This is a genomic window from Mycobacterium gallinarum (assembly GCF_010726765.1).
GTDB lineage: Bacteria > Actinomycetota > Actinomycetes > Mycobacteriales > Mycobacteriaceae > Mycobacterium > Mycobacterium gallinarum.
This window is the reverse complement of sequence record NZ_AP022601.1, coordinates 3195698-3251501: the sequence shown is the minus strand read 5'-3', so window position 1 is coordinate 3251501 and position 55804 is coordinate 3195698. Positions and strand designations below refer to the sequence as shown.

Here is a 55804-nt window from a genome sequence, read left to right as displayed (position 1 = left end):
TCCGCCATGGACATTCGGCCCGGAAGGACAGCGTTACGAGATGGAGGTTCGCGGTAATCCCGATATTTCGATCACGGTGAAGGGATTTCAGTCGGCGGTGGGCGGCGAGGGTCCGGAGTACGGGATCGTCGGCACCGCCGCGCACTGCGTGAACTCGGTGCCCGCGGTGTGCGCCGCCGAACCGGGCATCGCCACCTATCTCGATCTGCCACTCATCAGCGGCAAGGCGGCGCCCCGGCTGAGCTAGTCGCGCGGCAGAATGCCGCCGTCGAGCGTGACGACCTTGTTGGTCAGATAACCGTTGCGCAGCATGGCGATTGCCATGTCGGCCACCTCGTCGGGCCGGCCTATGCGTCCGACGGGGATCGGGATCGGGGGAGTGCCGGTCTCCAGGTCTGCTGGAAACATCTTCGTCTCGCCCACCAGCGCGGGGGCCAGGCTGTTGACCGTCACTCCGTCGGCCGCGACGCGCGGTGCGAGGTGGTGCATCAGGCCGTGCAGTCCTGCCTTGCTCGCGGCGTAGTGGGCCCCGACCACGCCGCCGGTGAGGGCGGCGACCGATGAGATGAACAGGATGCGTCCGTACTTCCGCTCGATCATCGCGGGCAGAACCTGTTGCGCCAACAACCACGGAGCGGTCAGGTTGACCGCAATCGTCGCGTTCCACGACGCCAGATCGATCTTCTGCCACCCCTTGATGTCGGCCGTGCCCGCATTGGGGACGAGCAGGTCGACCGGGCCCAGTTCGTGGACCGCATGCGCGACGAGGGCGGCCGGTGCCTCCGGATCGGATAGATCGGCGGCGAGGACGGTGACCCGCCGCCCCTGGTCTCGCGCATAGGCCGCGACCTCTTCGGCATCGTCGGCGTGCTGCCCGTAGGACAGGCACAGGTCAGCGCCCTCGTCGGCGAGTCGTCGCGCGATCGCCTTGCCGATACCGCCCGACGCGCCGGTCAGCAGCGCGACCCGGCCCCGCAGGTCACCCGTCACGGCTGGACCAGAATGCGGATCGGGTTGCCTTCCTGGCTGTGCAGCCTTTCGATGCCGACCGCGATGTCCTCGAGGGAGACGACGTCGCTGATCGAGCGCGAGATGTCCAGTCGGCCACGGGAAACCAGCGTGGCCAGCGTTTCGATGTCGACGTTCTGGTAGCCGAGGTGGCCGAGGACCTGCTTCTGCGTGAGTGCGAACATGCTGGTGCTTCCAACGCAGGCGGGCTCGGCGCTCATTCCAACCGCGACGAGACGGCCGCCGACCGTCAGGCTGTCGAGCGCCTGCTCGAACGTCGACGCGAGGCCCACCGCGTCGAACGCGACGTCGAGCTTGCGCCCGCCGGTGAGCTCGGCGATCTTCTCCGAGAGTCGTTCGTCGCGGGCGTCGAACGCATGGTCCGCACCGAGTTCGACGGCGCGCTCGAGCACCGCCGGCTTGACGTCGACGGCGATCACCGGCGCGGCACCGACCAGCCGGGCCAGCTGCACGATGTGGGTTCCGACCCCGCCGACACCCCATACGCCGACCGATTCGCCGATGCCGACCTTGCCGGTGCGCACGACGGCGCCGAACGGCGTCGACACCGCATCGGCCAGGATCGCGGCCTGCTCGAGCGGGACGTTGTCGGGCACCCGGGTCAGGCCGGCGGCCTGCGCGACGGTGTACTCGGCCCACGCCCCGTCGTAGGCGAACGCCATCAGCTGGATGGCCAGGCAGTTCGTGACGTTGCCGCGGCGGCAGTTCGCGCATTGGGTGCACGGCCTGCCCGCGGCCACGACCACCCGGTCGCCTTCGGCCCACCCGGTGACGTCCGGGCCCAACTTGGCGATGGTCCCCGACGCCTCGTGGCCCTGGGTGACCACCGGGCGCATGGCCGGGAACGTGCCGTTGATCAGACTCAGGTCGGAATGGCAGATGCCGCAGAACGCGACCTTGACCAACACCTCTCCCGGTCCGGGCTCGGGTATCGGAACATCTTCTACCGCAAACGTTTTGGTGTCAGCGTAGAAGCGTTGCGCCCTCATCGTGTCGGCCATGTCACTCCTAGGGGATGCGGTAGAAAGGGTTGGGCAGTAGATATGTCTGCTGTGCGTGCCCGCCGGCCAGGTCCGACGGCTGATCTCCGACGTTGGCGATGATCGTGTAGCCCTGTGCCTCGATCTGTGCTCGCTGTGGGGCCTTGAAGTCGGCGGCGGAAACATAGAGTGAGCCCGCCGGTTCCATGATCAACCGTTCATAGCCGGTGTAGCCGACCGCCTGCAGATTCTGTTCGGTTGCCGCGCGCCACGACTCCTGCCTGCCGGTGATGAAGAAGACTGCGGCGCCGCGCAGCTTGGCGGTGGTGAACACAGCCATCGTCGGCGGGATCACCGTCGACTGTGCGAGTCGGCCGAACGCCTGCAATCCGCACGGTCCGTGCGGCAGGTCGTCACATGGACCGTTGTAGACGCGGCCAAAGTCATTGGCCTTGATGACTTCCCAGTTGGACAACGAGGTTTCGTCGATATCGAGGACGATTGCGGGCCTCGCGACGCGCGGGGCCTGCTCGTTGATCCACGCCACCGCGGGTGCCGCGGCCTGTTGCAGGTTCGTCAGGTAGGCGCCGCTGTCGTAGTACGCGACGGCGTCACGTTTGAGGTCGCCGACGTTGGCCGGTTGGACGGGCAGCGGGATGATCGGGACCGGCGGTGCGGGTGGTTGGGCTACGGCCGACGGACTGCCTGCAAGGACCAGTGTTGCCAGAGCTGCGACAACGACACCGCGGACCATGGCCAGACCTTAGCCGCCGCACCTTTTGGGCAGCCTGGCAGACTCGGTTCCCGTGACGAAACGGGCACTGGTGCTGGCAGGTGGCGGTCTGGCGGGAATCGCGTGGGAGACGGGCGTCCTGCGCGGCATCGCCGACGAAGCGCCGGAGACGGCCGAGGCCCTGCTCAACAGCGACGTGTTGGTCGGCACGTCAGCGGGGTCGACGGTGGCCGCCCAGCTCATCAGTGGCCTCGGTCTCGACGCGCTGTTCGAGCGGCAACTGGAGACGTCGACGACCGAGCGCAACCCCGACGTCGGCATCGAGGAGATCACCGAACTGTTCCTTGCGGCAGTGACGCAACCCGGCTCCAAAGAGGAGAAGCTGCAGAGGATCGGCAGCGTCGCCCTGTCGACGAAGACCGTGCCGGAGATCGTCCGGCGTCAGGTGATCGAACACCGGTTACCCGAGCACGAATGGCCGGAACAAACACTGCGTATCAGCGCAATCGACACCGCCACAGGTGAATTGGTGACCCTCGATCGCAACTCCGGGGTGAATCTGGTCGACGCTGTGGCCGCCAGCTGTGCGGTGCCTGGCGTCTGGCCGCCCGTCACGATCGGCGGTAGACGATTCATGGACGGCGGGGTCGGCAGCACCGTCAATCTCGAACTCGCCGCCGACTGCGATGTCGTGGTGGCGCTACTGCCACAGGGCCGGACGTCCCCATCACCGTTCGGCACCGGAGCGGTCGAGGAGGTCGACGACTTCTCCGGCGCGGTGTTCGCGGTGTTCGCCGACGACGAGTCGCTGACAGCCTTCGGTCCCAATCCGTTGGATCCGGCCTGTCGCGCACCGTCCGCGGTGGCGGGACGTGAGCAGGGCAGGCGGGTGGCGGCCGAGGTCGCGGCCTTCCTGCACCGCTGAATCAGGCCTCGGCGGAAACGGTTTCGGGTTTCTCCAGCCCATCGAGCACAGCGGCGGTGAGTGCGCGGCCGATGTCGATGACTTCTGCGGCACGGTGGAATTCCAGGCTGCGGCATGCGGTTCGCGGCACCTCGATCAACACGTCGGGGGGATAGGCCGCCAACGTGTGGCGGGCCAGTGCGGCCTGCGCGATGTCGATCGTCCGGTTCATCACCTCAAAGCTGCCGAGCCGTGGCACCGATACCTCTCTTGCGCCCACCTCTTTGGCGGTGTCGACGAGTTTGTTCTCGCTCTCTTCGGATTGGCCGGTGTCGAACAGCGCCGTCGTGCTCCGCCACATCCGGCCCAGCCATTCCGTAGTCGCCCTTGGCCCGTCGCCCTCGGGCTCGTCGCCGCCCGCCTCGCTGCCGGCCAGGCTCACCGCAATCGTCAGGTCGGCGTTGACGGCCGATATCGGCGCCATGGGCAGCGGATCGAGGATGCCGCCGTCGGCCAGCAGCCGGCCGTCGAGCACGTGCGGCACGATCACTCCCGGAATGGCGATCGACGCCCGGATCGCGGCGTCGACGGGCCCGCGTTGCAGCCATACCGATTTTCCCGTCAGCAGATCGGTGCTGACCGCTGTGTACGGGATCGGCAGCTCTTCGATCGTCACTTCACCGAGGATGTCGCGGACCGCGTCGAGAATCTTCTCGGCACGCAGGACCCCCGCGGCGGTGATCTTCGGATCGAGTAGGCGCAGGATCGCCCGCTGGGTGAGCGCCCTGGCCCATTCGGCGAAATCGTCGAGCTTGCCGGCGGCCTGCAGCCCACCCACGAGGGCGCCCATCGACGACCCCGCGATGCCGACGATCTCGAAGCCACGATCTTGCAGCTCGTCGATCACCCCGATGTGGGCGTAACCGCGCGCTCCTCCGCTGCCGAGGGCGAGGGCCACTCGCTTGCCGGCCATGAGGTCATTCTGCGCTTATCCGCACAGGGCGTCCGCGGCGGCCTGGGCAGCCACGATCACCGCGGCCTGCCGCTCCGGTGGGAGCGCAGACCACGGCGTGCCGAACGTTCCCGGTCCGGGAGCGGCGTCGGCACTTTGCACGCTCTTCAGATAGGGCTCGAGTTGCGACTTGGGGTCACCGCCCTGCTTGCCCATCCAGTCGCGCGCCGCCTGGCACGCCTTGAAGTACTCGTCTTCGGTGGAGTCCGCAGGCGCCCCGACGGCGGTCGTGACGCCGCCGGGGGAGACCGCGACATCGCCGGGTGCTGCGGTGGGCGTGTCGGAGGGTTCCGTGGCGGACGTCGTCTCCGGCGTCGAGGTGACCGGTTCACCGTCATCTCCGGACGAGCACCCGGTGGCTATTGCGGTGCCGACGACCACGAGTGCCACCGCGTGGGCGGCCCAACGGAAATGCCTGCGCATACGGCCAATGTATGCAATGGCCGCGTCGCCGCGATCGGCACCCGTCTACTTCGGATCACCGTGAATCTTGCGGGCCGCCGTGCACGTGGCCGCCTGACCAGGTTGTTGACCGTGGCGTTAACGCCACAGGGCTTCAGCGCAGCCGTCAGGATCGGTTTGACATGCCAGACTGCCCCTGTGACGACCGGATACCTGCTGATGTGCGACGGGGACTGTTGCGCCTGACGCGCGTGCCCCGATCCCTTTCCGTTCGTCATTGCTGGAGTCTTCATGGTTTCCACCTTGTCGCTGCCCACTCGGCTGCGCCCACCCGATCTGCTGTACGCCACTGACCGGTACGCCGACGACGTGCTGTCCGGCCGCTACGACGATCTGTTGCCAGCCGGCGGCCTGCCGGCGAACGACCGCTGGTTCACGCGGCTGCACGGCGACGAAGAACTCGACGTCTGGTTGATCAGCTGGGTCCCGGACCGCTCGACCGAGCTGCATGACCACGGCGGCTCGCTCGGAGCGCTGACCGTGGTGTCCGGCGCGCTGAAGGAAAGTCGCTGGGACGGTCGGGTATTCAAGCGCCGGCGGCTGAACGCGGGGGATCAGGCTGCGTTTCCGCTGGGCTGGGTTCACGACGTGGTGTGGACGCCCGATCGCCACACCGCCGCACCGGTTGCGCCCGCCGCTCGGGTGGCGCCGACGCTGAGTGTGCACGCATACTCGCCACCGTTGACCGCGATGTCGTACTACGAGGTCACGCACCGGAATACGCTGCGCCGCAAGCGCACCGAACTCACGGATGAGCCGGAAGGATGACAGCGACGTTGGGTAGCCGCATCGACCGCATTCTCGACGACGCCCGCAGCAGGCTGACCAGGATGAGCGCGCAGGACGTGCCCGCGGCGCTGGCCCGTGGCGCGGTGCTGGTCGACATCCGGCCTCAGGCCCAGCGCGACCGCGAGGGCGACGTTCCGGCGGCGTTGGTCGTCGAACGCAACGTGCTCGAATGGCGTTGCGACCCCACCAGTGACGCCCGTCTTGCGCAGGCCGTGGACGACGACGTCGAATGGGTGGTGCTGTGCTCGGAGGGCTACACGTCCAGCCTGGCCGCTGCAGCCCTGCTCGACCTGGGGTTGCACCGCTCCACCGACGTCATCGGTGGCTACCACGCGCTGAAGGCCGAAGGCGTTCTCGTCTAAGCGTTTTCGTCGTTGGACAGTAGCGGGCGCAGCTTCTCCGTCTTTTGCGGCGTCCAGCCCGGCGGCTCCAGGATCGCCGCCCAGGCGTTGGCGACGTCCTTGACGTAGACGTGGCCGTGACCGTCGGGCACGTCGACGGCCACCGCCATATCCGCGGAAACCTGTAGGAAGGTGACGATCGGTATCCACTGCATGCGCCCCGACACGTCATAGCCGCGCGGTTCTTTGAGCCAATCCGGTTCGGCGAACAACAGATCCGGATTCCACCAGGCGATCGGGTCCGACGCGTGCTGGAGGTACACCACGCGGGGATTGCCCCACTCGGCCCCTTCCGGCCGGTTCAGATTGTCCGAGCGCGCGGCGAAGCGGACGTTCTCGCCCCTGTCGAAGGTGGGCAGCCACTCCGGCGAGCCCGCGTCGCGATCACGGGTGAGTTGAGTCCAGATGGTGTTGTTGAACGTCGGGCCGGAGAACAGCGCACCGTCGGTGCGGGCGATGAGATTGTTCAGCGCCAGGAACGGTGCCTCGCCGCCGAACGAGCCAAGGCTCTCACCGAACACCACCAGCCGTGGCCGCTGAGCCTCCGGCATCTCGCGGATCAGCGCGTCGACCGCCTCGAACAGCGCCTGCCCCGCCTGTCGGGCGTTCTCCTTGTCGACGAGGAACGACAGCCAGCTCGGCAGGAACGAGTACTGCATGGACACGATCGCCGTGTCGCCGTTGTACATGTACTCGAGCGCCGAGGCCTCGGCCTCATTGATCCAGCCGGTACCGGTCGTCGTCGCGACGGCGACCACCGCACGATCGAGCCCGCCCTTGCGCTGCAACTCCTGGGCGGCCAGCGCCGCCGTCGCCTTGATGCCGTCCGCCGAATGCAGTCCGGCATAGGCGCGGATCGGTTCGATGGCGGGCCGGCCGTTGAACTCGGTGAGGTCGTCGACGGTCGGTCCTGCCGAGACGAACACCCGCCCCTGGTGGCCCAACGATTCCCATGACATCGCCGAGCCGGGACCGCCTGAACGCAATGGGGACGTCGGCGCCGCGAACTCGGGATCGGTCTCGTCGTTGGCCGCGGCGAATGTCTTGTTCAAGGCGCTCATACCGAAACGCACCACCACGCCGTTGAGCAGCGCGATACTCAGCGCAAGCAGCAGGACCACCACCACCACAGCCGAAACACGTGGCGGCGCAACGCGTTCCAGCTGGCGGACCAGGAAGCGCACCAACCTGCCGATGAGCTGGCCGATCTCGACGAAGATGAAGAGCACCACGATGGACAGGAAGGCGCACCAGGGGTAGTCCCAGAACTCCAGGCGTGGTACGCCGTTGAGGTCGCGGACCTCGTCCTGCCACCTGTGGAAGTAGAAGATCATCAGGATCTGGCATATGACCCCGACTCCCACGAGTGTCAGCCAGGCCCACCGCGGCGCCGGTGGGCTGGAGTCCCTCGATCCCATATAGCGCACGAGCCAAACCCCGAACACCCCGAGGCCGTATCCGATCGCACCAGCGGCGCCGCTGACGATGCCTTGGAATAGGGGCCCGCGCGGCAGCAGCGAGGGCGTCAAGGAGAACCAGATGAAGACAAGCCCGAGTGCCGTTCCGAAGAACGTGTAACGGCGGACCCACCAATCCGGCTTGGGGGGCGACTCCTCCTGCGGCGGCGCGTCCTCAACAGCCTCAGCGGTGTCTGTCACCCACGCAGATTAACGGTGGCGGAAGTTCGGTGGGCGCTTCTCCGTGAACGCGTTCATGCCCTCGGTCTGGTCGTCGGTGGCGAAGGCGGAGTGGAAGAGCCTGCGTTCGTAGAGCAGTCCCTCGGCCAGCGTCGATTCGAAGGCGCGGTTGACGGCCTCCTTGGCCATCCGCGACGCTGACAGCGACATCCCGGCGATGGCCTTGGCGACCTTGTTGGCCTCGTCGAGCAGCGTGTCCGCGGGCACGACGCGGGACACCAGGCCTGCGCGTTCGGCTTCGTCGGCGTCCATGTTGCGCCCGGTGAGGATCAGGTCCATCGCCTTGGCCTTGCCGATGGCGCGGGTCAAACGCTGCGAGCCGCCCATACCGGGGAGCACGCCGAGCTTGATCTCGGGCTGACCGAATTTCGCGGTGTCGGCGGCGATCAGCAGATCGCACATCATCGCGAGCTCGCAACCGCCGCCCAGTGCGTAGCCGTTGACCGCGGCGATGGTCGGCGTCCGCGTCGCGGCGAACTTGCCCCACGCCGCGAAGAAGTCTGAGGAGAACACGTCGGCGAACGACAGTTCGGCCATCTCTTTGATGTCGGCGCCGGCGGCGAAGGCCTTCTCGCCGCTGCCGGTGACGATGATCGCGCCGATATCCGGATCGTTGTCGAATTCCGCTGCGGCCGAGACGACTTCGTTCATCACCTGGCTGTTGAGCGCGTTGAGCGCCTTCGGGCGGTTCAGCGTGATGGTGCCGACGCGGTCGTCACGCGTGACCAGAATGGTCTCGTAGCTCATGAGAACTCCAGTTCGCGATCGGCCGGCGCGAAGTAGGACTCGACGTCGGCGGGGGTGACGGCCGCCAGCGAGGCGGGCGACCATTTGGGATTGCGGTCCTTGTCGATGACCTGAGCGCGGATGCCCTCTTCGAAATCGTGACTGCGCAGCGCCCCGCATGTGGTCCGGTATTCCTGGCGCAGCACGTCTTCCAGTGTGTCGAGCTTGGCGGCTCGTCGCACGGCTTCCAGCGCAACAGACACCGAGGTGGGGGATTTGGCTTCGATCAGGTCGGCGGCTTCGGTGGCGGGGTCGGTGTCTTCGGCGCGTAGTGCGGCGACGATCTCGAGCGGGGTCGCCTCGGCATAGCACCGGTCGATCCATTCCCGTTGCGCCAGAAACTGACTCGCGGGCGCCTCGGCCGCGTAGGCGGTGAGGGCGCCGTCGACGCCGTCGACGATGACGGCTTCCTTGAACGCGGCTATCGCATCGTGCGGCACGAAGTGGTCGGCGAAGCCCATGGCGATCGCGTCACCTGCGCCGAACGTCGCACCCGTGAGGGCGGCGTGCAGCCCGAGCAGGCCCGGGGCGCGCGACAGGATGAGCGTGCCGCCGACATCGGGGATGAAGCCGATACCGACCTCGGGCATCGCCATCTTGGTGGTATCTGTGACGACGCGGACGCTGCCGTGTACGGCGATGCCGACACCACCGCCCATCACGATGCCGTCCATCAGGGCGACATAAGGCTTGGGGAACCGGCCGATCTGGGCGTTGAGGCGGTACTCGTCGTACCAGAAGCTTCGGGCGACCTTGCCTTTGTCGGGGCCTTCGGCACGGGCGCTGTGATAGAGCGCGACGAGGTCGCCGCCCGCGCACAGGCCACGTTCACCTGCACCGTCGATGACGACGGTCTGGACATTGTCGTCGGCTGCCCAATCGGTCAGCACGGGTGAGATCGCGTTGACCATCGGATGGGTGAGCGAATTGATGGCCTTGGGCCGGTTGAGGGTGATGAGGCCGACGCCCTGCCGCACCTTTACTAGGACATCCTCGTTTTCGTCCACGGAATGCAATCTAGATCGTCAACCCGCCTGGAGCTTCGCCGGGTAGGGTTTCCTGTGAAGACCCTGGGAGGTTCTTTCGGGAACCGTCCGGGATCGTCAGTCGTTGATCGAGTGTTCGTCAACGAGTCGAACCAAGCATCAGAGAGGAACCGACGGTGCGGGAGTCCAGCAACCCGGTATTTCGTTCCTTGCCCAAGGGGCAGGGTGGCTATGCGCAGTTTGGTACCGGAGCCGCAGGCTACGGTGCGCAGGCGGTACAGGCCGATCCATATGTGACGCAGTATCCCGACCAGCGGCAGACGGGTGTCTCCCGGCCGCTGACCATCGACGATGTCGTCACCAAGACGGGCATCACCCTTGCGGTGGTGACGGCTGTCGGCGTCTTGTCGTACTTCCTGGTGGCGCAGAACGTCGCGCTGATGATGCCGTTCGTGCTCGTCGGCGCCCTCGGCGGTCTGGCGATGGTGTTGATTGCGACATTCGGACGCAAGCAGGACAACCCGGCGATCGTGCTGAGTTACGCCGCGCTCGAGGGCCTCTTCCTGGGCGCCGCGTCGTTCTTGTTCGCGAACCTCGTCTCCACCGGTGGCCCCGGAATGATCGCGCAGGCGATCTTCGGAACCGTCGGTGTGTTCGTCGGCATGCTCGTCGTCTACAAGACCGGCGCCATTCGGGTGACGCCGAAGTTCACGCGAATGATGGTCGCGGCCCTGTTCGGCGTGGTGGCCATCGCGCTGCTCAACTTCGTGCTCGCGATCTTCGGTGTCGGCGGCGGCGAGGGCTTTGGCCTGCGCAGCGGTGGTCCACTGGCGATCATCTTCTCGCTGGTCTGCATCGGACTGGCGGCCTTCATGTTCCTGATCGACTTCGACCAGGCCGACCAGCTGATTCGCGCCGGTGCGCCGGAGAAGGCCGCGTGGGGCGTCGCCCTCGGCCTGACCGTCACGCTGGTCTGGCTGTACCTCGAGATCCTGCGGCTGCTGTCGTACTTCAACAGCGACTAGCAGTCACCGCGAAAGGCCCGGCACGAAATGTGCCGGGCTTTTTTCGTGTCTCCACAATCCCTGATTCATCCACATCCGGCGGTGGTGTGTTTCGTTATGCCGCGGAACGCGTCTGATCGCCTGACCACAGTGCGGGCGTGGACAATCCCTTCCTCGGCAGTGAGGCCCTGCGCGACGGCACCGTCAGAAACAAGCACCAACTGCGTACGCGTTTCCGTGCTGTGTATCCCGACGTCTACCTCGCTGGCGATGCACCGCCGACGTTGGCGCAACGGACGAGGGGGGCATGGCTGTGGACGCGACGGCGGGGCGTCGTTGCGGGCGAGGCGGCCGCGGCGATGCATGGGGCGCAGTGGATCGCCGATGACATTCCGATCGAGCTCATCTGGGCGAACGCACGGTCGCCCGATGGGATCACGACCCGAAGAGATCGGTTGGGCCCTGGCGAAAGCCAGCTGATTGCCGGAATCGCGGTGACCACACCGGAGCGCACCGCATTCGACGTCGGGCGACTGATCCGCGGCGACACGGGGATTTCGCGACTGGATGCGCTAGGTAATGCCACCCGCTTCGACCGCAGTACCGTCGAGGAACTCGCCGGTCGGCATCGGGGATCTCCCGGCATACCTCGGCTGCTATCAGCCCTGGACTGGTGCGACGAGGGCGCCGAGTCGCCGCGGGAGACCTGGCTTCGATTGCTACTCGTTCGCGCCGGATTTCCACGACCGCGAACGCAGATCCCAATTCTCGACGACTTCGGCAGTCCCCGCTATTTCCTCGATATGGGTTGGGAAGACGTCATGATCGCCGTCGAGTACGACGGTGATCACCATCGCCAGCGTCCGGCGTTCGGAAAGGACATCGTGCGATCGGAATTCATCACATACCGCGGCTGGACCCATATTCGAGTCGTGGCGGGCGCCCATCCGGCCGACATCGTCAACCGTGTCCGCCGGGCGTGGCCGTCTAGTGTGCGCTCAGATCGCGAAATCGCCTGAAGTCGGCTCGATTTGCGATCTGAGTGCACACTACGGCGTTACGCAGAGTCAACGAAAGCTAGCTGAGGCGTTCGACCACCATCGCCATGCCCTGGCCGCCACCCACGCACATCGACTCGATGCCGAACGTCTTGTCGTGCGTTGCAAGGTTATTCAGCAGCGTGGCGGTGATGCGCGCACCGGTCATGCCGAACGGATGACCCAGCGCGATCGCGCCGCCCGACACATTCAGCTTGTCCTCGTCGATGCCGAGTTCGCGCGCCGACCCGAGCACCTGCACCGCGAACGCCTCGTTGATCTCGACCAGGTCGATGTCGCTGATCGTCTTGCCCGCCTTGGCAAGCGCCTTCTTGATCGCCTCGATCGGGCCGAGGCCCATGATCTCCGGCGACAACCCCGACACACCCGTGGACACGATGCGCGCCAACGGCGTCAGGCCCAATTCCTTGGCCTTGGTGTCGCTCATGATGACGACCGCGGCCGCACCGTCGTTCAGCGGACACGCGTTGCCCGCAGTGATCGTGCCGTTGGGGCGGAACACCGGCTTCAGCTGCGAAACAGCCTCGTACGTGGTGCCCGCGCGCGGGCCGTCGTCCGTCGTGACGGTCGTACCGTCGGGCAGCTTGACGGGCACGATCTCGCGCTCGAAGAAGCCGCTCTTGATCGCATCCTCGGCGCGGTTCTGCGACCGCACGCCCCAGTGATCCTGGTCCTCGCGGCTGATGCCGGTGTACAGCGATACGTTCTCCGCGGTCTGGCCCATCGCGATGTACACATCGGGCACCAGGCCGTCCGCACGCGGGTCGTGCCATTCGTCGGCCCCCTCGGCCTGCTTGGCCGTCCGCGCCTGGGCCTCCTCGAACATCGCGTTCTTCGAGTTAGGCGCGCCGTCGGCCGCACCCACGCCGAACCGCGACACCGTCTCGACACCCGCGGAGATGAACACGTCGCCTTCACCGGCCTTGATGGCGTGGAAAGCCATCCGCGTGGTCTGCAGCGACGACGAGCAGTACCGGTTGACCGTGGTGCCCGGCAGGAAGTCGTAGCCGAGTTCGACGGCCACCGCCCTGGCGATGTTGTAGCCGGCCTCACCGGCGGGCTGCGCGCAGCCCATCATCAGGTCGTCGATGTCCTTCGGGTCCAGCGAGGGAACCTTGTCCAACACCGCCCGAACCATCTGCGCCGCGAGGTCGTCGGGGCGCATCGTGGCGAGCGACCCCTTGACGGCGCGGCCGATCGGCGAGCGTGCAGTGGCGACGATGACGGCTTCAGCCATGAGATTTCTCCTTGTATTCGACGGATATCGAAACTGAAGCAAACCTAACTTGCGGCCACCACGATGGGTGCGGGGACCCCAGTTGAGCGGCGCCACAACCGGCTGATGTTGCCCACCCGCGCCAGCAGCGAGCTACCCTCGGCGTTTCGTGGTTCCAGCGCATCTTCGGGCTGTTCACCATCGATGTACTCGCCCAACGCATTACACAGAGCGGGGAGCAACTGCTGCGCCGCGAGCGCGTAACCGGCGCCCGACGGGTGGAACATGTCCTGGCTGAAGAGCTCTTCGGGCGCCTTGCGGAACTCGGGCGTGAGCAGATCGGAGAACGGCACGGGCACACCGCCCGCGGTGCGCACGGCCGACGCCTGGGCGCGCGCCAGGCGCAACCCGCGACTGCGTGCCACCCACCGCAGCGGCTGGGGGATCGCGGTGATCACACCGAAATCCGGGCAGGTCCCCACCACGACGACGGCGCCGCTGGCCCGTAGCCGCCCGACCGCCCTGCCCAGTCGTCGCGCCGACGGACCGATGCCGTTGGGCCGGGTGATGTCGTTCGCGCCGATCATGATCACCGCGGCATCCGGGGGTGGGCCCGCGACGAACATCGCGTCGATCTGCCCGGATAGCCCCTTCGACGTCGCGCCCATGATGGCTTTCGTGCTCAGCCTGATGCGTTCGCCCGACACTTCGGCGAGCCCGCGCGCAATGAGCACGCCAGGCACCTCCTCGGCGTCATCACAGCCGTAACCGGTGGCGGTGGAGTCGCCGAAGACCATCAAATGCAGGTCGAAGGGGACGCCGCGGTGCCACTTCTCCACGGGTCCGCCACCGGGCGCGTAGACGCCGTCGGCGCGTGGTGGCACGTCCCACGCCTTCGGTATGACGCGGCGAGCCTTGTCTGCCTGGCCGCTCAGCAGATTGCGGGCTCCCACATATGCGGAGCCCGTGGATGCGAGGGTGGCCGCGGCCGCAACGGCGACCGTCGTTGTCCTACGCGGAACACGTATGCCCACGTGACAAGTTTAGAAGGGATTTTCTGGGATATCCGCGTGGCGACCAACGACAGCGGATCACAGTGCGGTATCAAGTCCGGTATCGAAATCGACTCGTTGATTGTTGAAATGAACAGAGCCTGTCAAGCTAAGGTAACGGTAACGCTGAAGCAAACGGCGGCCCGAGGCTCTACAAAGTCGTAGGGAGTGGTGGCGATGACGGCACCCAGTAAGGTGGCCACAGCGTCTCGCGTCGGCGAAACGCCTGCTAGAGTACGTAAACCGCGCAAGTTCCCAGTCAGCGACGGCGCACCCGTAGAGGTCGTCGAGGACGGCCCGAGCCTCGCGGGGCGGCTCACTTCTCTTGCGGCTCTGCTAACAATCCGACCGACACTAGCTATCGGAAGCTACGCTCCGCGCCTGCCCTGGCCTTGGGGTTTGGTCGATTTTGCGTCGCGGGTCATGCGTCCCGCCCCCGGCACGGTGCGCGCGACGATTTCTTTGCCGAAATGCACCGCACAGCTCGTGCGGGCGGGCGGCGTACTGCCTGCGGACGGCAAGCGCGGCGTGATTCTGTACCTGCACGGCGGGGCATTCCTGACGTGCGGAGTGAACTCCCACGGCCGGCTGGTGACCGCGCTGTCGGGTTACGCCGACTGTCCGGTGCTGGTCGTCAACTACCGGATGATCCCCAAGCACTCCGTCGGTCAGGCGCTCGACGACTGTTACGACGCCTATAAGTGGTTGCGACTCAAGGGTTATGAGCCCAATCAGATCGTGCTGGCGGGCGACTCCGCCGGCGGGTACCTGGCCCTGGCGCTCGCCGAGAAACTGCAACGCGAGGGCTTGGAAGGCGAAATCCCCGCAGCGATGGTTACGATGTCGCCGCTGTTCGAGATCGACAACGAAGGCCGGGCCAACCACCCGAATATCCATAGCGATGCGATGTTCCCGCCGCGCGCGTTCTACGCCTTGGTGGACTTGGTCAAGGAGGCGGCGGGTCGGCACATGGTCGACGGAAAGCCAGAAGAGATCTACGAGCCGCTCGACCACATCGAGCCGGGGCTGCCGCGCACGCTGATTCATGTGTCGGGGTCCGAAGTTCTGGTGAGCGACGCGCGTAAGGCGGCCCGACGGCTGGCGGCCGCTGGTGTACCCGTCGAGGTCCGCGTCTGGCCGGGTCAAATGCACGTGTTCCAGCTGGCATCGCCCGCGGTTCCCGAGGCGAAGCGGTCGCTGCGCCAGATCGGCGACTACATCCGCGAAGCCACCTGGTAAACCCTGAGCTGGTACCCCGCTGCCCCGCCTGACACGATGGAGTCATGCGGATCGCACGGCACATCAGTGAGCTCATCGGCAATACCCCTCTGGTACAGCTGAACTCCGTCGTCCCCGACGGCGCGGGCACCGTCGCCGCCAAGATCGAGTACCTGAATCCCGGCGGCAGCTCCAAGGACCGCATCGCGATAAAGATGATCGACGCGGCCGAAGCCAGCGGCGAACTCAAGCCCGGCGGCACCATCGTCGAGCCGACCTCCGGCAATACCGGTGTGGGGCTGGCGCTCGTGGCGCAGCAGCGCGGCTACAAATGCATCTTCGTCTGCCCCGACAAGGTCAGCGAGGACAAGCAGAACGTGTTGCGCGCGTACGGCGCTGATGTCGTGGTCTGCCCGACGGCCGTGGCGCCGGACAATCCGGACAGCTATTACAGCGTCTCGAATCGACTCGTCGAGGAGATCGACGGCGCGTGGAAGCCCGACCAGTATTCCAATCCCATGGGGCCCGCCAGCCACTATGAGACCACTGGCCCCGAGGTATGGGCGGACACCGACGGCAAGGTCACCCATTTTGTCGCGGGCGTCGGCACCGGCGGCACGATCACCGGGGCCGGTCGGTATCTCAAGGAGGTTTCTGGGCGGCGTCCAGAAGGCCCGGTCAGGGTCATCGGCGTCGACCCCGAGGGGTCGGTGTACTCCGGCGGCACCGGCAGGCCGTACTTGGTCGAAGGAGTGGGCGAGGACTTCTGGCCGTCGGCCTACGACCCGACTGTGCCGGACGAGATCATCGCCGTGTCCGACGCGGACTCATTCGAGATGACGCGCAGACTGGCCCGCGAAGAGGCCCTCCTCGTCGGTGGTTCGTGCGGCATGGCCGTGGTCGCCGCCATCAAGGTAGCCGAGAAGGCGGGCCCGGATTCGCTAGTGGTCGTCCTCCTGCCGGATGGCGGAAGAGGTTATCTGTCAAAGGTTTTCAATGACGGATGGATGTCGTCCTACGGCTTTCTCCGTAGCCGGCTCGACGGTTCTGTCGAGGAGACGACCGTCGGGGAGGTGCTGCGCGGCAAGTCGGGTGCGCTGCCCGACCTGGTGCACACCCACCCGTCGGAGACCGTGCGCGACGCGATCGGCATCCTGCGCGAGTACGGCGTCTCCCAGATGCCGGTGGTGGGCGCCGAGCCGCCGGTGATGGCGGGTGAGGTGGCGGGCAGCGTCGCAGAGCGCGAACTGCTGTCCGCGGTGTTCGAGGGCCGCGCCAACCTGGCAGATGCGGTGTCGCAGCACATGAGTCCGCCACTGCCGCTGATCGGTGCGGGAGAGCTCGTCAGCACCGCCGCCAAGACATTGCGCGAGTGCGACGCCGTGATGGTGGTGGAAGAGGGCAAGCCGGTGGGCGTCCTGACCCGCCATGACCTACTGGGCTTTCTGTCCGAGGGAAGCAGTCGTCGAGTCCGGTAGTCGGACTTGCAAAGGCTGGCAAACAATTGGGGTGGCGGGCTCCCGATCCGGCGGTTACCAGCGGATTTCGCTCATTCGCCACATGATCAACTTCCGCGCAGAAACCTCTGCGGCACCCACTTCTCCGGTAGGGTAAGCACGCTCGTTGCCAGCTAAGACAATGACTGGAAGGCCCCATGACCGAACAACCCCCGCCGCCCCCCGGGAACTACCCTCCGCCGCCGCCAGGGAACTACCCGCCGCCGCCACCACCGAGCGGCGGCTACCCCCCTCCCGCTCCCGCGGCACAGCCGAACAACAACCTGATCTGGGGCATTTTGGTGACGGTGTTGTGCTGTCTACCACTCGGAATCGTGTCGATCGTGAAGTCCACTCAGGTCTCCGGTCTGTGGGCACAGGGGCGCGCAGCCGAAGCGCAGCAGGCGGCTGACGACGCAAAGAAGTACGCGGTGTGGGGTGCGATCGCCGGCGTCATCGTGTTCGTGATCGTGATCGTCATCAACGTCGTCGTCGGCATCGGCGCGACAACTAGTTACTCCTAGCGTTCACGGAGCTCTCGCTCCGCGTCGTCGCCCTGGGCCGCGGTTGCCACTTCGACGGTGCCAGTGGGGATTTGGATTGAAACCGGATCGTGAAATCCGGCAGTCATGGAAGTCATGGAAGTCATGGAAAGGAACGGCAAACCATGAGTGATCAACCGCCTCCTCCGCAACCACCGGGTGGCGGCTACCCGCCGCCCCCGCCGGGTGGTAACTACCCACCGCCCCAGCCGGGGGGTAACTACCCACCACCACCGCCGGGTGGTAACTACCCGCCGCCGTCAGGTGGTGGTTACGCACCACCCCCGCCTCCCGGTGGTGGTTACGCACCGCCGCCACCTGGACCGGGCGGTTACGGCCAGCAGTCGGGCTACCCGCAACCGGGTGCGCCCGGCGGTTATCCACCGGCTGCGGGCCCGGGTTTCCCTGGCGCACAAGACCTTAACGTAGGCGAGGGGTTCTCGTGGGCGTGGAACAAGTTCAGCAAAAACGCTGCGGCGCTGATCGTCCCGGCGCTCGTGTACGCCCTCATCGTCGGCATTCTCCTCGGTGCCGTCTACGGGCTGGCGTTCGCTCTTGCGCCGACGCAGACCTATGAGTCCTACGGCACCAGTTACAGCTACGAGGCGAGCTTCGGCTTCGCGAGCTTCCTGGCGCTGATCGTCGGATACCTCATCCTGATGGTGGTCGCCGCGGCGATGCAATCGGCTTACCTGGGTGGCCTATTGGATATCGCGAACGGACAACCGGTGACGATCGGGTCGTTCTTCAAGCCGAGAAACGTCGGCAGCGTGATCGTCGCGACCCTGATCATCGGGATAGCGGCGGGAATCCTGTCCTTCTGCTTCATCGGTGGGATCGCGGTGTCGCTGTTCACGCTCTTTGCGACCGTGATCATCGTCGATCGCAATGCCTCTCCCATTGACGCGATCAAACAGAGCTTCGAGATCACCAAGAACAACTTTGTTCCGGTGATCCTCGCACTACTCGTCATCTACGCCATCACGATCGTCGGGACGTTGGCCTGTTTGATCGGGCTGATCGTTGCCATCCCGGTCGCCGGGCTGTTTCTGGTGTACACCTACCGCAAGCTCACCAACGGCCAGATTGCTCCGCTGACGCCGTGATCGTGAAAGACCCGGTCTGCGCAGATGTGCGCAGACCGGGTCTTCGCGACTCTCTGCGCCATCGCGGTCACATTTGTAAGCTGCGACCAGTCGCGATGGATTGACAGTGAGGGCGAACGTGACCAGTCAGCCGCCACCGCCACCCGCGGGTGATTTCGCGCAGGGTGTTCCCTCGATTGCGCCCGTCGTCAGTGGAAGTAACTACACGCCGTGGTTCACCCGAGTGCTCGCCTACGTGATCGACAGCATCCCGGTGTACCTGCTCACCGCCATCGGTGGCGTCGTCCTCTACACCTTCCAGCCGACCGAAACTCTGTGTGTGACCGAGGCGTTCTGCGCCACCGGAAGAAACGGACCCTCGACGACGGCGTGGATCATCTTCTCGCTCTGTGTACTGGTCGCCGTGGCGTTTACGCTGTGGAATTTCGTTGTGCGGCAGGGTAATACCGGCTCCAGTATCGGTAAACAGATAATGGATTTCAAGGTCGTCGGCGAGCAGACGCAGCAGCCGATCGGAGTCGGCAAGTCGCTTCTGCGCCAGCTCGCCCACGGTGTCGACGCCGTCATCTGCTACATCGGATTCCTGTTCCCACTGTGGGATGCCAAACGGCAGACAATCGCCGACAAGCTCCTCAAAACCGTCTGCGTACCGCTGTAGATCGGCGCACGTGACGGCTTCATCACCCGCTCCGCATCCGTACCACGCGCCGCCGGCCTCGGTGCTGCCGAAGCAGGCGTACACGCGTTGGAGTACCCGGGTGGTCGCGAACCTCATCGACTGGACCCCCATTTGGGTGATCTTCCTGATTCCACTCGTCGGTCTGGTGGTCGCGGGGGATGTGGAGTGTCTCGACAGCATCTATGGCAGCGGCCAGAGTTATTGCTCCCCGGCAGTGTCTGACTTCTGGACGTCGATCCAGTTCATCGCGGTGCTGCCGGGCGTGGTTTATTTCATCTGGAACTTCTGCTATCGGCAGGGCGCAACGGGCCAGAGCATCGGCAAGTCGGTGATGAAGTTCCGCGTCGTCAGCGCGCAGACCTGGCAGCCCATCGGCTTCTGGATGTCGCTCGTCCGCCAGATCGCCCACTACGTGGACCAAATCGTCTGCTGCGTCGGATATTTGTGGCCGTTGTGGGACAAGAAGCGGCAGACGTTGGCCGACAAGATCGTGGGTACCGTCTGCCTCCCGCTGGGTGCTGGGCCGCCGCCACCCCCGCAGTGGATCGAGCCGCAGGACCCGTCGCTACCCTGATCGGTGATGACTGAACAGCACAGGTCGAGGGGGCTTGCCACCAAGGCCATCCACGCAGGCTTTCGGCCCGACCCGGCGACCGGCGCCGTCAACGCCCCGATCTACGCGAGTTCCACCTTCGCCCAGGACGGTGTCGGCGGCCTTCGCGGCGGATACGAGTACGCCCGTACCGGCAACCCGACCCGTACCGCACTGGAAGCATCGCTGGCCGCCGTCGAGGAGGCCCAGTACGGTCGGGCGTTCGCGTCGGGGATGGCGGCCACCGATTGCGCGCTGCGCGCGGTCTTGCGGCCCGGCGACCACGTCGTCATGCCTGACGACGCCTACGGCGGCACCTTCCGATTGATCGACAAGGTGTTCACGCAGTGGGGTATCGACTACACCGCGGTGTCACTGTCCGACCTCGACGCCGTCCGCGCCGCGGTCACACCGCAGACCAAGTTGATCTGGGTGGAGACGCCGACCAATCCATTGCTGTCGATCGCCGATATCGCGGGTATCGCCGGTATCGCGTCGTCGTCGAAGGTGAAAGTGTTGGTGGACAACACGTTTGCGTCGCCTGCGCTGCAGCAGCCCCTGACACTCGGGGCGGACATCGTCCTACATTCGACGACGAAGTACATCGGTGGCCACTCGGACGTGGTCGGTGGCGCCTTGCTGACCAGCGATGAAGAACTCGACACCGCGTTCGCGTTCCTCCAGAACGGTGCGGGCGCGGTGGCGGGCCCGTTCGACGCCTATCTCACGATGCGCGGACTCAAGACCCTGGTGCTGCGCATGCGCCAGCACAGCGAAAACGCGGCGCTGGTCGCCGAATTCCTTGCGGATCACCCGGCGATCGCGACGGTGCTGTATCCGGGATTGCCGAGTCACCCGGGCCACGAGGTCGCCGCGAAGCAGATGAGCGGCTTCGGCGGCATGGTGTCGGTGCGTATGCGGGGCGGTGCGGACGCCGCCCGCAAGCTATGCGCGAGTACGGAGATCTTCATCCTCGCCGAGTCGCTGGGCGGAGTGGAATCGCTGATCGAGCACCCCGGCGCGATGACGCACGCCTCGACAGCGGGATCCCAACTGGAGGTGCCCGACGATCTCGTGCGTCTGTCGGTCGGCATCGAGGACTCGGTGGACCTGATCGCCGATCTGGCGCAGGCGTTAGGTTAGGACGGGCCGCAACGCCGACGCGGTGACCACGAGATTCACTTCGCGTATCGACGTCGGAGATTCGTCGATCCAACTGCCGCTTGCGATTTCACCAGCCCGGGCGTGCACCCACCGCCATCCGCGATCGTTGAGCGACAGTAGAGCGCCCAGCCCGTCGACAGCGTGAAGCAGGGTGATGATCGCCGCTGTCACCGGTGCCGGCGGCCGTCGGTCGAACAGCGCGGCCAACAGCGCCGAACGTGCCTGATCCACCCGCTGCCGGTTCGTCAGCGGCCACGCGTAGGGATGGGTCAATCGGTTGGACTGCAACCGAATACGCCGAATCTGGCCGGCCTGCTCCAGATGGTGGGTGAGATCGTCCGCGGTGCGCTTGGACAGCTTCTTCACGGCAGCCGCCGGTCTCAGCGGCCGTCGCTGAAGCAACTGAAACGCCGACTCGGCAACCGGATCCATCGCACCCGGCACGGACAGCGCGATCAACCGACCGGGTTCGACTGCGTCTTCGGCCATCGCAGGCCGGATTCTGCAGGCCTGGGCGAGGTCGAGCAGTACCGCCGCCGCCAGCACCCGCTCACGTCGGTGACGCTCGAGTGCCGGCTGCGCCGACGCGTTGTCGAGCAGAAGCAGAAGGAGATCCTCGGCGATCTGCGCCATGGTGCGGACTGTAGCGCGGGGCGCCGAGGCGGCTGCCTCAGGAGTGATAGGGCTCAGCGCTGAGGAGCGTCACCTTGACGGTGTTGCCGTTGGGGATCGTGTAGGTCTTGACGTCGCCGACCTTCGCGTCGATGAGCGCCTCGCCTAGCGGCGACTTCGGCGAATAGACCTCGAGCTTCCCGTCGCTGACACCCTCCTGGCGGGTGGCGATCAGGAACGTCTCGGTATCGCTCTTGTCGTCGCCGTACTGCACCTTGACCACCGAACCGGGCAGCGCCACGCCGGACTGCTTGGGAGCCTCGCCGACCTTGGCGTTGTTCAGCAGCTCCTGCAGCTGGCGAATGCGGGCCTCTTCCTGGCCCTGCTGCTCGCGGGCGGCGTGGTAGCCACCGTTCTCGCGCAGGTCGCCCTCTTCGCGCCGATCGTTGATCTCCGCAGCGATGACCGGTCGGTTGGCGATCAGCTGATCGAGTTCGGCCTTCAGCCGATCGTGTGCTTCCTCAGTCAGCCACGTGACCTGCGTGTCGGTCATGGTGTCGCGCTCCTGTCGTTCGTTGCTCTCGCGCTCTTCGCGTAAGTAGGTTTCTTGTCGCGCCGCCGGGAGCTCTTCGTGTATTGCCACCGTCGTCGACGCCTAATCAGCGCACTAAATGCAGCAATACACGGTCCCAACGGGGAACCGTGTATCGATCCATCCTAGCACCGCGGGGACAGCGGATTTTCACGTATTCGCAGTTCGGCGTTTGTTGCGTTGTCCTGCGCGGGTGTTTAAGGGGTCACCAGGTAGGACGGCACGTCGGTCCCGCAGCCGTACACGTCGCCGACGACCGGCGGCTTGTTGGACTTGACGGCGACCGTCACCTGCACGGTCTGCTGGGTGGCCGGCGGGACGAGGACCTCGCGGCGACCGGTTTCGCTGCCGTCGATCGAACGGGCCCGGATGATGCACACCACCGGCTGGGACGGATCCTCCCGCGTCACGCTGATCGTGACGTCGACGGTTTCGTCGTCGACCAGGCGGTAACCGCCCAGTTCACCTTTGACCGCATTGCTGAACCGCCCCGACGCGATGATCGCGACCGTCACCCCGACCACCAGGACCAGCGCGGTCAGCCCACCGGCGATCAACCGCCGCTGGCGCCGGGTCAGACGCTGGCGCCCATAACGCGCGGAGGGACGCTCGATCATCTAGTTTTCATGCCCGTCGGTCGGATGGATCTACAGAACTGGAACTATAGGGCTACTCGTAGTGGTTGAAATCTCTCGGGAATGCCGAATGGCGACATCTTCGGGACATAGATGAGGCAGAACAGGTTGAGTGAACTGCGGTTGATGGCGGTACACGCGCACCCGGACGACGAGTCCAGCAAGGGTGCGGCCACCACGGCACGGTACGCGGACGAGGGCGTGCGCGTCATGGTGGTGACGCTGACCGGGGGCGAGCGCGGCGACATCCTCAACCCGGCCATGGACCTGCCCGAGGTGCACGGCCGGATGACCGAGATCCGGCGCGACGAGATGGCCAAGGCCGCCGAGATCCTGGGCGTCGAGCACCACTGGCTGGGTTTCGTCGACTCGGGCTTGCCGGAGGGTGACCCGCCGCCACCGTTGCCCGACGGTTGCTTCGCCCTGGTGCCCCTCGAGGAGCCCACCGAGTCGCTGGTGCGCGTCATTCGCAAGTTCCGGCCCCATGTGATGACGACGTATGACGAGAACGGCGGCTATCCGCACCCCGATCACATCCGGTGCCACGAGGTGTCGATCGCCGCGTACGAGGCGGCCGGCGATCATATGCTGTTCCCCGATGCGGGGGAGCCCTGGAACGTGCTGAAGCTGTACTACAACCACGGCTTCCTGCGGAAGCGCATGCAGCTGATTCAGGACGAGTTCGCCAAGCACGGCGAGGTGGGCCCGTTCGAGAAATGGCTCAAGCACTGGGAAGCCGACCACGACATCTTCGAGAAGCGGGTGACCACCAGGGTCGAGTGTGCGAAGTACTTCGCCCAGCGCGACGACGCGCTTCGTGCGCACGCCACCCAGATCGACCCCAATGGCGACTTCTTCCGCGCGCCGATCGAATGGCAGCAACGGCTTTGGCCGACAGAGGAATTCGAGTTGGCACGGTCACGCGTCCCGGTGTCGCTGCCCGAGACGGACTTGTTCGCAGGGATCGAGATCGACGAATGAACGACATCGCACTGACCATCGTCACCCTGCTGGCACAGGATCCACCCCGCCAGACCGGTCCGGACTTCGGTAAGGCCAGCCCGTTCGGCCTCCTGGTCCTCGTGCTGTTGTTGATCGGCACGTTCCTGTTGGTGTGGTCCATGAACCGTCATCTGCGCAAGCTGCCAAAGTCCTTCGACGAGCCCGACGAACAGGCCGGCGGGGGGCCCGACGAGCCTGCCGACGACGGCGAGAGCAAGCGTGAGTCCGGCTGAGTTCGCCGGCCGAAACACCTTGGGCGGGGCCACCAGTCCCTACCTGCGCCAGCACGCCGACAACCCGGTGCACTGGCTCCAGTGGTCACCGCAGGCGCTGGCGGAGGCGGCGGCACGGGACGTGCCGATCCTGCTGTCGGTCGGGTACGCGGCCTGCCACTGGTGTCATGTGATGGCCCATGAGTCGTTCGAGGACGAGAAGGTCGCGGCCGCGATGAACGAGGGGTTCGTCTGCATCAAGGTCGATCGAGAGGAACGACCCGACATCGACGCGGTGTACATGAACGCCACTGTCGCGCTGACCGGTCAGGGCGGCTGGCCCATGACGTGCTTCCTGACGCCGGATGGCCGCCCGTTCTTCTGCGGTACGTATTACCCCAGGGCCAACTTCCTGCAGCTGCTCGCCGCCGTCTCCGATACGTGGCGAACCCGCCGTGCGGAGGTCGAGGAGACCTCCGACCACATCAGCGGCGAGCTGCGGTCGATGGTGTCCGATCTACCCCGGGGCGGACCGCCGATTCAGCCGTCGCTGTGTGACCACGCCGTCGCCGACGTGCTTCAGCACGAGGACCCCGTCAACGGCGGTTTCATCACCAATCAGTCTGGGGCGCCCAAGTTTCCGCCGTCGGCGATGCTGGAAGCGCTGCTGCGCAGCCACGAGCGCACCGGTGACCTGATGCCCCTCGAAGCGGTCGAGCGGAGCTGTACGGCGATGGCGCGCGGCGGCATTTACGACCAGCTCGCCGGAGGGTTCGCGCGCTACAGCGTCGACGCCGCGTGGGTGGTGCCGCACTTCGAGAAGATGCTCTACGACAACGCTCTGCTCCTGCGCGCGTACGCACACTGGGCTCGCCGCACCGCAGACCCGCTGGCGCGCAGAGTGGCCGGCGAAACGGCGCGGTTCCTCATCGACGGCCTCGGTGCCGAGGGCATGTTCACCTCGTCGCTGGATGCCGACTCCGACGGACACGAAGGCTTGACGTACGTGTGGACGCCGGCACAACTGACCGAGGTGTTGGGGCCGGATGACGGCCGTTGGGCCGCAGAGGTTTTCGGTGTCACCGAAGCCGGCACCTTCGAACACGGCAGTTCGGTCCTGCAATTGCCAAGTGACCCCGACGATGCCGATCGGTTCGATCGAGTACGCATGGCGCTGCTGGCCACCAGGTCGACGCGCCCCCAGCCCGGCCGCGACGACAAGGTCGTCACCGGGTGGAACGGACTGGCGATCACCGCGCTCGCCGAGGCGTCGGTGGCGCTTGACGAACCTGAATTCCTAACGGCCGCAACGCGATGCGCGAGCGCGATCGTCGGCCTGCACATCGTGGACGGTCGACTGCGCCGGGCCAGCCTCGGCGGTCGTGTCGGCGACAGTGCCGCCATCCTGGAGGACCACGCCGCGCTGGCGACCGGCCTGCTAACGCTGTATCAGCTGACCGCCGAGACGACGTGGCTGAATTCGGCGATGCTGCTGATCGACATCGCCCTGCAGCATTTCGCCGATACGGAGACCGCCGGGCGCTGGTACGACACGGCGGATGACGCTGAGACCCTGATGGTTCGGCCCGCCGATCCGCTGGATGGCGCGACGCCGTCCGGTGCGTCCCTGATCGCCGAGGCGTTGCAGTTGGCGGCTCATCTGGCTCCCGCGCACCGCGCTGACAGGTATGCATCGGCGGCCGAGTCGACGCTGACGGGTGCGGCGCCGATCCTGGCGCGTCTGCCACGCTCTGGCGGCCACTGGCTGGCTGTCGCCGAAGCCGCTGTGCGCGGGCCCATTCAGATCGCCGTCGCCTGCGATCCCGTCGGCTCGGAGCTGCTGGCCGCCGCGCGCACGCTGGCCCCCGGGGGCGCGATCGTCGTCGGCGGTGAAGTGAACTCGTCGGAATTGCTGTCCGACCGCGACCGGGTGGCCGGGGCCGACGCCGCGTATGTATGCCGTGGCAGGACCTGTGACCTGCCGGTCACCTCTGCCGGGGATCTCGCCGTCGCGCTCGGTGTGTCCGTGTAGCCTTCGGCGCATGCCATCGCCTGAGGACAACGCCGCGACCGTCAACCGCTACCTCGAATACGCCGCGGCGGGAAAGGTCGATGACATCGTCGGGCTCTACGCTGACGATGCCACCGTCGAGGATCCCGTCGGCAGCGAGGTGCACATCGGGAGCCAGGCGATCCGGGGCTTCTATTCGGCCATTCCCCAGGGCGACAACGGGACCGAGGTTCTCACCCTGCGCGCCCTCGGCAACGAGGTGGCGTTCCACTGGGTGCTGACCATCAGCATGGGCGACGCCAAGATGAGCATCGACATCATCAGCGTCATGACGTTCAACTCCGATGGCAAGATCGCGTCGATGAAGGCCTACTGGACCCCGGAGAACATGACCCAGGGCTGAGCGATTTCGGTGTTCTGAGTCGCGCTGAGCGCGACCAGCTACACCGAAATCGCCGCTAAAAGACGGCGAACCACATCGCGATGTAATGGCAGATCGCGGCGACCGCCGTGCACGCATGGAAGAACTCGTGGTGGCCGAACGTCGTCGGCCACGGGTTCGGCCACTTGAGGCCGTAGAGCACGCCGCCGATGCTGTAGAGCGCGCCACCGACGATCAGCAGCACCAGCGCGGCGACGCCCGCGCCGTGCATGATCGGCCCGACGAACCACGCCGCGACCCAGCCCAACAACAGGTACAGCGGCACCCCGACCCAGCGCGGTGCCGACGGCCAGAACATCTTGAGCAGTACCCCGGCGAGGGCCCCGGCCCAGACGATCGCCAACAGGACCATGCCGTCGGACTCCGGCAGTGCCAGCACCGCGAACGGCGTGTAGCTGCCGGCGATGAAGATGAAGATCATCGAGTGATCGAGACGCTTCATCCATTTCCGGGCCGTCGCCGACTTCCAGTCGACCCGGTGGTACGCACCGCTCACAGCGAACATCGCGACGATCGTCAGTGTGTAGACAAGGGTGGAGAGGCCTGCGCGCGTGGACACCACTGACCACGACACCGACACCAACGCCGCGCCGGCGATGAACGCGACGACCGCGGCGTAGACGTGGATCCAACCGCGCAACCGCGGTTTGTGGAAGAAGTTGGCGACACCATCGACGACCGCTTCGGGCAAATCCTCCGCGTAGACGCGCACCGGTGGCTGCTGAGCCTCGTCGGCATCTACCTGCACCATGTTCACCTCCGCTTATGCCTTGGGGGATTCGACTGCCACAGTAGTCTGATTCGGTGGCCATCATTCCTTCGCGACTCAAGGAACCGATGTACCGCCTGTACGAGTTGCGGTTGCGCCAAGGCCTGGCTTCCTCGAAATCCGAGCTCCCACGCCACATCGCGGTGCTGTGTGACGGGAACCGCCGGTGGGCTCGTGACGCTGGTCACGACGACGTCAGTTACGGGTACCGGATGGGCGCCCACAAAATCGCCGAGATGCTGCGCTGGTGCCAGGAAGCGGGCGTCGAGATGGCCACGGTGTACCTGCTGTCCACCGAGAACCTGCAGCGCGAACCCGCTGAATTGGCGACGCTGATCGGAATCATCACCGACGTCGTCGAAGAGATCTGTGCGCCCGCCAACCGGTGGAGCGTGCGCACAGTCGGGGACCTGGAACTGATCGGCGAGGAGCCGGCCAAGCGGTTGCGCGACGCCGTGGAGTCGACGCGATCGCAAGCCGGCGCCGGGTCCTTCCACGTCAACGTCGCCGTCGGCTACGGGGGCCGCCAGGAGATCGTCGACGCGGTGCGGCAGCTGCTCGCCAAGGAGCTTGCGAACGGGCGTACCGGCGAACAGCTGATCGAGGCCGTGACCGCGGAAAACATCTCGGAGAACCTGTACACGTCGGGGCAGCCGGATCCCGATCTGGTGATCCGCACCTCGGGGGAGCAGCGACTGTCAGGTTTTCTGCTGTGGCAGAGCGCCTACTCGGAGATGTGGTTCACCGAGGCCTACTGGCCCGAGTTCCGGCGGGTGGACTTCCTGCGGGCGCTCCGCGACTACACCGCGCGTCATCGCCGCTACGGCATCTAGAACCATCTGGTCTTCGCGCAAGCGCTCATGCCTGCGACACTGGGACCTATGGCTGCGCTGTCGGCGCTCGTCTTCTCACTCAGCTGGTGGCTGGGGCTGTATCTGCTGGCCCGTGATCCGCGTAAGCCCGTCCTGGTATTGGCCGCTGTCGGCCTGACGAGCTTCGCGACGGTCGTCGCGCTGGACGCCGTTCGTACCCAAAGTGGCTCGACCGTGCTGAGCAGCGTCGAGGTCTACCTCGTCACCGTGCCGGGCATCGCCTGGTTCGCCGTACTTCTCGAACTGTCGCGGCCCCGCGACACGTGGCGAAGCAGGGCGACCGAACTCGTGGCGGTGACCGCGGTCGCGGTGGGCGCCTTCATGGGTGCGGCGATGGCGGGCAATGTCGACGGCCCGGTGCGTCTCGGTCACTGGGTGATGTTCGGCGTCATCTCGCTGTCCTCGCTCGGCGCGATGCTGCGCGCGGTGTTCGGATCGTGGCAACCGAGGCCGGTGGTGCCCTACATCATCGTCGCAACGTTGTTCTTCGCACTCGGCAACGCGATCATCGTCATCCCGCTCGGCCTGGTCCCGAGCTGGTTGGCGTTGGCGTCTACGGGATTCGACGTCGTGCTGCTCGGTGTGGCCGTCGCGATGTGGGACGCCTTCGATGAGGGGCAGGCTCTGCGCGCCGACATGTTGCGGTCCTTCGTCGCAACGGGCGTCGTCGTGGTGCTGTTCGGAGGGCAGGCGCTGATCGGCCTGTCGGTCACCGGCTCGCAGACCGCGTTGACGGTGATGCTGTTCACCAGCCTGGCCATCGCGATCTCGATCAACGTGCTGGCCGATCCGCTGGCCGGCGTGCTGGACCGGCTGGCGTTTTTCCGCTCACCCGGGTTGCGTGCCGACCGTGCCGCCCTGCGCAGCACCGGTGCGGCGCTGCCGTTGCGAAAGGCCGGCCCGCTCGACCACATCGACGACGACACCTTCGTCCGTCTCACCCGCCGAGCCCTCGGCCATTACGGCGACCTGTCCAAGCTGGTCGCCAGCCCGCTCACCGCACTGCCGGTTATCGACGAGCGGCTCGCCGCGCGCGGCGCCCCCGACCAGCCGCTGGAGCGGGCCAACGAGCTGAAGGCTCTGCTCGCCGATCGCATCGCCCGCCTCAAGCCGCGCGACGGCGGCGAGTTCGGCACGACCGAAGAATGGCGCTACTACAACTCGCTGTACTTCCCCTACGTCGTCGGTGTGCGGGCCTACGCGCAGAACGCGACCGCCGCAGGGCTCGATCCCGTCGCGCGTCAGGCCTGGCAGTGGTTCGTCACCGAGGTGCCCCAACGGTCGCTGCACAACTGGCAGAACTCGGCTGCCCGCGTGATCGCCGCCGATCTGCGCGGAAACCTGGTGGCCGCACAAGACCTCTGACCTGCGGCTGGCAGTAGCTGGCAGCGGCTGGCGTCGATCTGGCAGTGACATCTGCGCAGCATCGAAGCCATGACCGCCATCACCACCCGCCCAGTCCGGGAAGCTCGATCCGATCTCGCCGCCGGGGAGGCTCCGGAAGGCTCGCTCTTACGGTTCGCCCTCCGCGCCGACGCGACCCTGTGCGCCGGCCTCGGTCTGCTGATCGCCATGGCCGCCGATCCGCTGTCGCGGCTGTCGGGCCTGTCGCCCACTTCTGAGTGGATCGCCGGTGCGGCGCTCGTCGGTTACGGCGCAACGCTGTACCTGCTCGCCGGTCTGCCCGACGTCCGTCGCGTCGGTACCGGTGTGCTGGCCGGGAACATCGCCTTCGCGATCCTGGTGACCGTCGTGCTCGTGGGGGACTGGCTGCCGCTGAGCGAGTTCGGTGTCGTCGCGACCATCGCCTTCACCGTCGTCACGTTGGGCTTCGCCTACGTGCAGTACCTCGGGGTGCGCCGATTGGCGTGACCCCCACATGACTGGTCCGGAGCCGCCGCCGTAAGAGGTTGCGTCGTCGGCTCCGGAACGGTCCACCACCCCCCCGAGAAAGGAAATCGCATGACCGCCACCACCACTCCCAAACTGCGGGCCTCCAACGACTCGTTTCTGCGCTTCGCGCTACGACTCGACGCGACCTGTAGTGTCGTCATGGGTATCGTCGGCATCGCCCTTGCCGGCTGGATCGCCGAGATGTCGGGCACGACAACCGCCTTCGAGTATGGGGTTGGCGCCTTCTTCATCGCTTTCGCGACCGGAGTCTTCGCTTTCGCCGCCCGGCCTTCGGTGAAACTGACCGGCATCGTGATCGCCGCCGGAAACGTGCTCTACACCGTCCTGACCGTGGTGTTCGTCCTCGTCGACGTGTTCCCGCTGACGACCTTCGGCGTGGTGGCGACGCTGGCCACCGGCGTCTACACCCTCGTCATGGCCGAGCTGCAGTACCAGGGTGTGCGCCGCATCAAGAAGTAGTGGCTCGAGTGGCCACATGGCACGGTTTCTCGCGAAATACGTGGCATGAGTGGCCATTCGGCGTTCAGAGTTTTCGTAGGCGCAGCCGGTTGATCGCGTGATCGGCATCCTTGCGCAGCACCAGCGTGGCCCGCGGTCGGGTCGGCAGAATGTTCTCGATCAGGTTGGGCCGGTTGATCGAATGCCAGATGTCGCGAGCGGCGAACTCGGCCTGATCGTCGGTCAGGGTCGAGTAGTGGTGGAAGTGTGACGCCGGGTCGGCGAACGCGCCGGCCCGCATCGACAGGAACCGCGAGATATACCACTGCTCGATGTCCTCGATGCGGGCGTCGACGTAGACCGAGAAGTCGAACAGGTCCGAAACCATCAGGGCCGGGCCGGTTTGCAGGACATTGAGGCCCTCGAGGATGAGGATGTCCGGATGCCGGATCATCTGCTTCTCGCCGGGCACGATGTCGTAGAGCAGGTGCGAATACACCGGCGCGCAGGTCGCGTCGGAGCCCGACTTCACCGTCGTGACGAACCGCATCAGCGCCCTGCGGTCGTAGCTCTCCGGAAAGCCCTTGCGATGCATCAGGTTTCGGCGGGCCAACTCGTCGTTCGGATACAGGAAGCCGTCGGTGGTGACCAGGTCGACGCGGGGGTGGTGCTCCCAGCGCGCCAACAGCGCCTGCAGCACACGCGCGGTGGTGGACTTACCGACGGCGACGCTGCCCGCCACGCCGATGATGAACGGCACCGGGCGGTCCGGATTCTGCTGCGGCTCGCCGAGGAACTGCGCAGTCGTCGCAAACAGCGCCTGGCGGGCAGCGACCTGGAGGTGAATCAGCCGGGCCAGCGGTAGATAGACCTCTTCGACCTCGAGCAGGTCGAGCTTCTCGCCGAGACCACGGAGTCGCTGCAGCTCGTCCTCGGTCAACTTCAGCGGGGTCGACATACGCAACGCACGCCACTCAGTCCGGTCGAACTCCACGTAGGGGCTCGGCTCGCTCAGCCGCGGCATACGCCCAGTCTTGCAGTTAGCGTTGAGCACATGAACTCGGGCTTGTCGAATAGCACCTTGATCCGTGAATATCTGATGCTCGGACTGCGCTTCGACCGGGTCGAGGATGGCTACGTCGACTCCTTCACCGGCGATCCCGAACTGCGCCGCATCGTCGCCAACGAACCGCCTCCGGAGCCCGCCGATCTCACCCACCAGGCCGAACGGCTGCTGGCCGAACTGGATGCGGGCACCGACCTGGAGCAGAGCCGCGCCGAGTTCATCGCCGCCCACCTGCGGGCCCTGGCCTGCGCCGGCCGCAAGTTCTCGGGCCAGAACGTCGGTTTCGTCGACGAGGTCGACGCATATTTCGACGTGCGTATCGCCAAGGGCGACCCGGAGCAGTACCGGCAGGCGCACGCCAAGCTCGATGAGGCACTGGGCGGCACCGGGCCCCTCGCCGAGCGGATGACCGCCTACCGGGCCGGTGAGGAGGTGCCGCCCGACCGCCTGGAGGAGTGCATCCATGCGTTCTCCAGCGCACTTCGCGACAGGGTGCGCGCCGAATATCCGCTGCCGGACGCCGAGACCATCACCTACGAGGTGGTCACCGACAAGCCCTGGTCGGGCTTCAACTACTACCTCGGCAACTACACCTCGACGGTGGCTGTGAACGCCGACCTCAAGCAGCAGATGTCCAATCTGCCGCGACTGGTGGCACACGAGTCCTATCCCGGCCACCACACCGAGCATTGCCGCAAGGAGGCCGGACTGGTCGAGGGCTTGGGTCAGGCCGAGCAGACGATCTTCCTCGTCAACACCCCGCAATGCCTGATGGCCGAGGGGCTGGCCGACCTGGCGCTGTACGCCACGATCGGCCCGAACTGGGGGTCCTGGGCCGCCGAGATCTACGCCGATCTGGGCCTGAGTTTCGACGGCGATCGTGCGCAGGCCGTTTCCGAGGCGGCGGCGACGCTGGCCGACGTGCGCCAGGATGCCGCGCTGATGCTGCACGACGAACATCGTGACGTCGACGACGTCGTCGAATTCCTCAGGCGCTGGCTGCTGGTCAACGACGAGCGAGCCCGCCAGATGCTGCGATTTCTGTCGTCGCCGCTGTGGCGGGCCTACACCAGCACCTACGTCGAGGGCTATCGACTGCTGCGGGCATGGCTGGAGGCGCGACCTGCGAACGTTTCGCTGACCCAGCGGTTCGGCCGGCTACTCGACGAGCCACTGATCCCGTCGACGCTGCGGACCGCCTGAAATCTCGCCCGACTAGGCTGAGCTGCATGACTGCAGAGTCCAACGGTCTGGGCGCCGAATACGCCGACACCGCCAGCGAGGCCTACCGCGCCGCCCTGCGGGTGATCGAGTCCGTCGAGCCCCGAATCGCCGATGCCACCCGCAAAGAGCTTGCTGATCAACGGGATTCGCTCAAGCTGATCGCCAGCGAGAACTACGCCTCGCCCGCGGTGCTGCTGACGATGGGCACCTGGTTCTCCGACAAGTACGCCGAAGGCACCATCGGTCACCGGTTCTACGCCGCCTGCCAGAACGTCGACACCGTGGAGGCGCTGGCCGCCGAGCACGCACGCGAACTGTTCGGCGCGCCGTATGCCTACGTCCAACCGCACTCGGGTATCGACGCGAACCTGGTCGCGTACTGGGCGATCCTGGCCACCCGGGTCGAGGCCCCGGGTCTGGCCGAACTCGGCGCCAAGCACGTCAACGACCTCTCCGAAGCCGACTGGGAGACCCTGCGCAGCAAGCTCGGCAACCAGCGGCTGCTGGGCATGTCGCTGGACACCGGCGGCCACCTGACCCACGGCTTCCGGCCCAACATCTCCGGCAAGATGTTCCACCAGCGCCAGTACGGCACCAACCCGGAGACGGGTTTCATCGACTACGACGCCGTCGCCGCGCTGGCCCGCGAGTTCAAGCCGCTGGTACTGGTCGCCGGCTACTCCGCCTATCCGCGGCGGGTCAACTTCGCCAAGATGCGTGAGATCGCCGACGAGGTCGGTGCGACGCTGATGGTCGACATGGCGCACTTCGCCGGCCTGGTTGCGGGCAAGGTGTTCACCGGCGACGAGGATCCGATCCCGCACGCCCACATCACCACCACGACCACGCACAAGTCGCTGCGCGGACCGCGCGGCGGACTGATCCTGGCCACCGAGGAGTACGCACCCGCAGTCGACAAGGGCTGCCCGATGGTGCTCGGCGGACCGCTGTCGCATGTGATGGCCGCCAAAGCCGTCGCGCTGGCCGAGGCCCGGCAGCCGGCATTCCAGACGTACGCGCAGTCCATCGCCGACAACGCACAGGCGCTGGCCGATGGATTCACCAAACGCGACGCGGCGCTGGTCACCGGCGGCACCGACAACCACCTCGTGCTGCTCGATGTGACGTCCTTCGGGCTGACCGGACGGCAGGCGGAGTCGGCGCTGCTGGATTCCGGGATCGTGACCAATCGCAATGCGATTCCGGCTGACCCGAATGGCGCCTGGTACACCAGCGGCGTCCGGCTGGGCACACCCGCGCTGACCACCCGGGGATTCGGCGCCGACGACTTCGATCGTGTCGCCGAGCTGATCGTCGAGGTGCTGTCCAACACGGAGGCGGCGGGCACGTCGAAAGCCAAGTACAAGCTGGCCGACGGCACCGCGGACCGCGTGCACGCCGCGGCCGGCGAACTGCTGGCGGCCAACCCGCTGTATCCGGGGCTCACGCTGTAAGACACGCCCTGCGCGATTTTTGGAAACCTGTGAATTCGGGTTACAGTTACTTTCATGGCACAGAGACCTGTCGCTAATGCGCTGATCCTCGAACTCGAGCCGGTCGTGCAGCGGGAGCTGCGTCGTCATATCGACTCGGAAGACCTGTGGTACGCCCACGACTACGTCCCGTTCGAGCAGGGCGAGAACTTCGCCTTCCTCGGCGGAAAAGACTGGGATCCGTCCCAGGTGACGCTGCCCAAGGTGGTCACCGATGCGCTGGAGATCCTGCTGATCAACAAGGACAATCTCGCCGGCTATCACCGCGAGCTCGTCTTCAGCTTCATACTCGAAGACAAATTCGGCCGCTGGCTGGGCCGGTGGACCGCCGAGGAGCACCTGCACGCGATCGCGCTGCGCAACTACCTGGTAGTCACCCGTGAGATCGATCCGGCCGCCAACGAGGATGTCCGCGTCGAGCACGTGATGAAGGGCTATCGCGCCGACACCTACAGCCAGATCGAGCGCCTGGCGTTCATGGCCTTCTTCGAACGCGAGCACGCCGTCTTCTGCCGCAACCTCGAAGCGCAGATCGCCGAGCCCACGCTGAAGGCACTCGTCGGCCGCATCGCCAAAGACGAAGAACGGCACGAGGAGTTCTTCGCCAACCTCGTCGAGCATCTGCTGACGACCAATCGCGACGAGACCATCGACGCCATCGCCAAGCGCGCCGCCGAGCTCGACGTCGTGGGTGGTGACATCGACGCCTACGCCGACAAGGTGCAGCACATGGCCGAGGCCGGCATCTTCGGGCCCGAGCAGCTGCGCCAGGTCATCGCCGATCGCATCACCGCGTGGGGTGTGGCCGACGAGCCCGCGCTCCAGCAGTTCACACAGCGCTAACTCGTAGCCACGGCGCGCCTGCGCGGCGCACATGGCGCCACGGGAGTAGCGTCGTTTTCGATGGCTAGCGACATGCTCTGCTATCCGGGCGGTACCGATCGTTTGATCACGAGAGGACCGGCCCCGGTCCTAGTACCGCAGCGTCCGCCGAACGGTTCGCGTGGGGCCGCGCGGGCTCGAGGAGCGCTACGTGACTGATTCGCCCTTGCGGACCTATGTTCTCGACACCTCCGTCCTGCTTTCCGATCCGTGGGCTTGCACCCGGTTCGCCGAGCATGACGTCGTGGTCCCGCTCGTGGTCATCAGCGAACTGGAAGCCAAGCGACATCATCATGAGCTTGGCTGGTTCGCGCGGCAGGCACTGCGGATGTTCGACGATCTGCGACTCGAACACGGCCGGCTGGATCAGCCGATACCCGTTGGGACGCAAGGTGGAACGCTGCATGTCGAGCTCAACCACAGCGATCCGACGGTGTTACCTGCGGGATTCCGCAACGACAGCAACGATGCGCGCATCCTGACCGTCGCTGCCAACCTCGCCGCTGAGGGCAAACTGGTCACACTCGTCAGCAAGGACATCCCCCTGCGGGTGAAGGCGGGCGCGGTCGGCTTGACCGCCGACGAGTACCACGCGCAGGACGTGGTCACGTCAGGCTGGACCGGGATGGACGAGGTCGACGTCACACCCGACGAGATCGACATGCTCTTCGCCGATGGTGAGATCGACCTCGAATCGGCACGGAACATGCCGTGCCACACCGGAATCCGGCTCCTTGGTGGCAGCTCGTCCGCGCTGGGACGGGTGAACGCCGAAAAGCGAGTGCAGTTGGTTCGTGGCGACCGCGAAGTGTTCGGCCTACGGGGAAGGTCGGCCGAGCAACGCGTGGCACTGGATCTCCTGCTCGACGAATCGGTGGGCATCGTGTCCCTGGGCGGCAAGGCGGGTACGGGTAAGTCCGCGCTCGCGTTGTGCGCAGGCCTCGAGGCAGTGCTCGAGCGCCGGACCCAACGAAAGGTCGTGGTGTTCCGGCCGTTGTATGCGGTCGGCGGACAGGATCTCGGTTACCTACCCGGTAGCGAGAGCGAGAAGATGGGCCCCTGGGCGCAGGCGGTCTTCGACACGCTCGAGGGGCTGGCGAGCCCCGCGGTGCTGGAGGAGGTGCTGTCGCGCGGCATGCTCGAAGTGCTTCCGCTGACACACATTCGCGGTCGGTCCCTGCACGACTCGTTCGTCATCGTCGACGAGGCGCAGTCGTTGGAACGCAACGTGCTGCTGACGGTGCTGTCGCGGTTGGGTGCGGGATCTCGGGTGGTGCTCACCCATGACGTCGCCCAGCGGGACAATCTGCGCGTGGGCCGTCACGACGGTGTGGCCGCAGTGATCGAAAAGCTAAAGGGTCACCCGCTATTCGCCCACATCACCCTGCTTCGCAGCGAGCGTTCGCCGATCGCGGCTCTCGTCACCGAGATGCTCGAGGAGATCAGCCCGGGCGCCCTGCCCTGATCGACTAGGCGCGGCGGCGGCCCCGGAGCCGCCCGGGCGGCGACATCGAACCCCGGAGCCGCCCGGGCGGCGACATCGAACCTCGGACCAGGAACCAGCCCGCGGCCGCGGCAGCGCTCAACGCCACGACTCGGTCAGCGCGGTCCGCCCTCGGCAGATCGAGCAGCGACACCAACCCCAGCACCGCGAAACCTGTCCGCAGTGCCGGTGCACTGGTCGCCGTCGTCACCAGGGCAGTGCTCTCGGAGCCCAAGGGAGTCTGGATCGAGGCAGCTTCGTCGACGCTCACCTAGTCCTCCTGGAGAAGCCTGTTCTGTCCGGGCCACTTGACGCTAATTCGTAGGACGGCGCTGGGGAATAGGGTGTTTCCCTATCGTCGAGCCGCTCTAGACCCGACCGATGTGGCGGCCCAGCTCCGCACGCGACCGGATGCCGAGCTTGCGGTAGATCCGGGCCAGGTTCGCCTCGACGGTCTTGGGACTGATGAACAGCGCATTGGCGACGTCACGGTTCTTCATGCCTGAGGCGGCGAGCTCGGCGACGCGCTGCTCAGACGGGGTCAATTGGCTGGACCCCTGCGGGCCGACGTTGGCCCGCGCCAGCTCGGCGCGCGTGCGGTTGGCCCAGAGCGGCACGTTGTGCCGCTCGAAGACCTCGAGCGCCAGCTGCAGGCTTCTCGACGCCGTCTCCTTCTTGCGCATTCGACGTTCGAGCTGGCCGAGCAGCAGCAGGGTCCGCGCCCGGTCGAACGGCATGTCCACCCGCTGGTGTTCGGTCATCGCCCGCTGCGCCGCGACGTGAGCGCCGTCGAGGTCACCCCTCGCCGCGAGCGTCATGGCGCGACCACGCGCGCCGACGGCCGACATCCAGGCGCGGTCGAAGGTGCGGCCGTTGCGTTCCAGCGCCTCGACGAGCGGCGCGGCTTCGGCGAGCCTGCCCAACTGCACCAGGGACTCGATGGCATCGGGCAGGAATGCTGCGCCGGGCAGTTCGGTCGGCGTGGACTCGGGATCGAAACCGGACAGCAGCGGAGCGATCGCGGCGAGCGCTTCCGGGTAGTTGCCCAGCGATACCTCGAGGAAAGCGAGCGTGGCAAGCAGCCGTTCCCCGAGCCGGAAAGTTCCTGTCTGCCTGCCGATCTCGAGTCCTGCCGCGATAGTGCGACGCGCTTCGGTCTCCTGTCCGGCGAACACGGCCAAGGTTGCGCGCATGCTGTGAGCCAGGAACAGGGGCGTGCCGCCGCTGAGCTGACGGGCGCGTTCCATGGCATCTTCGGCCACCAGGTTGGCGTTGATGAAGTCGCCCGCCCATACCGAGCTCATCACGACGTGCTGGGCGATGAAGACGTATTCGCCCTCCTCGCCCTTCTCCATGCAGCGCAGCCGGATGGCTTCGAGTTTCTGCCGCGCCGCCGCGAGTTCACCGGTCCACTCCAGCAGCAGTGCGTGCTGCATTCTCGGCCGGAACACCAGCGGTGTGAAGGTGTGCTCGTCCTCGAGTTCGAGCGCGCGTTGCAGGCTTGCGCTGTCGAAACCTTCGCCGGCCACGAAGTCCAACATGACCCGCATGCCCAACGCCAGGCTGAGCAGGTGCGGCTGGCCGAATCGCTCGGCATCTTCGACAGCCTGCCGTGCGACGCCCTCACCCTCGCGAATCTGGTTGGCGTGCATGAGCGAATAGGCCAGCGTGATCAACACCTGCACGCGCAGCGGACTGTCGTCATCCGCATCGTCGAGTGCCTGCTGCAACACGGTCGTTGCCTCGAAAAAGCCCTCGGTGTAGAGACGTACAACGGCCAAGCGGCACAACGCCTCTGCTCGCAGGTCTCCCGGCGGGAGGCGGTCCACGGTTTCCTCGAGCATTCTCGTCGCCCGCTCATGGTCGCCGGCATCGAAGTGGTTCAGCGCCGAGCGGAGCCGGCGTTCGGGTGCGTCACCGCCAAGGCCGATGGCCAGGTCCATGAACTCGGCAGCGGCCTCGGGTGCCCCACGCGCCCGCGCCAACTCGGCGGCCGCGTCGAGCGCGCGCAGCGTCACATCGTCGCCTCTGGTAGCGGCCAGCGCGAGATGCCTTGCGCGCAGCTCGGTCTCGTCGACGAGCTCGGCGAGCCTACGGTGCATCGCTCGTCGGGTTGCGGGGCGCGCCTCGGTGTAGACGCCCCTTGCCAGCAGCGGGTGCGTGAAATGGATCCGGTTGCCGTCGATGACGATGATGCCTTTGCTCTCGGCGATCTCGAGTAGGTCGACCAGCTGGTCACCGTCGCCGATAGTCGCCATCGCCACCATCTCGACCGTGGGCGTGGCCATGCACGACGCCGCGAGCAGCGCTTCGTGGACATCGGGGTCGAGGCTGCCGAGGCGGCTGCGGACTACATCGTTGAGCGTTCGTGGTAGCGATGCCACTGTGTTGCTGAGCGTCCCGTCGTCCAACGCCCTGGCCAATTCGATGGCATAGAAAGGATTTCCGCCGGAAACCTGATGAATACGCCCCATTACGGGCCGTGAGAAGGGCCGCTGCAGGCGCGACGAAACCGCGGAGTGCAGTTCTTGAACATTCAACGGGCTCAGGCGAATACGGGTCAGAGCTTCGGGGCGGGGCAACTGCAGCCATGCCGCGCTCGCGCCGTCGTGGACCTCGGTGCGCACACTGCCGAGTATTCCGACCGGCCCGGTCAGGCGGCGGGCGACGAATGCGATCACATGCACACTGGACGGGTCGAGCCACTGCAGATCGTCGATGGCCAACAGCACCGGGCCGGTATCGGCGTGGCGCTCGATGACGGCGAGAAACGCGGCCGCGACGGCGCGCTGGTCGGTCACCTCACCCGTGCCTGCCCGCAACAGCACCTGTTCCACCGCGAGCAGCTGGGGGGCGGGCAGGTCCGCCCACGTCTGCGGGTCGACGTCGTCGAGCATGTCCGCGAGGGCGGTGTACGCAAGAACGGATTCAGCGGCCGCGGCGCGTGTGGATAGCACCTGGAACCCGCGGGCCGTCGCCTCCTCGATGGCGGCCAACCACAGCGTGGTCTTGCCGATTCCCGGCTCGCCTTCGATCAGCAGCGCGGATGGCCCGACGGCCGTCGAGGTCAAGAACGTCTTGACCGAACGATCCTCCATCGGGCGGCCTCGTAGACCAGCCTCCGGCATCCACAATTCCCGGCACATAGACAACTGACACAACCCCTGCACCGCGCGACACCCGGATTGGATCGGGGTCACGCGATGGCAGTGTGCCTGTACCCGCTACGCGGCGGATGTATGCAATCGCTCAGCGCGATGCGATGCTTCTCCCGCGAGCGCTCAGCGCTCGCCGTCCTTGACCTTCGCCATCGCCAGCACGTCCAGACGCTTGTCGAGTTCCTCGAGGGACAGCTTGTCGCCGATCAGCCCGCGGTCGATCACGGTCTGACGGATGGTCTTCTTCTCCTTGAGCGCCTGCTTGGCGACCGCGGCGGCCTCCTCGTAGCCGATCGCGGAGTTCAGCGGCGTCACGATCGACGGCGAGGACTCGGCCAGCTCGCGGAGGCGATCTTCGTTGGCGACCAGGCCGTCGATGCAGCGCTGAGCGAACAACTTGGACGAATTGGTGAGGATCTTGAACGATTCGAGCAGGTTGCGCGCCATCATCGGGATATAGACGTTGAGTTCGAAAGCACCTGATGCGCCTCCAAAAGCGATCGCGGCATCATTCCCGACGACCTGCGCGGCGACCTGGGTGATTGCCTCCGGAATCACCGGATTGACCTTGCCCGGCATGATCGAACTGCCCGGTTGCAGGTCGGGGAGCTGGATCTCGCCCAGGCCGGTCAGCGGGCCCGAGCCCATCCACCGGATGTCATTGGCGATCTTGGTCAGCGACACCGCGATGGTGCGTAGCGCTCCGGACGCCTCGACCAGCCCGTCGCGGGCGGCCTGGGCCTCGAAATGGTTTGCGCAGACGCGCAGTTCGGCCAGGCCGGTCTGCTCCTTGAGGACGGCGACGACGCGCTCGTCGAAATCATCGGGGGCATTCAGGCCAGTGCCCACCGCGGTCCCGCCGATGGCCAGTTCACCAAGCCGCGGCAGCGTGGACTTCACCCGTTCGATGGAGGCCTCCACCTGACGGGCGTAGCCGCTGAACTCCTGGCCCAGCGTGACCGGGACGGCGTCCATCAGGTGGGTACGGCCGGACTTGACGACCGTGCGCCACTGGTGGGCCTTGGAGTCGAGCGACTCGTGCAGCACCTCGAGCGCCGGGATCAGGTGACGCACCGCGGCTTCGGTGGCCGCGATGTGCGTCGCGGTGGGAAACGTGTCGTTGGACGACTGCGACATGTTGACGTCGTCGTTGGGATGCACCTTCACGCCGTTGCGCTCGGCGACGCTTGCGATGACCTCGTTGGTGTTCATGTTCGAGCTTGTGCCCGAACCGGTTTGGAACACGTCGATGGGGAACTGGTCGTCGTGCAGACCGTCGGCGATCTCACCGGCGGCGGCGATGATCGCGTCGGCCTTGTCGGGCGCCAGCAGACCGAGATCCTTGTTGACCTGTGCGCAAGCGCCTTTCAGCAGGCCCAGTGCACGGATCTGGGTGCGTTCGAGCCCACGGCCGGAGATCGGGAAGTTCTCCACTGCACGCTGGGTCTGTGCCCGCCAGAGCGCGTTGATCGGCACCCGGACCTCGCCCATGGTGTCGTGCTCGATGCGGTATTCGACGGCGTCGTCGGACATTTGCTCCCTGTTCTTCTGTGTTTGTGGTTATGGCAGCGGATAGACCGCGTTGCTGTCGCCGGTGAAATCGATCGCGGAGTATTCGTTGAGTTTCGAGAGGCGGTGGTAGGCCTCGATCATGCGCACGGTGCCGGACTTGCTGCGCATCACGATGGACTGGGTGGTGCAGCCTCCGCCGGAGTAGCGCACGCCCTGCAGCAGGTCCCCGTCGGTGACACCGGTGGCGCAGAAGAACACGTTCTCCCCGGAAACCAGGTCTTCGGTGGTCAGTACGCGGCTCAGGTCGTAACCCCGATCGATCGCCTTCTGCTTCTCATCGTCGTCGGTGGGGGCCAGTACGGCCTGGATGGCGCCGCCCATACAACGGATCGCTGCCGCGGCGATGATGCCCTCCGGGGTGCCGCCGATGCCCAGCAGCATGTCGGTGCCCGAGTTGGGTCGGCAGGCCGAGATGGCGCCCGCGACGTCGCCGTCGGAGATCAGCCGGATCCGGGCTCCGGCGTCCCGGACCTCGGCCATCAGACCCTGGTGACGCGGCCGGTCCAGGATGCAGACGGTCAGATCGGCGACGCTGGAATTCTTCACTTTGGCGACCCGCTTGATGTTCTCGGCGACCGGCGCGGTGATGTCGATGACGTCGGCAGCGTCGGGGCCGACGGCGATCTTGTTCATGTAGAAGACCGCCGAGGGATCGAACATGGCGCCGCGCTCGGCGACCGCGAGGACCGAGATGGCGTTGGGCATGCCCTTGCTCATCAGGGTGGTGCCGTCGACCGGGTCGACCGCGAAGTCGCACTCCGGCCCGTCACCGTTGCCGACCTCTTCGCCGTTGTAAAGCATGGGCGCGTTGTCCTTCTCGCCCTCGCCGATCACGACGACGCCGCGCATCGATACGGAGTTGACCAGCTCGCGCATGGCGTCGACGGCCGCCCCGTCGCCGCCCTCCTTGTCACCGCGGCCTACCCAGCGTCCTGCCGCCATTGCACCGGCTTCGGTGACTCTCACGAGTTCAAGGGCGAGGTTACGGTCGGGTGCTTCACCGCGCGCGGGCGTCATGGGCAGATTGTCCCATTAGCCGCCCGCACATTGGGACCTGGGATACTGGCGACCATGAGCACCCAGCCGGCTCCAGCTCCGAAGCCAGCGAAGTCGCGGCTACTGCAGGACGGCCGGGATATGTTCTGGTCGATCGCGCCGCTGATAGTGGCCTGCGTCGTGCTGGCCGGGGTGCTGGGTATGTGCTCGTTTCAGGCCAGCGGCCCCGCCGAGGGCCCGGTGCCGACCTACGACGCACCTGGCGCGCTTCAAGCCGACGCGGACGCCCTCAAGATCCCGATCAGGCTGCCGCAGCTGCCCCAGGGTTGGCAGCCGAACTCCGGCAGCAGGAACGGCATCGACGGGGGCCGCATCGACCCGACGTCCGGTGAGAGCCTGCGAGCGGTCAGCTCGACCGTCGGCTATCTGGCGCCGAGCGGCTTGTACGTCAGCCTGACGCAGAGCAACGCCGACGAGGACAAGCTCGTCGCTTCGATGCGACCCGACATGCGCCCGACGGGCGCCGAGGACGTCGACGGCGTGACGTGGGTGGTGTACGAGGGCGGAGATCGGGAGGGGCGGCCTGCCGAGCCCCTGTGGACGACGCGGCTGAACGGCCCGACGGGTCCGGCGCAGGTTGCGCTGACCGGGGCCGCTACGACCGACGAGTTCCGTACGCTGGCTGCGGCGACGCAGACCGCCGCTCCACTGCCTACCGAATAGCCGACTGCCACGTAGGAGACGTCATGACCGCGCCCCAAGCAGACCTCACTGGCTGGACCGTTTCGCCGTTCGCCGCTGCGGGCTTCACGCATGACGTGTATCGCAGGGGTGAGGGTCCCGGCGTGGTGCTGATCCCGGAGATGCCCGGCGCCCATCCTGGCGTGTTCGCGCTGGGAAATCACCTGGTGGACAACGGGTTCACGGTGGCGATACCGTCGCTGTTCGGCACTCCCGGGGCGCCGGCGATGCGTCCGGGCGCGGTTCCGGTCATGTTGCGTGGTTGTGTGGCAAAGGAATTCGCGGGTTTCGCGACCAACGCCGACCGTCCGGTCGCGCACTACCTGCGTGCGCTGGCCCGCGATCTCAATGAGAAGACGCCCGGCAAGGGCGTCGGTGTGATCGGGCAGTGCTTCACTGGCGGCTTTGCGCTGGCGGCTGCGGTCGACGACAGCGTGCTCGCGCCCGTTCTCAGCCAGCCATCGCTGCCGTTTCCGTTGACGCCGAAACAGCGGCGCGACCCGGGCCTGTCCGAAGCCGAGCTGAAGATCGTCGAACGGCGCGCGGCCGACGAGGGGCTGTGCGCGCTGGGGTTGCGCTTCAGCGGGGACCCGCTGGTGCCTGCCGAACGATTCAAGACTCTCAAGGACCGGCTCGGCGACGCGTTCGAGGTCATCGAGATCAACTCGAAGAAGGGCAACGAGCACGGGTTCGGCAAGATGGCGCACTCCGTGCTGACCCTGGAGCGCCGCGAGCAGGAAGGCCACCCGACCGACGCCGCAATGAAGCGCGTGATCGAGTTCTTCAATCAGCGCTTGACGTAGCCGCGGGCGACGTTTCGTCCCTCTCGGATTCGTCCTCGCTCTGGGCCTCTTCCTTGGCTTCTTCGCGCTTCTGCCTGATGCGGCGGCCCAGCCGCCACAACGGGTTTCGCTTCTTGGGTTGGGTGTCTTTCTCGTCGGGTTGATCCATCGGGACACCCTTGTAAACGGCCAGATACACGCTGATCGTGGTGACGATGATGATCATCAGCACCGGGCCGATCACGATGCCCCACGCACCGAACATCGCGATGCCGGCGAACACCGCCAGCAGCATCAGTGCCGAGTCCAGGCGGGCAGCGCGGGGAACCAGTATGGGACGCAGGAAGTTGTCGATGTTCGTCACCACGATGAGGTGGAACAGGATCACGAATATGCCGCCGTAGATGTTGCCGAACAGGATCATTCCGACACCGAACGGGATGGTGATGATCCCGCTTCCGAGCGGAATGACCGACAGGGCCGACAGGAGAACGGCGAGCAGGAAGAAGCCCTGGTGGAATCCGGCGATGTAGATCGATGCGGCGCCGGCGACACCTTGGCAGACGGCGATGACGAACTGGCCCATGACGGTGCCCTTGACCATCGCGCCCATCTTCGACATGTACAGGTCGGTGATCTCCTCGCCCAGCGGATTCAGTCGCCGGATGAGCAGCAGCACCTTGTCCCGGTTGGTCAGCAGCGACAGGAATACGTAGAGGAACAGGATCGCCGCAGTGATCGCGCCGAACGCACCGCCGGCCGCGCCCTGGAGCAGGCCGAGCAGCCACTTGCCGACTTCCTGAGCCACGGTCGTCATCGAATCCTGTAGTGACTCAGGGGTGATCGTGTAGTCGACAAACGGCACGCGGTGCAGCAGTTCGTTGGCTAACGCCAACGACCGGTCGCCGAGGGCCGACAGATCGGTGTTCTCGACCCAGACGGCGACCCGCTCGACCATGGTGGTGATCTGGATGACCGCAAGGAACACGAACAGGCTCAACGGCACGATCACCGCCGCGAAGGCGGCCAGCAGCGTCAGCGTCGCCGACAATCCCGCGCCGAGTTTCTTGTTGAGCCGTGTGTAGAGCGGCTGGAACAGGTAGGCCGCCACCGCGGCGACCACGATCAGAATGAAATACCCACGCAGGAAGTACGCGCCGAAGGCGATCGCGACGGCGGTCGCGACGGCGAGCGCACGCTTCTGTGTCAGCGTGAATTCGGTGTTCACGCGCTATTTCTACAGAACTTTTGTGCGGGCCTCGACCTGTTTGGCGCGTTGAGCCTCGATGAACCGCATCGACATGCGGTTCAGCAGAGTGGGGGCCACCCTGGCGAACAACCATTGAACGCGCGCGATCCGGGGCTTCACCAGGATCGCCTTGTTCTTCTCGACCGCGCGCAAAATGTCCTGCGCCAACCTGTCGGCGTCGTACGGCTTGCCGCCCTGAGTCTGCAAAAAGTAGTCACGGCCGACGAATCCGCCGACGGCGCCCTTGTCGAGGATCGGCGTCTCGACGGCGGCCGGGCACACCACGAGCACGCCGACGCCGCGCGGGACCGCTTCGGAGCGCAACGCCATCGACAAGCCGACGACGGCATGTTTGGTCGTCACGTAACTGGTGATCTGGCCGGCCGCGGCAAGGCCGGCCATCGACGCGGTGTTGACGATGTGACCCTGGCCCTGCCGCAGCATCACCGGGTAGGCCGCTGCGACGCCGTGGACGACGCCACGCAGGTTGACGTCGATGATCGCGTTCCACTGGTCCAGCGTCAGCAACTCGGTGTCACCGCCCCAACAGATTCCCGCGTTGTTGAACATCAGGTCGAGTCGGCCGGCGCGGTCGACCACGTCGTCGACGACGGCCTGCACCGCCCCCGCGTCGGTGACGTCGAGTCGTGCCGCGCGTGCCCCGCCACCCAGTGCAGCGGCGGTCCGCTCGGCGGCCGCACCGTCGATGTCGGTGCAGACCACATGCGCGCCCGCGCCGACGAGGGCGCGGCACAACGCGGCGCCGATCCCCGACCCGGCGCCGGTGACGATCGCCTGCTTACCCTCGAAACTCATAGCCCTCTGTTCTTCGCGCAAGCCTCAACACTGGGCTTCAGCCAGTTTCATCACATGACCCAACACGTCCGGGTACTTCTTCAGGTGTGCGCCGCCGTTGAGGTCGAGCACCTCACCGGTGAGCCACGAGTTCTGCGGCGAACACAGGAACACCACCGCGTTCGCGATCTCCTCCGGCTTACCCGCACGCCCGAGCGCGGTGTTCTCCGCATAGTCCTCGACGAGGCCGGGGATGAGCGACGAGCCCGCCGTCAGCGGGGTGTCGACGAAACCGGGCGCCACCGCGTTGACGCGGATGCCACGCGGCCCCCACTCCAGCGCCGCGACCTGGGTCAGCATCGACAGCCCGGCCTTGGCCGAGCAGTAGGCGCTCATCCCGACGGCAGGCTGCCGTCCGTTGAGGGAGCTGATCGACACGAGCGACCCGCCCTCACGCAGCTGTTGTCCGGCGTACTTGGCGACGATGAAGGATCCGGTCAGGCAGACGTCGACGACGCCGCGGAACTCGTCCACCGACAGATCGGTGATCAGACCGAGGCTGCCGAAACCCGCGCAGTTCACCACGACGTCGAGCGGGCCGATGTCTCCGAAAAGCCGCTGCACCGAGGCCTCATCGGCGACGTTCACCTCTGCGGCGGTGTGGGGTTCGCCCAGTTCGGCGGCGCGATCCCGTGCGCCGTCGACGTTCAGGTCGGCGACCGTGACGCGGCAGCCGTCGGCGACCAGCGCCTGCGCCGTTGCCCAGCCGATGCCGGATGCACCACCGATCACGACGGCCACTCGCCCGTTGCTCATACAGTTGCCCTTTCGACGCAGTAGAACGCGTTCCAACTTAGCGCTTTGACACACTCGACCCATGAGCGATCTCAATATGTCGCAGACGGTTCATGTGAACGCCTCTCCTGAAGACCTCTACGAGATGGTGTCCGACGTGACGCGGATGGGGGAGTGGAGTCCCGTCTGCCGGGAATGCTGGTGGGACGAGGGCGCAGGTCCGTACGAAGGCGCCTGGTTCACGGGCCGCAACGAAACACCGGAGCGCACCTGGGAGACCCGCAGTCAGGTCGTCGCCGCCGAGCCCGGGCGCAGGTTCGCGTGGGAGGTCAACAACGGCTGGGTGTACTGGTGCTTCACCTTCGCGCCCTCCGGAGAGGGCTCGCTGCTCACTGAGGAATGGATCTTCCTGCCCGCAGGCATCGCGGGTTTCCGCGAGCGGTTCGGCGATCAGGCTGACGCCGAGATCGAGAAGCGGCGCGCGGCGGCGGAGAGCGGCATACCCGCCACGCTCGCCGCAATCAAGAAGGCCGCTGAGCAGGGCTAGGTCATCAGCGCTTGACGCAGCGAAAGCCGATGTGGCTCATGCCGGTATCGACCGCCTGGGGGCGGCGCGCGGCGGGGCGGTATCGCAAGCAGTAGACGTCTGCGCAGAGAAACGATCCACCCTTGACCACTTTGCGCGGCACCTGGAACTGCGGTTGTCGCGGATCGTAACTGTCTGAGGCACAACAGGGTTCGTCATGACGGGTTTCGCCGTACCAGTCGGTGGTCCACTCCCACGTGTTGCCGGCCATATCGAACAGCCCGTACCCGTTGGGCGGGTAGCTGCCGACCGGCGCGGTGCGTCCGTACCCCTTGTCCGGCCGCCACGGGAACTCGCCGTGCCAGTAGTTGGCCAGCGGTCGGTCAGGCGATTCCGGCTCGTCACCCCAGGTGTATTCCGCGTGGTCGAGTCCTCCCCGGGCCGCGGTTTCCCATTCCGCCTCGGTGGGCAGGGACATGCCTGCCCACGCCGAATAGGCTTCGGCGTCTTCGTATGCGACGTGCACGACCGGGTGATCGGCGCGCTTGTCGATCGACGACAGCGGACCGACAGGATGCCGCCACGACGCCCCGGGCGTCCACGTCCACCACAGGTTGAGATGCCGGAGGTCCACCGGCCCCGTTGTGCGAGTGAACACCATCGACCCCGGCTGCAGATTCTCCGGTGGTGCGTCCGGGTAGTCGGCGGGATCCAATGGCCGTTCGGCAACCGTGAGATACGCTGTCGCGTCGACGAATTCGGCGAACTGGCTGTTCGTCACGGCTCTGGCCATCATCCAGAACCCCTCGACGTCGGCCGCTCGCGCCGGCGCCTCCTCGGGGTAATGGCGATCCGATCCGAGCGTCGCGGTCTGCGACGGGATCCAGACGAGGTCGTCAGCCACTGAAGACGGTCGTCCAGTCATTCTTCATGCTGACAACTGTCCAGTCATCGGTCGCCGCCTGTTTCAATGACCTCTCCGCGCCTGCGGTGTAATCGAATTCGCGGTCTGCGTCGTCATGCAGGATCAAGAGGCGGAAGCCGTCGGTGAACTCGAGCATCTCGATGTCACCGTTAGAGTTGCCCGCAGCGAAGATCGGGCGGCGTCCGATTCGGCTCCACAGCCGGACGGGTTTGATGGGCCCGTCGTCGAGGAATTCCGGTTGGTCCGTCGTGTAAAGGTGTCCGTCCCGATAGACCAGACCCACCGAACTGCCCACCACCCGTTCGGGCGGAATGCCATACAGCGCGCTGGTAACCGGGCGCATGAAGTCGCGGCCACCGCCGGAGACGATGTAGTTGGTGAACCCATTGGCCTCGAGATAGCGGAGCAGATCCACCATCGGCTGATACCCGCATGACGTGTAGGCCCTGCCCAGTGTCGGGTGCCTCGCGTCGGCGAAGAACGCGTTCACCCGGCCAGCATGCTCCTCGACGGTGATCTCGTGATGGGCTCGCAGGATCGCGCCCATCAACGGCTTCAGGTCGGTGTCGTCGCCTTGGTAGTGCTTCGTGACCGCGTCGCCCAGCCATTGGAGGTCGCCGGAATATGCAGCCTTGTAAGGCTGTTGATCGCGCAGCGACGGAGTCGCTTCGGCCTGCTCCTTGAACCGCCGAAGGAGGAAATCCAGCTGGATGTACATCGGCTTCTCGCACCACAGCGTGCCGTCGTTGTCGAAAACTGCGACGCGCGCTTCGGGCGAAACGAAATCCGGGCCGTCGGCGGTGACTCGTCCCACGAAGTCCAGGATCGCCGACTTCGTCGGACCGTCGGTCCACGACTCGAGCATCAGCCGCCCCGGGTGGCCAGGAACTTGTTGAGCTCCTCGACCGCGTGGTTGATCGTGAAGGTCGCCGGCTCTTGGCGTGGTGGAAACTCCTTGAAGGTCTCCAGGAACTGTGTCGCGATCGCCGAGCCGTAGAGCACCAGGAAGATGCGGTCGATCACCCAGTCCCAGTAGGTGTTTGACGTGATGTCCGCGCGTTCGAACGGGTCGGTCCGCAGATTGAACAACTTCGGCGCGCGCAGCGGGGTGAATGGCTCGAACCAGATCTGGAGGGTCCCCTGGCAGCGCTGCTCCTGGAACACGACTTTCCAATTTTCGGCGCGGATGCCCAGCACATCGCAGTCGTCGGAGAAGTAGATCATGCCTCGCCGCGGACTCTTGTCGACCTCACCGGTCAGATACGGCAGCAGGTTGAAGCCGTCGATGTGGACCTTGTAGGTTGTGTCGCCGGCCTTATGGCCCTTCTTGAGTTTCTCGACGATGTCGGGATCACCCGCGGCGGCCAAAAATGTCGGCAGCCAATCATGATGCTGGACGATCTCGTTGGAGACGCTGCGTGGCTTGATCTTTCCGGTCCAGCGGATCATCTCGGGTATCCGGAAGGCGCCCTCCCAGTTGGTGGCCTTCTCGCTGCGGAACGGGGTCGTCGCGCCGTCGGGCCAGCTGTTGGCGTGCGGCCCGTTATCTGTTGAGTAGATGACGATGGTGTCTTCGGCGATCCCGAGTTCATCGACGAGATCGAGAAGTGTGCCCACATTGCGGTCATGGTCGATCATCGTGTCGTGATACGGCGACTGCCATCGGCCCGATTGGCCGAGGCTTTCGGGCTTGGTGTGTGTCCGGAAGTGCATGTGCGTCATGTTCATCCACACAAAGAATGGGGTATCGGCCTTGTGCTGGCGGCGGATGAAATCGACGCACGCGCCGGTGGTTTCGTCGTCGATGGTCTCCATCCGCTTCTTGGTCAGCGGTCCGGTGTCCTCGATGCGTTGCTTGCCGACCGGTCCGTAACGCTCGTCGACCTCATCGGAGTCCTCGTCGGTAGCCCAGGAGTGAATGACGCCGCGCGGCAACAGGGCCCGGCGCAGGATCGGCGCCTCTGCCTCGGTGGGGTAGTCGGCATTCTCTGGTTCTTCTTCGGCGTTGAGGTGGTAGAGGTTGCCGAAGAACTCGTCGAACCCGTGCGCGGTCGGTAGGTACTTGTTCAAGTCGCCCAGGTGATTCTTGCCGAACTGACCCGTGGCATAACCGAGAGGCTTGAGCAGCTCGGCGATCGTCGGGTCCTCCTTCTGTAACCCGATGTCCATACCTGGCATGCCGACTTTGCTCATGCCGGTGCGGTACACGCTCTGCCCGGTGATGAAGGACGACCGGCCCGCTGTGCAGCTCTGTTCGCCGTAGGAATCGGTGAAGAGCATCCCCTCGTCGGCGATCCGGTCGATGTTGGGCGTGAAGTAGCCCATCATTCCGCGGCTGTAGCAACTGAGGTTGGAGATGCCGATGTCGTCGCCCCAGATGACGAGGATGTTCGGTTTCTTGTCAGTCATGGTGGCTCAATCCTTCGCTAGGAAGTCGTGCAGTTTTTCCATCGCCTGGTCGATGCTGAAGGTCGCCGGCGGATGCCGGGGTGGAAACTCTTGGAACGTCTCCAGGAACTTGGCAGCCATCGCGCTGGCATAGAACACGAAGTAGGCGTGCCGAAGTATGAAGTCGTAGTACGTATTCGAGGTGATATCGGCGTATTCATAGGGGTCGGTGCGCAGGTTGAAGATCTTTGGAACCCGCAGCGGGGTGAAGGGTTCGGCCCATACCCGCAGGGTGCCCTGGGCTCGCTGTTCGGCGAAGACGATCTTCCAATTCTCGAAGCGCATGGCCACCAGATCGCCGTCGTCGGAGAAGTAGAAAAACCCGCGGCGCGGGCTGGTGTCGACCTCGCCGGTGAGGTACGGCAGCAGGTTGAAGCCATCGATGTGGACCTTGTACTCGGTGTCGCCGATTCGGTAGCCCTTCTTCAGTTTCTCGCTGATGTCGGGATCGCCCGCGGCCGCCAAGAGTGTAGGCAGCCAGTCGTGGTGCTGAATGATCTCGTTGGACACGCTGCCCGCCTCGACTGTGCCCGGCCATCTGATCATTTCCGGCACCCGGAAGGCACCCTCCCAGTTGGTGTTCTTCTCACTGCGAAACGGGGTGGTGCCGCCGTCCGGCCAGGTGTTGCGGTGCGGGCCGTTGTCCGTGGAGTAGATGACGATCGTGTCGTCGGCGATACCGAGTTCGTCGAGGACGTCGAGAACTGCACCGACATTGCGGTCGTGGTCGACCATGGTGTCGTGATAGTCGGACTGCCATAGCCCGGCCTGGCCGCGGCTCTCCGGCTTGGTGTGGGTGTAGACGTGCATGTGGGTGAAGTTGCACCACACGAAGAACGGGTTGCCCTCGGCGTGCTGTCGCTTGATGTAGTCGACGGTCGCGTCGGCGATGTCGTCGTCGATGGTCTCCATCCGCTTCTTGTTCAGCGGGCCGGTGTCTTCGATGACCTGTTTGCCGATCGGCCCGAACTTCGGATCGTCGGGTTCGCTCGATACTTCGTCGGCCGCCGTGCACTTGAGCACGCCGCGGGGCTTGGCTGCGTTGTAGAGCCGCGGGTAGCGGTCCTCGTGCGGATAGTCGGGGCTCTCGGGCTCCTCCTCGGCGTTCAGGTGGTAGAGGTTGCCGAAGAACTCGTCGAACCCGTGCACCGTCGGCAGGAATTTGTTCAGATCGCCGAAGTGGTTCTTGCCGAACTGTCCGGTGGCGTAGCCAAGCGGCTTGAGCAACTCGGCGATGGTGGGGTCCTCGGCGGCCCAGCCGATGTCCACACCCGGTACACCGACTTTGCTCATCCCAGTTCGGTACACACTCTGCCCACTGATAAAAGCGGCACGGCCCGCGGTGCAGCTTTGCTCGCCGTAGGAATCGGTGAAGCGCATGCCTTCCTTGGCAATTCGATCAATGTTCGGGGTGCGGTAGCCCATGAGGCCGTCGCTGTAGCAACTCAGGTTGGAGATCCCGATGTCGTCGCCCCAGATGACCAGAATGTTGGGCTTGCCGTCGGGCATAGTGCGTCCTCCCAGCCGTTGTCGTCAGATCGGACGCTATGCCGTATCGAGGCGACTCGTGCTGGAAAAGAGGAGCTTCTCAGCAGATGTTTACGCGCGCGAGCTACGTCGTCCGGTCGATACAGCTGCAATATGGGCGCACCGGAAGTCGAACCGGCCACCGTGACCGATTGGCATAAACTGGGTACACGCCAAGAGGAGGTGTGCCATGAAGAAAATCCTTGTCACCTTGGCCGCGCTCGTGGTGCCGGCGGGAATCGCACTCGCCGGGGCCGGAAGCGCCCAGGCGAACGACGACCCCGGACTTTGCTGGGATGGTTGGGTGTGGAGCGCCTGCGTGTCAGGACCAGATTGGGTTGACTGGAACCCGGGGAAACACTGGAATCCTGGTCATGGGCCGTGGGATGTCCGTCACGGCGGGAAGCACTGGAATTAGCTAGCGCAGCTTGCTGCTCTCGCGCAGCGACCGCGGGTTCGTTTCGTGGTAGCGATCCACCGGATAACGCGGGGCACAAGGACAAACCACGGTGCGCGCCGACCGCCGTCGTCGAACTATTGCGCCGCCGGGCGAAGGGTCTATCCGGTCGGGGGTGCGGTTGTGACCGCTGAGACCGCGGGGTTCTTGCCTTCGTTCTTCATCTGGTGGAACAGGTCGACGTAGTAGGGCAGGCACTCTTTCATCGCCTGCTCGGTCGTGAACAGCGGCTCGTATCCGAGGTCGCGCTTCGCTTTCGCGATGGAGAAGTAGTTGTCGAGGTAGAGCCGTTCGACCCCAAGGGGTTCGATCATCGGCTTGGGGATGCCGAACTTGAAGTGGAACCACTGCCACACCGTCATCGCGAACCACACCAGGCGGCCGGGCACACGGATCTTGGGGTAACGCTGGCCGCACGCCTCCACCACGGGCCGGGAAAACTCGAACATGTTGATCGGGTCGCCGTCGTTGATGAAGTACGCCTGGCCCGGCGCGCTCCCGCCGGGCACCAGATGCTGCGCGGCGAGGATGAAACCGTGAATCAGGTTGTGCACGTACGAGTTGTCGAGCTTGACGTTCTTGCCGCCGACGAGCACCTTGACGTGTCCGGCGAGCACGCTTTCGAACACCTTGCGGAACATCGTCTGATCGCCGCGGCCCCAGATGCCGCTCGGCCGGATCGAGCAGGTGAGCAGACCGCCCTGACCGTTCTGCGACAGCACGAACTTCTCCGCGACCACCTTCGTCTCGGTGTAGAGGTCGTTGAAGCGTTCGGTGTAGGGCAGGGTTTCGTCTCCGCCGGAGATCTTCTTGCCGCCCATCACGACGCTGTTGGATGCGGTGTAGACGAAGCGCTTCACCCCGGCCGCCTGCGCGGCGTGCACCAGGTTCTCGGTGCCTGTGACGTTGACCGAGAAGCTGCGCCGGCGGTATTCCTCGGTGACCGACGCGCCGCCCATCAGGTCGATGATCGCGGCGGTGTGGAACACGGTGTCGACGCCGGCGACGGCGGCGGCGACGGTCTCTTCGTCGCAGATGTCGCCCTCGAGGACCTCGAGCCGCGGATGTGCGGCCAGCGGCGAGGGCGCGCGATCGAACGAGCGAACGTCGTGTCCGCGCTTCAGCAGTTCGGTCACCAGGTTGGCGCCGACGAATCCGGAGCCGCCGGTGACGAGGACGCGGCCGAGTTCGGTGGTCAACGTTGAATCACCCATGCCGAGCAGAATAACTGAAACGTGTTACAGTTTCGACCCTCAATGTCGGAAATCGTTCCGATCTCAACTTTCTCCCGGGTCCTTGGCGGCCAGCGCATCCTCCACCCGCTTACGTGCCCCGGCGAGGTGCTCCTCGCATCGTTTGGCCAGCTCTTCGCCCCGTTCCCACAACTTCAGCGAGGTGTCCAGGTCGAGTCCGCCCTGCTCTAACTGCTGCACCACGGCAATCAGCTCATCGCGAGCTTCTTCGTATCCCAGCTGACTAATGGGCTTCATTCACACTCCCCTTCTGGGCCGTCGCTGACAGCCGTGATCGCGCCGTCGGCCACCCGGATCCGAAGCCGGACGCCTGACGGCGCGTCGGCGGCGGTCCGCAGCACCCTCCCAGTGCTCGAGGCATCCGTCAGTGTCTGCACCACCGCGTAGCCGCGGGCGAGCGTCGCCGCGGGTCCCAGTGTGGCCAGCCGCGCCGACAGGTGCTCGACCCGGTCGGCTTCGGCGGCCACCAGGCGGGCGATGTCGCGACGGGCGGCCGCACGGGCGCGATGCACCTCGTCGGAACGGGCGGTGATTGCGGCGAGCGGTGCGGCGAGCACCGGCCTGCTGCGCAACTGGTCCAAGTGGTGTTGTTCACGGTGCACCCAGTTCCGCAGTGCACGACCGCCGCGCCGGCACAGATCCCGGATGCCGGCCTGCTCGGCGGCGGCGTCGGGAACGATGCGTTTGGCCGCGTCGGTCGGTGTGGCGGCGCGTACGTCCGCGACCAGATCGCACAGCGGATTGTCGGGCTCGTGACCGATGGCGCTCACGACCGGCGTTGTGCACCTGACGATCTCGCGGCACAGCGTTTCGTCGTAGAAGGGCAGCAGCGCGTCGATGTCACCACCGCCGCGGGCGATCACGATGACGTCGACGTCGGGGTCGGCGTCCAGCTCACGCAGCGCGTCGACGACCTGCGACACCGTGTTGGGGCCCTGGACCGCCGTGTTGCGGATCGCAAACCGCACTGCGGGCCAACGATTTTGCGCGACGGAAACGACGTCGCGTTCGGCAGCCGAGGCGCGCCCGGTGATCAATCCGATGGTGTGCGGCAAAAAGGGCAGCGGCCGTTTGAGACGCGGATCGAACAGACCCTCGGCCTCCAGCAGTTTGCGTAATCGCTCGATACGCTCGAGCAGCTCGCCGAGGCCGACAGCGCGAATCTCGCTGACGCGCAAAGAGACTGAGCCCCGTGCGGTGTGAAACGCCAGCTTGCCGAACATGATGACCTGCACGCCCTCGGCCAGTTCGACCGGCGCGTTCTCGACCAGGTCGCGTGGGCACACCACGGACAGCGACATGTCGGCGGCCGGGTCGCGAAGCATGATGAACGCGACGGTGGGCCGCAGGTTCAACTGGGCGATCTGACCCTCGACCCAAATGGTGCCGAGTTTGTCGATGTACTTGGCGACGCGGGTGGAAACCGCGCGAACGGGCCAGGGGTTGTCGGGGGACTTACCCGGCTCGGCGTCCGTCATGTTCCCGCGCGGCTGGGGTCGTCACTTCGCGGTCGCGCGAGTGATCCTGTTGGAAAGCAGCGTCTGGAAGGGTGCGCGCGCCTTGGAGGCTTCCTCGTACGCGAGGAGGGCCTCGAGGTCGGCGACCCGCAGCGTTGTCAGGCGTGCCCGCAGCTGTGCCAGGGTGAGCGTCTCGTATTCGAGCTCCTCGACGATCTCGGGCACGGTCTCCGACGTCGTCCGCACGATCGGCTCAGGCTCGGACTTCTTGTCGGTCGCGGGTTCGCCGCCGGTGAAGAGCGCGAATCGCCCCTCGGTGAGGCGTTCCCCGTCGGCCACCGGCGTCGCAGGGGCGTCGTCGAGGTCCTCGTCGAAGGTGGCCCATTCGGGCTGCTCGTCCTTCGGGGGGAAGAGCGACTCGAGGGCCTCGTCGCCCTTGATGACCAGGTCAGCGACATCTTGTTGCATCTTCATGACGAGATGGGCGAGCTGGCTGGCCACGGTCATCGGGTAGGTGAGGATGGTCTGCGGAATCTTGCGGGTTTCCTCGATGGCGGTCACTGCCGCCCC

At 65.9% G+C, this 55804-nt stretch carries 59 protein-coding genes (2 of these 59 cut by a window edge); 29 read left to right on the top strand and 30 right to left on the bottom strand.

The annotated features are described in order from the left end of the window. Window positions 1–247, top strand: the 3' end of a protein-coding gene (locus G6N42_RS15790) for an NAD(P)H-dependent amine dehydrogenase family protein (protein ID WP_163730430.1). Its footprint begins 803 nt before the window's first position; the window shows 247 of its 1050 coding nt (coding positions 804–1050); its start codon lies off the left edge, out of view; its stop codon occupies window positions 245–247. Here the strand turns inward: G6N42_RS15790 and G6N42_RS15785 are convergent. The 3 genes from G6N42_RS15785 to G6N42_RS15775 are packed head-to-tail and all read right to left on the bottom strand — an operon-like array spanning window position 244 to window position 2763. Next, on the bottom strand, window positions 244–990 hold the full coding sequence (locus G6N42_RS15785; RefSeq protein WP_163730429.1) for an SDR family NAD(P)-dependent oxidoreductase: 747 nt from the start codon (window positions 988–990) through the stop codon (window positions 244–246). The two genes, G6N42_RS15790 and G6N42_RS15785, sit on opposite strands and share 4 nt — an antisense overlap. Beyond that, window positions 987–2030: a zinc-binding dehydrogenase gene (locus G6N42_RS15780; protein ID WP_163730428.1), complete on the bottom strand. Its 1044-nt coding sequence runs from the start codon at window positions 2028–2030 to the stop codon at window positions 987–989. The genes G6N42_RS15785 and G6N42_RS15780 overlap by 4 nt, the downstream gene beginning before the upstream one ends. 7 nt (window positions 2031–2037) lie before the next feature. After that, window positions 2038–2763 carry an HAD family acid phosphatase gene (locus G6N42_RS15775; RefSeq protein WP_163730427.1) on the bottom strand — a complete coding sequence of 242 codons (726 nt, stop codon included), beginning with the start codon at window positions 2761–2763 and terminating at the stop codon, window positions 2038–2040. A gap of 52 nt (window positions 2764–2815) precedes the next feature. Between G6N42_RS15775 and G6N42_RS15770 the strand changes: the two genes are divergently transcribed. After that, window positions 2816–3667 carry a patatin-like phospholipase family protein gene (locus G6N42_RS15770; protein WP_232076158.1) on the top strand — a complete coding sequence of 284 codons (852 nt, stop codon included), beginning with the start codon at window positions 2816–2818 and terminating at the stop codon, window positions 3665–3667. 1 nt (window position 3668) lies between these two features. Here the strand turns inward: G6N42_RS15770 and G6N42_RS15765 are convergent, their stop codons facing one another. Together G6N42_RS15765 and lpqV are read right to left on the bottom strand one after the other, a co-directional pair. After that, window positions 3669–4619: a patatin-like phospholipase family protein gene (locus tag G6N42_RS15765; RefSeq protein ID WP_163730426.1), complete on the bottom strand. Its 951-nt coding sequence runs from the start codon at window positions 4617–4619 to the stop codon at window positions 3669–3671. Window positions 4620–4634: 15 nt separating this feature from the next. Further along, entirely contained in the window at window positions 4635–5081 is a 447-nt protein-coding gene (gene lpqV, locus G6N42_RS15760; protein ID WP_163730425.1) for a lipoprotein LpqV, read from the bottom strand. 270 nt (window positions 5082–5351) lie between these two features. On the opposite strand from lpqV, the gene G6N42_RS15755 reads away from it, so the two are divergent. Both G6N42_RS15755 and G6N42_RS15750 read left to right on the top strand, forming a co-directional pair. Next, window positions 5352–5888: a cupin domain-containing protein gene (locus tag G6N42_RS15755; RefSeq protein ID WP_163730424.1), complete on the top strand. Its 537-nt coding sequence runs from the start codon at window positions 5352–5354 to the stop codon at window positions 5886–5888. Beyond that, window positions 5885–6271, top strand: coding sequence for a rhodanese-like domain-containing protein (locus G6N42_RS15750; protein ID WP_163730423.1), 387 nt, complete (start codon window positions 5885–5887; stop codon window positions 6269–6271). Before G6N42_RS15755 ends, G6N42_RS15750 begins: the two co-directional genes overlap by 4 nt. Here the strand turns inward: G6N42_RS15750 and G6N42_RS15745 are convergent. The 3 genes from G6N42_RS15745 to G6N42_RS15735 are packed head-to-tail and all read right to left on the bottom strand — an operon-like array spanning window position 6268 to window position 9800. Beyond that, the gene (locus tag G6N42_RS15745; protein WP_163730422.1) at window positions 6268–7968 is read right to left on the bottom strand and encodes an alpha/beta hydrolase; all 1701 of its coding nucleotides are present in this window, start codon (window positions 7966–7968) and stop codon (window positions 6268–6270) included. The two genes, G6N42_RS15750 and G6N42_RS15745, sit on opposite strands and share 4 nt — an antisense overlap. A gap of 9 nt (window positions 7969–7977) precedes the next feature. Beyond that, a complete protein-coding gene (locus G6N42_RS15740; protein ID WP_163730421.1) occupies window positions 7978–8754 on the bottom strand; it encodes an enoyl-CoA hydratase in 777 nt (258 codons plus the stop codon). Continuing rightward, on the bottom strand, window positions 8751–9800 hold the full coding sequence (locus tag G6N42_RS15735; RefSeq protein WP_163730420.1) for an enoyl-CoA hydratase/isomerase family protein: 1050 nt from the start codon (window positions 9798–9800) through the stop codon (window positions 8751–8753). Before G6N42_RS15735 ends, G6N42_RS15740 begins: the two co-directional genes overlap by 4 nt. Window positions 9801–9955: 155 nt before the next feature. Between G6N42_RS15735 and G6N42_RS15730 the strand changes: the two genes are divergently transcribed. Both G6N42_RS15730 and G6N42_RS15725 read left to right on the top strand, forming a co-directional pair. Next, window positions 9956–10804 (top strand): Bax inhibitor-1/YccA family protein, encoded by an 849-nt coding sequence (locus tag G6N42_RS15730; RefSeq protein ID WP_163730419.1) that lies wholly within the window; start codon window positions 9956–9958, stop codon window positions 10802–10804. A 137-nt stretch (window positions 10805–10941) separates the two neighbouring features. Beyond that, window positions 10942–11802, top strand: coding sequence for an endonuclease domain-containing protein (locus G6N42_RS15725; protein ID WP_163730418.1), 861 nt, complete (start codon window positions 10942–10944; stop codon window positions 11800–11802). Window positions 11803–11860: 58 nt separating this feature from the next. On the opposite strand, the gene G6N42_RS15720 is transcribed toward G6N42_RS15725, so the two are convergent. Then, on the bottom strand, window positions 11861–13078 hold the full coding sequence (locus G6N42_RS15720; protein ID WP_163730417.1) for an acetyl-CoA C-acetyltransferase: 1218 nt from the start codon (window positions 13076–13078) through the stop codon (window positions 11861–11863). Window positions 13079–13122: 44 nt separating this feature from the next. After that, window positions 13123–14091: an SGNH/GDSL hydrolase family protein gene (locus G6N42_RS15715; protein ID WP_163730416.1), complete on the bottom strand. Its 969-nt coding sequence runs from the start codon at window positions 14089–14091 to the stop codon at window positions 13123–13125. 195 nt (window positions 14092–14286) lie between these two features. Here G6N42_RS15715 and G6N42_RS15710 point away from each other — a divergent pair, with 195 nt between their 5' ends. From G6N42_RS15710 to G6N42_RS15680, 7 genes are all read left to right on the top strand, one after another. Next, complete coding sequence (locus G6N42_RS15710; protein ID WP_163730415.1) at window positions 14287–15348, top strand: alpha/beta hydrolase fold domain-containing protein; 1062 nt, start codon at window positions 14287–14289, stop codon at window positions 15346–15348. 44 nt (window positions 15349–15392) lie between these two features. Continuing rightward, entirely contained in the window at window positions 15393–16805 is a 1413-nt protein-coding gene (locus tag G6N42_RS15705) for a cystathionine beta-synthase (RefSeq protein ID WP_163730414.1), read from the top strand. Between the two features lie 176 nt (window positions 16806–16981). Next, entirely contained in the window at window positions 16982–17347 is a 366-nt protein-coding gene (locus tag G6N42_RS15700; RefSeq protein ID WP_163730413.1) for a CD225/dispanin family protein, read from the top strand. A 143-nt stretch (window positions 17348–17490) separates the two neighbouring features. After that, window positions 17491–18471 carry a DUF2189 domain-containing protein gene (locus tag G6N42_RS15695; RefSeq protein WP_163730412.1) on the top strand — a complete coding sequence of 327 codons (981 nt, stop codon included), beginning with the start codon at window positions 17491–17493 and terminating at the stop codon, window positions 18469–18471. 106 nt (window positions 18472–18577) lie between these two features. Next, the gene (locus G6N42_RS15690) at window positions 18578–19129 is read left to right on the top strand and encodes an RDD family protein (RefSeq protein ID WP_232076157.1); all 552 of its coding nucleotides are present in this window, start codon (window positions 18578–18580) and stop codon (window positions 19127–19129) included. Window positions 19130–19139: 10 nt separating this feature from the next. After that, on the top strand, window positions 19140–19724 hold the full coding sequence (locus tag G6N42_RS15685) for an RDD family protein (protein ID WP_232076156.1): 585 nt from the start codon (window positions 19140–19142) through the stop codon (window positions 19722–19724). Between the two features lie 6 nt (window positions 19725–19730). Next, a complete protein-coding gene (locus G6N42_RS15680) occupies window positions 19731–20885 on the top strand; it encodes a cystathionine gamma-synthase (RefSeq protein WP_163730410.1) in 1155 nt (384 codons plus the stop codon). On the opposite strand, the gene G6N42_RS15675 is transcribed toward G6N42_RS15680, so the two are convergent. The 3 genes from G6N42_RS15675 to G6N42_RS15665 all read right to left on the bottom strand — a co-directional run bounded on the left by G6N42_RS15675 (window position 20877) and on the right by G6N42_RS15665 (window position 22727). Beyond that, on the bottom strand, window positions 20877–21539 hold the full coding sequence (locus G6N42_RS15675; protein ID WP_163730409.1) for a GOLPH3/VPS74 family protein: 663 nt from the start codon (window positions 21537–21539) through the stop codon (window positions 20877–20879). The two genes, G6N42_RS15680 and G6N42_RS15675, sit on opposite strands and share 9 nt — an antisense overlap. 37 nt (window positions 21540–21576) lie before the next feature. Continuing rightward, window positions 21577–22071, bottom strand: coding sequence for a transcription elongation factor GreA (gene greA / locus G6N42_RS15670; protein ID WP_083126812.1), 495 nt, complete (start codon window positions 22069–22071; stop codon window positions 21577–21579). A gap of 236 nt (window positions 22072–22307) precedes the next feature. After that, on the bottom strand, window positions 22308–22727 hold the full coding sequence (locus G6N42_RS15665; RefSeq protein WP_163730408.1) for a DUF4307 domain-containing protein: 420 nt from the start codon (window positions 22725–22727) through the stop codon (window positions 22308–22310). A 126-nt stretch (window positions 22728–22853) separates the two neighbouring features. Between G6N42_RS15665 and mca the strand changes: the two genes are divergently transcribed. The 4 genes from mca to G6N42_RS15645 are packed head-to-tail and all read left to right on the top strand — an operon-like array spanning window position 22854 to window position 26373. Continuing rightward, on the top strand, window positions 22854–23726 hold the full coding sequence (gene mca / locus G6N42_RS15660) for a mycothiol conjugate amidase Mca (RefSeq protein ID WP_163730407.1): 873 nt from the start codon (window positions 22854–22856) through the stop codon (window positions 23724–23726). Beyond that, window positions 23723–23980, top strand: coding sequence for a hypothetical protein (locus G6N42_RS15655; protein ID WP_163730406.1), 258 nt, complete (start codon window positions 23723–23725; stop codon window positions 23978–23980). The genes mca and G6N42_RS15655 overlap by 4 nt, the downstream gene beginning before the upstream one ends. Further along, window positions 23967–25991: a thioredoxin domain-containing protein gene (locus G6N42_RS15650; protein ID WP_163730405.1), complete on the top strand. Its 2025-nt coding sequence runs from the start codon at window positions 23967–23969 to the stop codon at window positions 25989–25991. The genes G6N42_RS15655 and G6N42_RS15650 overlap by 14 nt, the downstream gene beginning before the upstream one ends. A 10-nt stretch (window positions 25992–26001) precedes the next feature. Beyond that, the gene (locus G6N42_RS15645) at window positions 26002–26373 is read left to right on the top strand and encodes a nuclear transport factor 2 family protein (protein ID WP_163730404.1); all 372 of its coding nucleotides are present in this window, start codon (window positions 26002–26004) and stop codon (window positions 26371–26373) included. A gap of 55 nt (window positions 26374–26428) precedes the next feature. Here G6N42_RS15645 and trhA read toward each other — a convergent pair whose 3' ends face one another. Further along, window positions 26429–27163: a PAQR family membrane homeostasis protein TrhA gene (gene trhA / locus G6N42_RS15640; RefSeq protein WP_163730403.1), complete on the bottom strand. Its 735-nt coding sequence runs from the start codon at window positions 27161–27163 to the stop codon at window positions 26429–26431. A gap of 53 nt (window positions 27164–27216) precedes the next feature. Between trhA and G6N42_RS15635 the strand changes: the two genes are divergently transcribed. The 4 genes from G6N42_RS15635 (at window position 27217) to G6N42_RS15620 (ending at window position 30426) form a co-directional block, all read left to right on the top strand. Continuing rightward, complete coding sequence (locus G6N42_RS15635) at window positions 27217–28014, top strand: (2Z,6E)-farnesyl diphosphate synthase (RefSeq protein ID WP_163730402.1); 798 nt, start codon at window positions 27217–27219, stop codon at window positions 28012–28014. Between the two features lie 48 nt (window positions 28015–28062). Continuing rightward, on the top strand, window positions 28063–29418 hold the full coding sequence (locus tag G6N42_RS15630) for a hypothetical protein (protein ID WP_163730401.1): 1356 nt from the start codon (window positions 28063–28065) through the stop codon (window positions 29416–29418). A 69-nt stretch (window positions 29419–29487) separates the two neighbouring features. Continuing rightward, window positions 29488–29925, top strand: a complete 438-nt coding sequence (locus G6N42_RS15625) for a hypothetical protein (RefSeq protein ID WP_163730400.1) — start codon at window positions 29488–29490, stop codon at window positions 29923–29925. A gap of 90 nt (window positions 29926–30015) precedes the next feature. After that, window positions 30016–30426, top strand: coding sequence for a hypothetical protein (locus G6N42_RS15620; RefSeq protein ID WP_163730399.1), 411 nt, complete (start codon window positions 30016–30018; stop codon window positions 30424–30426). A gap of 64 nt (window positions 30427–30490) precedes the next feature. On the opposite strand, the gene coaA is transcribed toward G6N42_RS15620, so the two are convergent. Then, window positions 30491–31429 (bottom strand): type I pantothenate kinase, encoded by a 939-nt coding sequence (gene coaA, locus G6N42_RS15615; RefSeq protein ID WP_163730398.1) that lies wholly within the window; start codon window positions 31427–31429, stop codon window positions 30491–30493. 30 nt (window positions 31430–31459) lie between these two features. On the opposite strand from coaA, the gene G6N42_RS15610 reads away from it, so the two are divergent. From G6N42_RS15610 to phoH2, 4 genes are all read left to right on the top strand, one after another. Next, window positions 31460–32674, top strand: a complete 1215-nt coding sequence (locus tag G6N42_RS15610; protein ID WP_174262091.1) for a DUF885 domain-containing protein — start codon at window positions 31460–31462, stop codon at window positions 32672–32674. A 26-nt stretch (window positions 32675–32700) separates the two neighbouring features. After that, a complete protein-coding gene (locus tag G6N42_RS15605) occupies window positions 32701–34149 on the top strand; it encodes a glycine hydroxymethyltransferase (RefSeq protein WP_163730397.1) in 1449 nt (482 codons plus the stop codon). Between the two features lie 54 nt (window positions 34150–34203). After that, window positions 34204–35031 (top strand): acyl-ACP desaturase, encoded by an 828-nt coding sequence (locus G6N42_RS15600; RefSeq protein ID WP_163730396.1) that lies wholly within the window; start codon window positions 34204–34206, stop codon window positions 35029–35031. A gap of 190 nt (window positions 35032–35221) precedes the next feature. After that, the gene (gene phoH2, locus G6N42_RS15595; protein WP_163730395.1) at window positions 35222–36535 is read left to right on the top strand and encodes an RNA 5'-3' helicase PhoH2; all 1314 of its coding nucleotides are present in this window, start codon (window positions 35222–35224) and stop codon (window positions 36533–36535) included. A 4-nt stretch (window positions 36536–36539) separates the two neighbouring features. On the opposite strand, the gene G6N42_RS15590 is transcribed toward phoH2, so the two are convergent. The 4 genes from G6N42_RS15590 to glpX form a co-directional block, all read right to left on the bottom strand. After that, on the bottom strand, window positions 36540–36824 hold the full coding sequence (locus G6N42_RS15590; protein ID WP_350310126.1) for a hypothetical protein: 285 nt from the start codon (window positions 36822–36824) through the stop codon (window positions 36540–36542). Between the two features lie 97 nt (window positions 36825–36921). Further along, complete coding sequence (locus tag G6N42_RS15585) at window positions 36922–39681, bottom strand: helix-turn-helix transcriptional regulator (protein WP_163730394.1); 2760 nt, start codon at window positions 39679–39681, stop codon at window positions 36922–36924. Window positions 39682–39834: 153 nt separating this feature from the next. Beyond that, complete coding sequence (locus G6N42_RS15580; RefSeq protein ID WP_163730393.1) at window positions 39835–41244, bottom strand: class II fumarate hydratase; 1410 nt, start codon at window positions 41242–41244, stop codon at window positions 39835–39837. A gap of 27 nt (window positions 41245–41271) precedes the next feature. Beyond that, a complete protein-coding gene (glpX, locus tag G6N42_RS15575; RefSeq protein WP_163730392.1) occupies window positions 41272–42300 on the bottom strand; it encodes a class II fructose-bisphosphatase in 1029 nt (342 codons plus the stop codon). Window positions 42301–42354: 54 nt separating this feature from the next. Here glpX and G6N42_RS15570 point away from each other — a divergent pair, with 54 nt between their 5' ends. Both G6N42_RS15570 and G6N42_RS15565 read left to right on the top strand, forming a co-directional pair. Then, window positions 42355–43002 (top strand): DUF4245 domain-containing protein, encoded by a 648-nt coding sequence (locus G6N42_RS15570; protein WP_163730391.1) that lies wholly within the window; start codon window positions 42355–42357, stop codon window positions 43000–43002. A gap of 23 nt (window positions 43003–43025) precedes the next feature. Continuing rightward, window positions 43026–43823, top strand: a complete 798-nt coding sequence (locus tag G6N42_RS15565) for a dienelactone hydrolase family protein (protein WP_163730390.1) — start codon at window positions 43026–43028, stop codon at window positions 43821–43823. Here the strand turns inward: G6N42_RS15565 and G6N42_RS15560 are convergent. Genes G6N42_RS15560 through G6N42_RS15550 form a run of 3 tightly spaced genes read right to left on the bottom strand, consistent with a single transcriptional unit; the run spans window position 43804 to window position 46662 of the window. After that, window positions 43804–45030 carry an AI-2E family transporter gene (locus G6N42_RS15560; RefSeq protein WP_163730389.1) on the bottom strand — a complete coding sequence of 409 codons (1227 nt, stop codon included), beginning with the start codon at window positions 45028–45030 and terminating at the stop codon, window positions 43804–43806. The two genes, G6N42_RS15565 and G6N42_RS15560, sit on opposite strands and share 20 nt — an antisense overlap. A gap of 9 nt (window positions 45031–45039) precedes the next feature. Next, window positions 45040–45867 (bottom strand): SDR family NAD(P)-dependent oxidoreductase, encoded by an 828-nt coding sequence (locus G6N42_RS15555; protein ID WP_163730388.1) that lies wholly within the window; start codon window positions 45865–45867, stop codon window positions 45040–45042. Between the two features lie 24 nt (window positions 45868–45891). Next, a complete protein-coding gene (locus G6N42_RS15550; protein WP_163730387.1) occupies window positions 45892–46662 on the bottom strand; it encodes an SDR family NAD(P)-dependent oxidoreductase in 771 nt (256 codons plus the stop codon). A gap of 61 nt (window positions 46663–46723) precedes the next feature. Here G6N42_RS15550 and G6N42_RS15545 point away from each other — a divergent pair, with 61 nt between their 5' ends. Further along, window positions 46724–47188 (top strand): SRPBCC family protein, encoded by a 465-nt coding sequence (locus tag G6N42_RS15545; RefSeq protein WP_163730386.1) that lies wholly within the window; start codon window positions 46724–46726, stop codon window positions 47186–47188. Between the two features lie 4 nt (window positions 47189–47192). On the opposite strand, the gene G6N42_RS15540 is transcribed toward G6N42_RS15545, so the two are convergent. From G6N42_RS15540 to G6N42_RS15525, 4 genes are read right to left on the bottom strand one after another with little or no spacing between them, the layout of a single operon-like run. Further along, window positions 47193–48071: a formylglycine-generating enzyme family protein gene (locus tag G6N42_RS15540; protein ID WP_163730385.1), complete on the bottom strand. Its 879-nt coding sequence runs from the start codon at window positions 48069–48071 to the stop codon at window positions 47193–47195. Beyond that, a complete protein-coding gene (locus G6N42_RS15535; RefSeq protein WP_163730384.1) occupies window positions 48064–48957 on the bottom strand; it encodes an HAD family hydrolase in 894 nt (297 codons plus the stop codon). The genes G6N42_RS15540 and G6N42_RS15535 overlap by 8 nt, the downstream gene beginning before the upstream one ends. Continuing rightward, the gene (locus tag G6N42_RS15530) at window positions 48957–50501 is read right to left on the bottom strand and encodes an arylsulfatase (RefSeq protein WP_163730383.1); all 1545 of its coding nucleotides are present in this window, start codon (window positions 50499–50501) and stop codon (window positions 48957–48959) included. The genes G6N42_RS15535 and G6N42_RS15530 overlap by 1 nt, the downstream gene beginning before the upstream one ends. 6 nt (window positions 50502–50507) lie before the next feature. Next, on the bottom strand, window positions 50508–52049 hold the full coding sequence (locus G6N42_RS15525) for an arylsulfatase (protein ID WP_163730382.1): 1542 nt from the start codon (window positions 52047–52049) through the stop codon (window positions 50508–50510). A 208-nt stretch (window positions 52050–52257) separates the two neighbouring features. On the opposite strand from G6N42_RS15525, the gene G6N42_RS31220 reads away from it, so the two are divergent. Continuing rightward, window positions 52258–52485: a hypothetical protein gene (locus G6N42_RS31220; protein WP_232076155.1), complete on the top strand. Its 228-nt coding sequence runs from the start codon at window positions 52258–52260 to the stop codon at window positions 52483–52485. Window positions 52486–52625: 140 nt separating this feature from the next. Here G6N42_RS31220 and G6N42_RS15520 read toward each other — a convergent pair whose 3' ends face one another. The 4 genes in view from G6N42_RS15520 to G6N42_RS15505 are tightly spaced (at most 51 nt apart) and all read right to left on the bottom strand, a layout consistent with a single transcriptional unit that may run on beyond the window. Continuing rightward, on the bottom strand, window positions 52626–53750 hold the full coding sequence (locus G6N42_RS15520) for a 3-beta-hydroxysteroid dehydrogenase (protein ID WP_174262258.1): 1125 nt from the start codon (window positions 53748–53750) through the stop codon (window positions 52626–52628). Window positions 53751–53801: 51 nt separating this feature from the next. Then, window positions 53802–54014 (bottom strand): exodeoxyribonuclease VII small subunit, encoded by a 213-nt coding sequence (locus tag G6N42_RS15515; RefSeq protein WP_163730380.1) that lies wholly within the window; start codon window positions 54012–54014, stop codon window positions 53802–53804. Further along, window positions 54011–55255, bottom strand: a complete 1245-nt coding sequence (gene xseA / locus G6N42_RS15510; RefSeq protein ID WP_163730379.1) for an exodeoxyribonuclease VII large subunit — start codon at window positions 55253–55255, stop codon at window positions 54011–54013. Before xseA ends, G6N42_RS15515 begins: the two co-directional genes overlap by 4 nt. A gap of 21 nt (window positions 55256–55276) precedes the next feature. After that, window positions 55277–55804, bottom strand: the 3' portion of a protein-coding gene (locus G6N42_RS15505; RefSeq protein WP_163730378.1) for a lipid droplet-associated protein. It continues 36 nt past the right edge of the window; 528 of the gene's 564 nt are visible here — the last part of the coding sequence; the start codon falls outside the window, past its right edge; the stop codon is at window positions 55277–55279.

Coding starts and splice junctions, on each gene's coding strand:
- G6N42_RS15780 (WP_163730428.1), bottom strand. CDS start 2,030: ATGGCCGACACGATGAGGGCGCAACGCTTCTACGCTGACACCAAAACG.
- G6N42_RS15775 (WP_163730427.1), bottom strand. CDS start 2,763: ATGGTCCGCGGTGTCGTTGTCGCAGCTCTGGCAACACTGGTCCTTGCA.
- G6N42_RS15765 (WP_163730426.1), bottom strand. CDS start 4,619: ATGGCCGGCAAGCGAGTGGCCCTCGCCCTCGGCAGCGGAGGAGCGCGC.
- lpqV (WP_163730425.1), bottom strand. CDS start 5,081: ATGCGCAGGCATTTCCGTTGGGCCGCCCACGCGGTGGCACTCGTGGTC.
- G6N42_RS15755 (WP_163730424.1), top strand. CDS start 5,352: ATGGTTTCCACCTTGTCGCTGCCCACTCGGCTGCGCCCACCCGATCTG.
- G6N42_RS15750 (WP_163730423.1), top strand. CDS start 5,885: ATGACAGCGACGTTGGGTAGCCGCATCGACCGCATTCTCGACGACGCC.
- G6N42_RS15740 (WP_163730421.1), bottom strand. CDS start 8,754: ATGAGCTACGAGACCATTCTGGTCACGCGTGACGACCGCGTCGGCACC.
- G6N42_RS15720 (WP_163730417.1), bottom strand. CDS start 13,078: ATGGCTGAAGCCGTCATCGTCGCCACTGCACGCTCGCCGATCGGCCGC.
- G6N42_RS15710 (WP_163730415.1), top strand. CDS start 14,287: ATGACGGCACCCAGTAAGGTGGCCACAGCGTCTCGCGTCGGCGAAACG.
- G6N42_RS15705 (WP_163730414.1), top strand. CDS start 15,393: ATGCGGATCGCACGGCACATCAGTGAGCTCATCGGCAATACCCCTCTG.
- G6N42_RS15700 (WP_163730413.1), top strand. CDS start 16,982: ATGACCGAACAACCCCCGCCGCCCCCCGGGAACTACCCTCCGCCGCCG.
- G6N42_RS15695 (WP_163730412.1), top strand. CDS start 17,491: ATGAGTGATCAACCGCCTCCTCCGCAACCACCGGGTGGCGGCTACCCG.
- G6N42_RS15680 (WP_163730410.1), top strand. CDS start 19,731: ATGACTGAACAGCACAGGTCGAGGGGGCTTGCCACCAAGGCCATCCAC.
- G6N42_RS15675 (WP_163730409.1), bottom strand. CDS start 21,539: ATGGCGCAGATCGCCGAGGATCTCCTTCTGCTTCTGCTCGACAACGCG.
- greA (WP_083126812.1), bottom strand. CDS start 22,071: ATGACCGACACGCAGGTCACGTGGCTGACTGAGGAAGCACACGATCGG.
- G6N42_RS15665 (WP_163730408.1), bottom strand. CDS start 22,727: ATGATCGAGCGTCCCTCCGCGCGTTATGGGCGCCAGCGTCTGACCCGG.
- G6N42_RS15655 (WP_163730406.1), top strand. CDS start 23,723: ATGAACGACATCGCACTGACCATCGTCACCCTGCTGGCACAGGATCCA.
- G6N42_RS15645 (WP_163730404.1), top strand. CDS start 26,002: ATGCCATCGCCTGAGGACAACGCCGCGACCGTCAACCGCTACCTCGAA.
- trhA (WP_163730403.1), bottom strand. CDS start 27,163: ATGGTGCAGGTAGATGCCGACGAGGCTCAGCAGCCACCGGTGCGCGTC.
- G6N42_RS15630 (WP_163730401.1), top strand. CDS start 28,063: ATGGCTGCGCTGTCGGCGCTCGTCTTCTCACTCAGCTGGTGGCTGGGG.
- G6N42_RS15625 (WP_163730400.1), top strand. CDS start 29,488: ATGACCGCCATCACCACCCGCCCAGTCCGGGAAGCTCGATCCGATCTC.
- G6N42_RS15620 (WP_163730399.1), top strand. CDS start 30,016: ATGACCGCCACCACCACTCCCAAACTGCGGGCCTCCAACGACTCGTTT.
- coaA (WP_163730398.1), bottom strand. CDS start 31,429: ATGCCGCGGCTGAGCGAGCCGAGCCCCTACGTGGAGTTCGACCGGACT.
- G6N42_RS15610 (WP_174262091.1), top strand. CDS start 31,460: ATGAACTCGGGCTTGTCGAATAGCACCTTGATCCGTGAATATCTGATG.
- G6N42_RS15605 (WP_163730397.1), top strand. CDS start 32,701: ATGACTGCAGAGTCCAACGGTCTGGGCGCCGAATACGCCGACACCGCC.
- G6N42_RS15600 (WP_163730396.1), top strand. CDS start 34,204: ATGGCACAGAGACCTGTCGCTAATGCGCTGATCCTCGAACTCGAGCCG.
- G6N42_RS15585 (WP_163730394.1), bottom strand. CDS start 39,681: ATGCCGGAGGCTGGTCTACGAGGCCGCCCGATGGAGGATCGTTCGGTC.
- G6N42_RS15580 (WP_163730393.1), bottom strand. CDS start 41,244: ATGTCCGACGACGCCGTCGAATACCGCATCGAGCACGACACCATGGGC.
- glpX (WP_163730392.1), bottom strand. CDS start 42,300: ATGACGCCCGCGCGCGGTGAAGCACCCGACCGTAACCTCGCCCTTGAA.
- G6N42_RS15570 (WP_163730391.1), top strand. CDS start 42,355: ATGAGCACCCAGCCGGCTCCAGCTCCGAAGCCAGCGAAGTCGCGGCTA.
- G6N42_RS15565 (WP_163730390.1), top strand. CDS start 43,026: ATGACCGCGCCCCAAGCAGACCTCACTGGCTGGACCGTTTCGCCGTTC.
- G6N42_RS15555 (WP_163730388.1), bottom strand. CDS start 45,867: ATGAGTTTCGAGGGTAAGCAGGCGATCGTCACCGGCGCCGGGTCGGGG.
- G6N42_RS15550 (WP_163730387.1), bottom strand. CDS start 46,662: ATGAGCAACGGGCGAGTGGCCGTCGTGATCGGTGGTGCATCCGGCATC.
- G6N42_RS15545 (WP_163730386.1), top strand. CDS start 46,724: ATGAGCGATCTCAATATGTCGCAGACGGTTCATGTGAACGCCTCTCCT.
- G6N42_RS15535 (WP_163730384.1), bottom strand. CDS start 48,957: ATGCTCGAGTCGTGGACCGACGGTCCGACGAAGTCGGCGATCCTGGAC.
- G6N42_RS15530 (WP_163730383.1), bottom strand. CDS start 50,501: ATGACTGACAAGAAACCGAACATCCTCGTCATCTGGGGCGACGACATC.
- G6N42_RS15525 (WP_163730382.1), bottom strand. CDS start 52,049: ATGCCCGACGGCAAGCCCAACATTCTGGTCATCTGGGGCGACGACATC.
- G6N42_RS31220 (WP_232076155.1), top strand. CDS start 52,258: ATGAAGAAAATCCTTGTCACCTTGGCCGCGCTCGTGGTGCCGGCGGGA.
- G6N42_RS15515 (WP_163730380.1), bottom strand. CDS start 54,014: ATGAAGCCCATTAGTCAGCTGGGATACGAAGAAGCTCGCGATGAGCTG.
- xseA (WP_163730379.1), bottom strand. CDS start 55,255: ATGACGGACGCCGAGCCGGGTAAGTCCCCCGACAACCCCTGGCCCGTT.